At 38.6% G+C, this 57,671-nt stretch carries 57 protein-coding genes and 4 tRNA genes (2 of these 61 only partly in view); 18 read left to right on the top strand and 43 right to left on the bottom strand.

The window, feature by feature from the left end; genetic code table 11:
- Positions 1–63, top strand: the final stretch of a protein-coding gene (ispA, locus tag CXF79_RS00935; protein WP_011041927.1) for a (2E,6E)-farnesyl diphosphate synthase. The gene continues 840 nt to the left of window position 1, outside the view; 63 of the gene's 903 nt are visible here — the last part of the coding sequence; its start codon lies off the left edge, out of view; the stop codon is at positions 61–63.
- 54 nt (positions 64–117) lie between these two features.
- Positions 118–2,010 carry a 1-deoxy-D-xylulose-5-phosphate synthase gene (gene dxs / locus CXF79_RS00940; protein WP_101153559.1) on the top strand — a complete coding sequence of 631 codons (1,893 nt, stop codon included), beginning with the start codon at positions 118–120 and terminating at the stop codon, positions 2,008–2,010.
- A 154-nt stretch (positions 2,011–2,164) separates the two neighbouring features.
- Here dxs and nqrM read toward each other — a convergent pair whose 3' ends face one another.
- From nqrM to CXF79_RS01045, 21 genes are all read right to left on the bottom strand, one after another.
- Entirely contained in the window at positions 2,165–2,395 is a 231-nt protein-coding gene (nqrM, locus tag CXF79_RS00945; protein WP_011041925.1) for a (Na+)-NQR maturation NqrM, read from the bottom strand.
- 133 nt (positions 2,396–2,528) lie between these two features.
- Entirely contained in the window at positions 2,529–3,560 is a 1,032-nt protein-coding gene (locus CXF79_RS00950; RefSeq protein WP_101153560.1) for an FAD:protein FMN transferase, read from the bottom strand.
- Between the two features lie 245 nt (positions 3,561–3,805).
- Entirely contained in the window at positions 3,806–5,029 is a 1,224-nt protein-coding gene (gene nqrF, locus CXF79_RS00955) for an NADH:ubiquinone reductase (Na(+)-transporting) subunit F (RefSeq protein ID WP_101153561.1), read from the bottom strand.
- A 62-nt stretch (positions 5,030–5,091) separates the two neighbouring features.
- Complete coding sequence (gene nqrE / locus CXF79_RS00960) at positions 5,092–5,715, bottom strand: NADH:ubiquinone reductase (Na(+)-transporting) subunit E (protein WP_101153562.1); 624 nt, start codon at positions 5,713–5,715, stop codon at positions 5,092–5,094.
- 2 nt (positions 5,716–5,717) lie between these two features.
- Positions 5,718–6,341: an NADH:ubiquinone reductase (Na(+)-transporting) subunit D gene (locus CXF79_RS00965; protein WP_101153563.1), complete on the bottom strand. Its 624-nt coding sequence runs from the start codon at positions 6,339–6,341 to the stop codon at positions 5,718–5,720.
- Positions 6,341–7,111, bottom strand: a complete 771-nt coding sequence (locus CXF79_RS00970; RefSeq protein ID WP_101153564.1) for a Na(+)-translocating NADH-quinone reductase subunit C — start codon at positions 7,109–7,111, stop codon at positions 6,341–6,343. The genes CXF79_RS00965 and CXF79_RS00970 overlap by 1 nt, the downstream gene beginning before the upstream one ends.
- The gene (locus CXF79_RS00975) at positions 7,104–8,306 is read right to left on the bottom strand and encodes an NADH:ubiquinone reductase (Na(+)-transporting) subunit B (protein WP_011041919.1); all 1,203 of its coding nucleotides are present in this window, start codon (positions 8,304–8,306) and stop codon (positions 7,104–7,106) included. The genes CXF79_RS00970 and CXF79_RS00975 overlap by 8 nt, the downstream gene beginning before the upstream one ends.
- Before the next feature lie 2 nt (positions 8,307–8,308).
- The gene (locus CXF79_RS00980) at positions 8,309–9,646 is read right to left on the bottom strand and encodes a Na(+)-translocating NADH-quinone reductase subunit A (protein WP_011041918.1); all 1,338 of its coding nucleotides are present in this window, start codon (positions 9,644–9,646) and stop codon (positions 8,309–8,311) included.
- A 515-nt stretch (positions 9,647–10,161) separates the two neighbouring features.
- Entirely contained in the window at positions 10,162–11,052 is an 891-nt protein-coding gene (gene rpoS, locus CXF79_RS00985; RefSeq protein ID WP_011041917.1) for an RNA polymerase sigma factor RpoS, read from the bottom strand.
- A 103-nt stretch (positions 11,053–11,155) separates the two neighbouring features.
- Complete coding sequence (locus CXF79_RS00990; protein ID WP_101153565.1) at positions 11,156–12,007, bottom strand: peptidoglycan DD-metalloendopeptidase family protein; 852 nt, start codon at positions 12,005–12,007, stop codon at positions 11,156–11,158.
- Positions 12,008–12,091: 84 nt separating this feature from the next.
- Entirely contained in the window at positions 12,092–12,670 is a 579-nt protein-coding gene (locus tag CXF79_RS00995; RefSeq protein WP_011041915.1) for a YqaA family protein, read from the bottom strand.
- A complete protein-coding gene (locus tag CXF79_RS01000) occupies positions 12,670–13,320 on the bottom strand; it encodes a protein-L-isoaspartate(D-aspartate) O-methyltransferase (protein ID WP_011041914.1) in 651 nt (216 codons plus the stop codon). Before CXF79_RS01000 ends, CXF79_RS00995 begins: the two co-directional genes overlap by 1 nt.
- 18 nt (positions 13,321–13,338) lie before the next feature.
- Complete coding sequence (gene surE / locus CXF79_RS01005) at positions 13,339–14,094, bottom strand: 5'/3'-nucleotidase SurE (RefSeq protein WP_041737346.1); 756 nt, start codon at positions 14,092–14,094, stop codon at positions 13,339–13,341.
- 30 nt (positions 14,095–14,124) lie between these two features.
- Positions 14,125–15,228, bottom strand: coding sequence for a tRNA pseudouridine(13) synthase TruD (truD, locus tag CXF79_RS01010; RefSeq protein WP_101153566.1), 1,104 nt, complete (start codon positions 15,226–15,228; stop codon positions 14,125–14,127).
- A gap of 56 nt (positions 15,229–15,284) precedes the next feature.
- Positions 15,285–15,797, bottom strand: coding sequence for a 2-C-methyl-D-erythritol 2,4-cyclodiphosphate synthase (gene ispF / locus CXF79_RS01015; RefSeq protein WP_101153567.1), 513 nt, complete (start codon positions 15,795–15,797; stop codon positions 15,285–15,287).
- An 80-nt stretch (positions 15,798–15,877) separates the two neighbouring features.
- Positions 15,878–16,603: a 2-C-methyl-D-erythritol 4-phosphate cytidylyltransferase gene (gene ispD / locus CXF79_RS01020; RefSeq protein WP_101153568.1), complete on the bottom strand. Its 726-nt coding sequence runs from the start codon at positions 16,601–16,603 to the stop codon at positions 15,878–15,880.
- 23 nt (positions 16,604–16,626) lie between these two features.
- Positions 16,627–16,926 (bottom strand): cell division protein FtsB, encoded by a 300-nt coding sequence (ftsB, locus tag CXF79_RS01025; protein WP_011041909.1) that lies wholly within the window; start codon positions 16,924–16,926, stop codon positions 16,627–16,629.
- Between the two features lie 69 nt (positions 16,927–16,995).
- A complete protein-coding gene (locus tag CXF79_RS01030; protein WP_101153569.1) occupies positions 16,996–17,646 on the bottom strand; it encodes a hypothetical protein in 651 nt (216 codons plus the stop codon).
- 42 nt (positions 17,647–17,688) lie between these two features.
- Positions 17,689–18,807: a beta-ketoacyl-ACP synthase III gene (locus CXF79_RS01035; RefSeq protein ID WP_011041906.1), complete on the bottom strand. Its 1,119-nt coding sequence runs from the start codon at positions 18,805–18,807 to the stop codon at positions 17,689–17,691.
- Between the two features lie 191 nt (positions 18,808–18,998).
- Positions 18,999–20,024: an ABC transporter permease gene (locus CXF79_RS01040; RefSeq protein WP_101153570.1), complete on the bottom strand. Its 1,026-nt coding sequence runs from the start codon at positions 20,022–20,024 to the stop codon at positions 18,999–19,001.
- A 32-nt stretch (positions 20,025–20,056) separates the two neighbouring features.
- Positions 20,057–20,938, bottom strand: coding sequence for an ABC transporter ATP-binding protein (locus CXF79_RS01045; RefSeq protein WP_101153571.1), 882 nt, complete (start codon positions 20,936–20,938; stop codon positions 20,057–20,059).
- A 60-nt stretch (positions 20,939–20,998) separates the two neighbouring features.
- Between CXF79_RS01045 and CXF79_RS23320 the strand changes: the two genes are divergently transcribed.
- The 3 genes from CXF79_RS23320 (at position 20,999) to CXF79_RS01055 (ending at position 21,843) form a co-directional block, all read left to right on the top strand.
- Complete coding sequence (locus tag CXF79_RS23320; RefSeq protein ID WP_157825821.1) at positions 20,999–21,154, top strand: hypothetical protein; 156 nt, start codon at positions 20,999–21,001, stop codon at positions 21,152–21,154.
- 264 nt (positions 21,155–21,418) lie between these two features.
- Positions 21,419–21,625 carry a hypothetical protein gene (locus CXF79_RS01050; RefSeq protein ID WP_049757745.1) on the top strand — a complete coding sequence of 69 codons (207 nt, stop codon included), beginning with the start codon at positions 21,419–21,421 and terminating at the stop codon, positions 21,623–21,625.
- Positions 21,616–21,843 carry a hypothetical protein gene (locus tag CXF79_RS01055; protein WP_101153573.1) on the top strand — a complete coding sequence of 76 codons (228 nt, stop codon included), beginning with the start codon at positions 21,616–21,618 and terminating at the stop codon, positions 21,841–21,843. The genes CXF79_RS01050 and CXF79_RS01055 overlap by 10 nt, the downstream gene beginning before the upstream one ends.
- A 39-nt stretch (positions 21,844–21,882) precedes the next feature.
- On the opposite strand, the gene CXF79_RS01060 is transcribed toward CXF79_RS01055, so the two are convergent.
- The gene (locus CXF79_RS01060; protein ID WP_232769040.1) at positions 21,883–24,132 is read right to left on the bottom strand and encodes a GNAT family N-acetyltransferase; all 2,250 of its coding nucleotides are present in this window, start codon (positions 24,130–24,132) and stop codon (positions 21,883–21,885) included.
- 239 nt (positions 24,133–24,371) lie between these two features.
- Here CXF79_RS01060 and napE point away from each other — a divergent pair, with 239 nt between their 5' ends.
- From napE to pdxH, 8 genes are all read left to right on the top strand, one after another.
- On the top strand, positions 24,372–24,533 hold the full coding sequence (napE, locus tag CXF79_RS01065; protein ID WP_011041898.1) for a periplasmic nitrate reductase, NapE protein: 162 nt from the start codon (positions 24,372–24,374) through the stop codon (positions 24,531–24,533).
- Positions 24,534–24,537: 4 nt separating this feature from the next.
- A complete protein-coding gene (gene napF, locus CXF79_RS01070) occupies positions 24,538–25,086 on the top strand; it encodes a ferredoxin-type protein NapF (protein WP_101153574.1) in 549 nt (182 codons plus the stop codon).
- 19 nt (positions 25,087–25,105) lie between these two features.
- Positions 25,106–25,423 carry a chaperone NapD gene (locus CXF79_RS01075; RefSeq protein ID WP_011041896.1) on the top strand — a complete coding sequence of 106 codons (318 nt, stop codon included), beginning with the start codon at positions 25,106–25,108 and terminating at the stop codon, positions 25,421–25,423.
- Between the two features lie 56 nt (positions 25,424–25,479).
- Positions 25,480–27,978: a nitrate reductase catalytic subunit NapA gene (gene napA / locus CXF79_RS01080; protein ID WP_101153575.1), complete on the top strand. Its 2,499-nt coding sequence runs from the start codon at positions 25,480–25,482 to the stop codon at positions 27,976–27,978.
- A 9-nt stretch (positions 27,979–27,987) separates the two neighbouring features.
- Positions 27,988–28,491, top strand: coding sequence for a nitrate reductase cytochrome c-type subunit (locus CXF79_RS01085; RefSeq protein ID WP_101153576.1), 504 nt, complete (start codon positions 27,988–27,990; stop codon positions 28,489–28,491).
- Positions 28,492–28,499: 8 nt separating this feature from the next.
- Positions 28,500–29,087 carry a cytochrome c3 family protein gene (locus CXF79_RS01090; protein WP_011041893.1) on the top strand — a complete coding sequence of 196 codons (588 nt, stop codon included), beginning with the start codon at positions 28,500–28,502 and terminating at the stop codon, positions 29,085–29,087.
- A gap of 595 nt (positions 29,088–29,682) precedes the next feature.
- A complete protein-coding gene (locus tag CXF79_RS01095) occupies positions 29,683–29,895 on the top strand; it encodes a PA3496 family putative envelope integrity protein (protein ID WP_011041892.1) in 213 nt (70 codons plus the stop codon).
- Between the two features lie 110 nt (positions 29,896–30,005).
- Positions 30,006–30,659 (top strand): pyridoxamine 5'-phosphate oxidase, encoded by a 654-nt coding sequence (pdxH, locus tag CXF79_RS01100; protein ID WP_101153577.1) that lies wholly within the window; start codon positions 30,006–30,008, stop codon positions 30,657–30,659.
- An 88-nt stretch (positions 30,660–30,747) separates the two neighbouring features.
- Here pdxH and CXF79_RS01105 read toward each other — a convergent pair whose 3' ends face one another.
- From CXF79_RS01105 to CXF79_RS01185, 16 genes are all read right to left on the bottom strand, one after another.
- Complete coding sequence (locus tag CXF79_RS01105; protein WP_101153578.1) at positions 30,748–31,560, bottom strand: M48 family metallopeptidase; 813 nt, start codon at positions 31,558–31,560, stop codon at positions 30,748–30,750.
- A 175-nt stretch (positions 31,561–31,735) separates the two neighbouring features.
- Positions 31,736–32,869, bottom strand: coding sequence for a sodium ion-translocating decarboxylase subunit beta (locus tag CXF79_RS01110; protein WP_011041888.1), 1,134 nt, complete (start codon positions 32,867–32,869; stop codon positions 31,736–31,738).
- 8 nt (positions 32,870–32,877) lie between these two features.
- The gene (gene oadA / locus CXF79_RS01115) at positions 32,878–34,656 is read right to left on the bottom strand and encodes a sodium-extruding oxaloacetate decarboxylase subunit alpha (protein WP_101153579.1); all 1,779 of its coding nucleotides are present in this window, start codon (positions 34,654–34,656) and stop codon (positions 32,878–32,880) included.
- Between the two features lie 65 nt (positions 34,657–34,721).
- Positions 34,722–35,000, bottom strand: a complete 279-nt coding sequence (locus tag CXF79_RS01120; protein ID WP_011041886.1) for an OadG family protein — start codon at positions 34,998–35,000, stop codon at positions 34,722–34,724.
- 1,258 nt (positions 35,001–36,258) lie between these two features.
- A tRNA-Arg gene (locus CXF79_RS01125) sits at positions 36,259–36,335 on the bottom strand.
- Between the two features lie 144 nt (positions 36,336–36,479).
- Positions 36,480–36,556, bottom strand: a tRNA-Arg gene (locus CXF79_RS01130).
- Positions 36,557–36,621: 65 nt separating this feature from the next.
- A tRNA-Arg gene (locus CXF79_RS01135) sits at positions 36,622–36,698 on the bottom strand.
- 80 nt (positions 36,699–36,778) lie between these two features.
- Positions 36,779–36,870 (bottom strand) — tRNA-Ser (locus CXF79_RS01140).
- 368 nt (positions 36,871–37,238) lie between these two features.
- Positions 37,239–37,436: a carbon storage regulator CsrA gene (gene csrA, locus CXF79_RS01145; RefSeq protein WP_011041885.1), complete on the bottom strand. Its 198-nt coding sequence runs from the start codon at positions 37,434–37,436 to the stop codon at positions 37,239–37,241.
- Between the two features lie 453 nt (positions 37,437–37,889).
- Positions 37,890–40,520, bottom strand: coding sequence for an alanine--tRNA ligase (alaS, locus tag CXF79_RS01150; RefSeq protein ID WP_101153580.1), 2,631 nt, complete (start codon positions 40,518–40,520; stop codon positions 37,890–37,892).
- A 492-nt stretch (positions 40,521–41,012) separates the two neighbouring features.
- Positions 41,013–42,071 (bottom strand): DNA polymerase IV, encoded by a 1,059-nt coding sequence (gene dinB, locus CXF79_RS01160; protein ID WP_011041883.1) that lies wholly within the window; start codon positions 42,069–42,071, stop codon positions 41,013–41,015.
- A 108-nt stretch (positions 42,072–42,179) separates the two neighbouring features.
- The gene (gene hemH, locus CXF79_RS01165; protein WP_101153581.1) at positions 42,180–43,244 is read right to left on the bottom strand and encodes a ferrochelatase; all 1,065 of its coding nucleotides are present in this window, start codon (positions 43,242–43,244) and stop codon (positions 42,180–42,182) included.
- Positions 43,245–43,922: 678 nt separating this feature from the next.
- Positions 43,923–45,221, bottom strand: coding sequence for a c-type cytochrome biogenesis protein CcmI (gene ccmI, locus CXF79_RS01170; RefSeq protein WP_101153582.1), 1,299 nt, complete (start codon positions 45,219–45,221; stop codon positions 43,923–43,925).
- Positions 45,222–45,318: 97 nt separating this feature from the next.
- Positions 45,319–45,786 (bottom strand): cytochrome c-type biogenesis protein, encoded by a 468-nt coding sequence (locus tag CXF79_RS01175; RefSeq protein WP_101153583.1) that lies wholly within the window; start codon positions 45,784–45,786, stop codon positions 45,319–45,321.
- Position 45,787: 1 nt separating this feature from the next.
- Entirely contained in the window at positions 45,788–46,336 is a 549-nt protein-coding gene (locus CXF79_RS01180) for a DsbE family thiol:disulfide interchange protein (RefSeq protein WP_011041879.1), read from the bottom strand.
- 2 nt (positions 46,337–46,338) lie between these two features.
- Positions 46,339–48,378: a heme lyase CcmF/NrfE family subunit gene (locus CXF79_RS01185; protein WP_101153695.1), complete on the bottom strand. Its 2,040-nt coding sequence runs from the start codon at positions 48,376–48,378 to the stop codon at positions 46,339–46,341.
- 335 nt (positions 48,379–48,713) lie between these two features.
- On the opposite strand from CXF79_RS01185, the gene ccmA reads away from it, so the two are divergent.
- The 5 genes from ccmA (at position 48,714) to ccmE (ending at position 51,801) form a co-directional block, all read left to right on the top strand.
- Positions 48,714–49,373, top strand: coding sequence for a cytochrome c biogenesis heme-transporting ATPase CcmA (gene ccmA / locus CXF79_RS01190; protein ID WP_101153584.1), 660 nt, complete (start codon positions 48,714–48,716; stop codon positions 49,371–49,373).
- A gap of 199 nt (positions 49,374–49,572) precedes the next feature.
- Positions 49,573–50,226 carry a heme exporter protein CcmB gene (ccmB, locus tag CXF79_RS01195; RefSeq protein ID WP_041737340.1) on the top strand — a complete coding sequence of 218 codons (654 nt, stop codon included), beginning with the start codon at positions 49,573–49,575 and terminating at the stop codon, positions 50,224–50,226.
- Entirely contained in the window at positions 50,226–50,972 is a 747-nt protein-coding gene (locus CXF79_RS01200) for a heme ABC transporter permease (protein ID WP_101153586.1), read from the top strand. The genes ccmB and CXF79_RS01200 overlap by 1 nt, the downstream gene beginning before the upstream one ends.
- Positions 50,973–51,031: 59 nt before the next feature.
- A complete protein-coding gene (gene ccmD, locus CXF79_RS01205; protein WP_101153587.1) occupies positions 51,032–51,265 on the top strand; it encodes a heme exporter protein CcmD in 234 nt (77 codons plus the stop codon).
- Complete coding sequence (ccmE, locus tag CXF79_RS01210; RefSeq protein ID WP_101153588.1) at positions 51,265–51,801, top strand: cytochrome c maturation protein CcmE; 537 nt, start codon at positions 51,265–51,267, stop codon at positions 51,799–51,801. Before ccmD ends, ccmE begins: the two co-directional genes overlap by 1 nt.
- A 101-nt stretch (positions 51,802–51,902) precedes the next feature.
- Here the strand turns inward: ccmE and CXF79_RS01215 are convergent, their stop codons facing one another.
- From CXF79_RS01215 to CXF79_RS01235, 5 genes are all read right to left on the bottom strand, one after another.
- Positions 51,903–52,121, bottom strand: a complete 219-nt coding sequence (locus tag CXF79_RS01215) for a TIGR02922 family protein (RefSeq protein WP_101153589.1) — start codon at positions 52,119–52,121, stop codon at positions 51,903–51,905.
- A gap of 303 nt (positions 52,122–52,424) precedes the next feature.
- Positions 52,425–53,732, bottom strand: a complete 1,308-nt coding sequence (nagP, locus tag CXF79_RS01220) for an N-acetylglucosamine MFS transporter NagP (RefSeq protein ID WP_442871888.1) — start codon at positions 53,730–53,732, stop codon at positions 52,425–52,427.
- A gap of 100 nt (positions 53,733–53,832) precedes the next feature.
- On the bottom strand, positions 53,833–54,963 hold the full coding sequence (gene nagA, locus CXF79_RS01225) for an N-acetylglucosamine-6-phosphate deacetylase (protein ID WP_101153590.1): 1,131 nt from the start codon (positions 54,961–54,963) through the stop codon (positions 53,833–53,835).
- A 97-nt stretch (positions 54,964–55,060) separates the two neighbouring features.
- Positions 55,061–55,954 carry an N-acetylglucosamine kinase gene (nagK, locus tag CXF79_RS01230; protein WP_011041869.1) on the bottom strand — a complete coding sequence of 298 codons (894 nt, stop codon included), beginning with the start codon at positions 55,952–55,954 and terminating at the stop codon, positions 55,061–55,063.
- Positions 55,955–56,401: 447 nt separating this feature from the next.
- Positions 56,402–57,671, bottom strand: partial view of a family 20 glycosylhydrolase gene (locus tag CXF79_RS01235; RefSeq protein WP_232769042.1) — the end only. The gene runs 1,385 nt beyond the window's last position; 1,270 of the gene's 2,655 nt are visible here — the last part of the coding sequence; its start codon lies beyond the right edge, outside the window — the gene reads right to left on this strand; the stop codon is at positions 56,402–56,404.

Genomic DNA, 57,671 nt, shown 5'->3' on the forward strand with positions numbered 1-57,671 from the left:
TTACCTTACAATACCCAATCTTTAGCAGATTTTGCCACTTTTATTGTTAAACGCAGCCACTAGGCGTTTAGACTGAGCAAAACTTTAAATAAAATAATAATTACCAATAGACAAACTATGATTACAAACCTTGCTGACTACCCATTACTTTCTCAGATTAATATTCCAGAGGATCTGCGCAATATGCCGCAGGAACAACTGACACGTATTAGTAATGAATTACGTAGTTTTTTACTTAATTCAGTAAGTAAAAGTAGTGGACACTTTGCATCAGGCTTGGGCACAATTGAGCTTACTGTAGCCTTACATTACGTATACAATACCCCGTTTGATCACTTGATTTGGGATGTTGGTCATCAAGCATATCCGCATAAAATTTTAACTGGCAGACGTGATCAGCTACACACTATAAGACAAAAAGGTGGTTTACATCCTTTCCCTTGGCGTGAAGAAAGCGAATACGATACCTTAAGTGTTGGTCATTCAAGCACCTCAATTTCTGCCGCTTTAGGTTTAGCTGTAGCCGCCGAAAAAGAAGCAAAAAACCGTAAAACAGTTGCTGTCATTGGCGATGGAGCTATGACTGCTGGTATGGCTTTTGAAGCATTAAATCACGCAGGTGATATCAAAAAAGATATGTTAATCATCTTAAATGATAATGACATGTCGATTTCAAAGAATGTTGGCGCCTTAAATAACCATTTAGCCAAATTGCTATCCGGCAGTATTTTTACTGGTTTTAGAGAAAGCAGTAAAAAATTATTAGGCAATATTCCACCAATAAAAGAACTTGCTAGTCGTGCTGAGGAGCATTTAAAAGGCATGGTCGTGCCAAGTACTTTTTTTGAAGAGTTAGGATTTAATTATATTGGTCCTATTGATGGCCATGATGTTGAAAGCTTAGTCACTACAATTAAAAACATGCGCAACCTAAAAGGGCCGCAGTTTTTGCATGTTGTTACGACCAAAGGTAAAGGTTATCAAGCAGCAGAGCAAGATCCGATAAAATATCATGCTGTACCAAAGTTTAATCCTGAAGAGACCAACTTACCCCAGTCAAAACCCAGTTTGCCTACTTATTCAAAAATTTTTGGCGATTGGTTATGTAAAACCGCTGAAATTGATAAAAAGTTAGTCGCTGTAACTCCTGCCATGGCTGAAGGCTCTGGTATGGTTGAATTTAGCCAACGTTTTCCAGATCAATACTATGATGTGGCAATTGCTGAACAGCACTCAGTAACCTATGCTGCAGGTCTTGCCATTGGTGGTCTAAAGCCGGTAGTAGCAATTTATTCTAGTTTTTTACAACGTGGTTATGATCAATTCATTCACGATGTAGCCATACAAAACTTACCTGTCATGTTTGCTGTTGACCGTGCGGGTATAGTAGGCGCTGATGGGGCTACCCATCAAGGCGTTTTCGACTTAAGCTTTTTACGTTGTATCCCTAATACCGTTATCATGGCACCGTCTAATGAACGAGAATGTCAGTTAATGTTAAACACTGGTTACAAGTTAGATGGCCCTAGCATTGTTCGCTACCCTCGTGGCAATGGTACCGGCGAAATACTCCCTAGTGTTGATGAAACCATTGAACTAGGTAAAGGTGTGACCATCCTTACAACCACAGTTATAGAAAGCCAAGAGCAAACAAACAAAAGCATAGCCATATTAAGTTTTGGCTCTATGCTAGGTGAAGCAAAAAAAGCGGCTTTAGAACTTAATGCAACGCTAGTAGATATGCGCTTTGTTAAACCACTTGATGAAACACTTATTGATACGTTAAATGCCAAACATGACTGCCTGGTAACGGTTGAAGATAATGCTATAGCTGGCGGTGCTGGCTCAGGCGTAAATGAATATCTACTTGCCCAAGGTAAACCAGTTACTATTCTAAATATTGGTGTTACTGACCATTTTGTTAAACATGGCACTCAAGAAGAAATGCATCATGAATTAGAGTTAGATGCCGAAGGTATTGTCATTAAAATAAAACGCTTTATTAACTAACTTTATGACAAGATATAACATGTAATAAAAAAGGATAATGAAGTAAATTCATTATCCTTTTTTATTGGTAGAGTTTTAACAGTAAAGCCCTACCTCTATTACTAATATTAGACGGGTTAAAAGTCACCACTCACGTTGGCAACTTAGCCAGCTGCTATAAATTTTCTACATCGATTCTATTTAGAAGGTTGTGTTCAAGTGCCGCTTTCTTCTCACGCTCTTGTCGCTTTTCACACGGGTTGTCGCAGTTACATTCTTTATCAATGCCAACGCTCGCTAAACCGCCACAACTACCTGCTAGTGTTTTGTTTTGGAAAATATAACCTACTGCCATGGCTGCACCTACAATAAGGAAAAAACCAAAAGAAATAAGGAAAATCATCATAATGCTATGCTCTCAATTATAAACAGCCAATGCTCAGGACAAGAGTCATTGTAATAAATATCATCCACGGCCCTTTTGTTAAGATAAGAAGCCGTCGCTATGTGTTCAACAAATGGTGTTACACGAACAGGTGTTATTTCAAATACTGTTTGAATTTTACCGTAAATCGTTCGTCAAAGCCATTTTCAGTCTTAGAAATAAATAATGCTGCCAAGTTATTTTCGCTAGCAAAAGCCATTCCCTTTTCCATGCCCATTACCATCAAGGTAGTTGATAAGCCATCAGCCGTCATAGACGAAGGATGAATCACGGTTACGGATACTAAGTTATGATCGATAGGTTTGCCCGTTTCTGGATCAATGATATGTGAAAAACGTCTGCCATCCGCTTCAAAATAATTACGGTAATCACCAGAGGTAGCTACCGCATTGTCTTTGGGAATAACGACTTGATGTACTGCACGCTCTTCACCACTTTGATCAAGAATAGGTCTTTCTATTGCAATAGCCCACAGTTCACCTGTGTGTTTAAAGCCCCTTAATCGCATTTCTCCGCCAATTTCAACTAAGTAGTGAGTAAATCCATTACTTTCAATTAGCTCGGCAACAACATCGACGCCATAGCCTTTAGCGATAGTAGATAAATCAATATACAAGTCTGGTATTTTTTTAGAGAGAAGATTACCCTCTAGCGCTATGTTTTGTAGACCGATACGCTTTTTAGTCGCCGCTAATATCTCATCGCTAGGAACAGTTTCAGGACGCTGTTCTGGGCCAAAGCCCCACAAGTTAACTAAGGGTCCGACAGTAACATCAAGCTTACCTTCACTTAATTGACCAAGACGAATAGATTCTTTAAGAACACGAGCAAAACCTGGTGAAACTTCGATAGCTGCAGTTGATGTGGATTGGTTAAATTTCGATAACTCAGAATCAGGAATATAAGTAGACATTTCTTGATTAACTTGTTCCAGCGCTGCATCAATTTGCTGTTGTAACTTAAGCTCTATCAACTGTTCTTTTGTCGCGACTACTTTAATATTATACGTAGTCCCCATGGTATGCCCTTGCAGCAATATCTCAGTATTTTTTGAAGGGTTGCTCGGGAAGCAAGCAGACAGCGTTAACACCAAAGTGGTCAACAACAGTAGTTTAAGTGTATTCATATTTATTCCAAATTATTATATATATCGCTATATTCTTTTCCAAAAATATAGCGATATAAACAACCTTTTTCTTAAAATAAAAAGACGACCGAAGTCGTCTTTATTTTAAATGTCCATCAATAGTATATTTTAAGCTTAAGCGTCGAATAGCAGTGCTAATTCAAGGCGGATGCACGGAGCCTATGACTATAGGTGAGTACATCCAACGATGAAATAGTGCTGCTAGGCAAGCTTAAAGTAAAATATTAACCACCGAAGTCATCCAACATAATGTTTTCATCTTCAACACCAAGATCTTTAAGCATACCGATAACAGCAGCATTCATCATTGGTGGACCACACATGTAGTATTCACAATCTTCTGGTGCTTCATGGTCTTTCAAATATTCTTCAAAAAGAACATTATGGATAAAACCAGTTAAGCCATCCCAGTTATCTTCAGGTTGTGGATCAGATAAAGCAACATGCCATTGGAAGTTATCATTATCAGCCGCTAGGCCGTTATAATCATCTTCATAGAACATTTCGCGCTTAGAACGGGCACCATACCAGAAACTCATCTTACGTTTAGATTCTAAACGCTTAAGTTGGTCAAAGATATGAGAACGCATTGGCGCCATACCAGCACCACCACCGATAAAGACCATTTCATTATCGGTTTCTTTAGCGAAGAACTCACCAAATGGACCAGAAATAGTTACTTTATCACCAGCCTTAAGACTGAAAATAAACGATGACATTTTACCTGCTGGTAAATGTAGACGCCCAGGAGGAGGTGTAGCAATACGCACGTTAAGCATGATAATGCCTGCTTCTTCTGGGTAGTTAGCCATTGAGTAAGCACGTAATGTATCTGTGTCTACTTTTGACTCTACATCGAAGAAACCAAAATGTTTCCAATCACCACGATACTGTTCATCAATATCAAAATCACTGTATTTAACATGATGTGCTGGTGCTTCAATTTGAATGTAACCACCCGCTTTAAACGGTACTGATTCACCATTTGGAATTTGTAGCTTAAGCTCTTTAATGAACGTTGCTTTGTTATCGTTTGAGATAACTTCACATTCCCATTGTTGAACACCGAAGATTTCATCTTCAACTTCAATTTCCATGTCTTGTTTAACAGCAACTTGACACGCTAAACGACAGCCAGTTTTGGCTTCACGTTTATTGATGTGACCTTCTTCCGTAGGAAGAATATCACCACCACCTGAATGCACTTCAACACGACATTGGCCACAAGTACCGCCGCCGCCACATGCTGAAGGAATAAAAATCCCTTGATCAGCTAGAGCACCTAATAATTTTCCGCCTGCAGCCGTTTTCACAGCTTTTGCCGGGTCGCCATTTATACTGATCGTTACTTCACCACTTGATACTAACTTAGATTTAGCAAATAAAATCACTAAGACTAAGGCAGTAATTATCGCGGTAAACATCGATACGCCGAGAATAATTTCCATCGACTATTCCTTAAACTTCTCTAAGGGTGTAACACACAAAATTTGCATTACACCGACCAAATTTATAACGAAATACCACCGAAAGAAAGAAAGCCAAAAGCCATCAATCCAGCAGTAATAAATGTAATACCTAAACCTTTCAAACCATTTGGCACATCGGAATATTTCATCTTTTCGCGCAAACCAGCCATCAAAACAATTGCTAACATCCAACCTATACCTGAACCAACGCCGTAAACGACACTTTCGCCAAGAGTAAGGTTTTTCGCAACCATAAATGATACTGCACCAAAAATGGCACAGTTAACCGTGATTAAAGGTAAGAAGATGCCAAGCGCTTGATACAAAGCAGGGAAATACTTATCTAAAAGCATTTCTAAAATTTGTACTAAAGCAGCAATGACCCCGATAAAGGTAATAAATGACAAAAAGCTAAGGTCAATTGATTCTTTCGGATCAGTAATCCCCATTAAGCTGTCAAGTGCACCCGGTGCTAAAATTGCTTGGTAGATAATTTGGTTAGCAGGAACCGCTAAACCAAGCACTACAACAACCGCAACACCTAAGCCAATCGCTGTGCTAACTTTCTTTGATACCGCTAAGAAAGTACACATACCTAAGAAGAAGCTTAACGCCATATTCTCAATAAATATGGTTTTAACAAATATGCTTAAATAATGTTCCATGATTAATCCTTCTCAACTTGTTCTGGTTTCCACTGGCGGACAGCCCAGATAATTAAACCAATGATGAAGAATGAACTAAAAGGTAAGACTAATAGACCATTACCTTGGTACCAGCCACCATTTTGGATCAAAGGTAGAACTTCAGCACCGAATAAGGTACCAAAACCAAATAATTCACGGAAGAAAGCAACAACCATTAAGACTGCACCATAACCTAAACCATTACCAAGACCATCTAAGAAGCTAACGCCAGGCTTTTCTTTCATAGCAAAAGCTTCAGCACGACCCATAACGATACAGTTAGTAATAATCAAACCAATATAAACCGATAATTCTTTCGATAATTGGTAAGAGAAAGCTTTTAGCACTTGGTCAACAACAATTACTAGTGAAGCAATAATCGCCATTTGCACAATAATACGTACACTTGATGGTATTTGATTACGAATAATCGAAATAAACAAGTTTGAGAATGCTGTTACTAGCATTACGGCAACGCTCATAACTAACGCATTTGCCATTGAGCTTGTTACTGCAAGCGCAGAACAAACACCTAAAACTTGTAAAGCAATTGGGTTGTTATCAACAACAGGTCCGAAGAGGACTTTTTTAGTATCTGAAGACATTAGTTCAATCCTCCATTACGGAATTTAGCAATAAAAGGACCATAGCCTTCATCACCCAACCAAAAATGCAAGGTACGTTCAACACCATTACTGGTCAATGTAGCACCAGATAATGCATCAACACCGTGTACATCACCTTTCTTAGCGCCACCTTTAACGATTTGAATCGCGATAGTGCCTTGCTCGTTATACATTTTTTTACCTGGCCATAAGGCTTTCCATTTAGGGTTAAGCACTTCTGCGCCTAATCCTGGAGTTTCCTTAAGATCAGAGTAAACAACGCTTTTAACGGTATTAAGATCTGGTGCTAAACCTACAAAACCATACATAAGATCCCATAAACCACTACCTACAATAGGTAATACAATAGTATCTAATTGACCTTGTTCAGATTTAACCAAATAAACAACTGCGCGATCAGCTCGACGGCTAAGACCTGCTATATCATTAGCTGGCTTAGTGCTTTTTGCTGAATCACGAGAGTCTGAACGCTCATCAAACGTATTAACATCACCTTCAATAATTGTACCTGTTTTTAGGTCAATCATTTTAGCTTCAACGCGTTTGTTATAAGTACCAACAATATCTTTACCTGCATCAGCTAATAAGCCTGATGCTTCAAGAATTTTAGTTTGCTTATCAAGCAATTTGTTAGCTTGTTGTAGTGGTTTTAGTCCAACCGCGGCAATAGATACCAAGGCTGCACACACTAAACAGATAACTAAAACAAAACCTAGGGTTCTGCCAAATGTTTCTTTATTACTAGACATTACGTGCAAGCCTCCGTTTGATATTGCCTTGTACTACAAAGTAGTCAAACAATGGTGCGAACAAGTTAGCGAATAAAATAGCTAACATCATACCTTCTGGGAATGCCGGGTTAACAACACGAACCAATACCACCATCACGCCAACTAAAGCGCCAAACCAGTATTTACCTGTATTGGTAAACGAAGCAGAAACAGGGTCAGTTGCCATAAACATCATACCAAAAGCAAAACCACCAATAACTAAGTGCCAATGCCAAGGCATAGCAAACATAGCATTAGTATCACTGCCAATAGCATTGAATAATAATGAGGTAATAACCATACCGCCAAACACACCTAAAACGATGCGCCAAGAAGCAATACCTTTATAAAGGATGTAAGCACCACCCAATAAAATAGCAAAAGTAGAAACTTCACCTACTGAACCAGGAATAAAGCCCCAGAAAGCGTTCCACCAATCAGCATTTACCGAGTAATCAACAAGACCTTGGCTAGCAGAGCTAAGCATAGTTGCGCCAGAGAAACCATCAGCAGCAACCCATACAGCATCACCTGAAATTTGGCTTGGATAAGCAAAGAATAAAAACGCACGACCCGCTAATGCTGGGTTTAAGAAGTTTTTACCTGTACCACCAAAAATTTCTTTCGCGATAACGATACCAAAAGTAATACCGATGGCAACTTGCCATAAAGGAATACTAGCCGGTAAAATAAGTGCGAATAAGATAGAAGAAACGAAGAAACCTTCATTCACTTCATGCCCACGTACTGCCGCAAATAATACTTCCCAGAAGCCACCAACAATAAAGGTAACGGCATATATAGGTAGGAAGAACATGGCACCGTAGAACATCATATCGAATGTGCCAGAGCCAGCAGTTAATGAACCACCTAATAAGCTGAATAAATCAACCTGCCAAGATTGTGGTAAAGCGTAACCAGCAGCCAAAGCATCGACAGCTTGGAAACCAATGTTATACATACCAAAGAACATGGCTGGGAAAACCGCAAGCCATACTGTGATCATGATTCGTTTTAAATCAATGCTGTCACGAACGTGTGTTTTACCTTTATTAACCATACCTGGAGTAAATAACCCCGTAGCTACAGCTTCATAAAGTGCAAACCACTTTTCTTGTTTGCCGCCTTTTTCAAAGTGCGGCTCAATATCTTCAATAAACTTTTTCAAGCCCATGACTAACCTTCCTTTTCGATTGTGGTTAGGCAATCACGAAGAATTACACCGTAATCTGTTTTGCCGGGACAAACAAATGTACACAGTGCTAAATCTTCTTCGTCTAGCTCTAAGGCACCTAGTTGTTGCGCGCCGTCGGTATCACCAGAACAAATATCGCGTAAAAACAAGGTAGGTAAAATATCTAATGGCATAACACGTTCAAAGTTACCAATTGGCACCATGGCACGTGAGCTACCGTTAGTCGTAGTAGTCATACTAAATAACTTACTCGAGAAAAAGTGCGACATATAAGCACGAGTTACTGAGAACTTATTAGGACCTGGGTACATGTAACCGATAAATTCTTTTTCACGACCTTCAAGAATTAATGATACTTGTACGTTATAACGACCTAAATAACCGTGAACAGCGCTGGCTGTTGCACCCATTAATAGTGAGCCAGAAACAACACGTAATTCACCTTCAGCGGTTTCGCCTGCTGATAATTCAGCAGTGCTAGCACCTAAAACCGTACGTACTAAACGTGGGTTTGTGGCGGCAGGACCGGCAAGTGAAATAACACGAGTATTATCGATTTCACCTGTAGTGAACAATTTAGCAATCGCGATAACATCTTGATAACCAACATGCCAAACAAATCTTTCAGCACTTGCAGATTTTAAGAAGTGAATATGCGTACCTACAAGGCCTGCAGGATGCTTACCAGCAAATTCAGTTACTGTTGCATTGCTATCTACAGGGATATTTGCCCCTGGCGCTTTGCTAACAAATACTTCACCACTTGTTAAACGAGATAAAATGGTTAAACCATTTTTAAACGCTTCACTTTGCTCACCGATAACGATTTCTGGATTCGCCGCCAATGGATTGGTATCCATCGCACTAACAAAAATCGCAGAAGGTTCACTATCAATAGCAGGTACTTTGCTAAATGGACGCGTTCTTAATGCTGTCCATAAACCTGAATCGACTAAGTTCTTAACAACGTTTTCACGTGCTAGAGAAGCGAATTCAGTTGCTGGATAAACGGTAAACGTTTCTTGATCGTAGCCATCGACATCGATAACAACTGATTGTAAAACACGTTTTTCACCGCGGTTAATTTCTTTTACAACACCGGCAGCTTGAGCTGTGAATATAACGCCAGGATTTTTTTTATCTTCAAAAATCACCTGACCTTTTTTTACGCGGTCACCCACTTTAACAAACATGGTTGGACGCATACCCACAAACTCTTCACCGAGTGTTGCAACGGTTTTGATGGACGGACCATCATGGATTACCTGCTGCGGAGCGCCTTTTACAGGAACATCCAAGCCTTTTTTTATTGTAATCATAAACACTTGCACTACTTTTGATGGGAGTATAAAAATCAGTTCATTAGTTTATCTAATGAATATCACAGCATAAAAAGCCTAAATATCAATTAGATAAAAATTAAGTCACCAATTTCAGTGTATTTCAGTGAAGAATTAATTTTAGCGTTACCGCTAAAGAAAAAGACCCACTGGCTCTAAGTTAAAATTTTCTGGCGCGATATTACCACAAAAAGACCTTTTTATTCTACGGGCATTTTAAATTTTTCATTACTATTTACGTCAATAAATGTCTATTTTGCGCAGCTATAGTTAATTATTTCGTTTTGTAAATAAGACCTTGGTGGAACAGGAGAACATTAGTTGGACCTCACAATAGATTTCTCAATACACCTGCAAATATTTTTAATCATTACGTATAAACTAATTTTAAATGTGAATTTTAGACATAAAAAAAGCAGCCCTTAATTGCTGCTTTTAACATGTAATCATTCATGACAATAATTACCTATTTATCATCGTAAGATAATCTAAATTTAGGCTTGAAAAATAGCCTCTATTGACAAGTTTTGTTGGGATAAAATGTCACGTAAACGTTTTAATGCTTCAACTTGGATTTGACGAACGCGTTCACGTGTTAAACCAATCTCACGGCCAACATTTTCTAGCGTTGATGCTTCATATCCAAGTAAACCAAAACGTCTAGCCAACACTTCCCTTTGTTTGGTATTAAGCTCATTTAACCAATGAATAATATTATTACTCATATCTTCTGACTGTAAATCACTTTCAGGGCCGGTACTTTTTTCATCAGCTATAACATCTAATAAAGCTTTATCTGATTCTCCTGCAAAAGGGGTATCTACAGAGGCAATACGCTCGTTTAATCGCAACATTTTATTAACGTCGGCAACAGGTCTATCTAGGTGCTGTGCGATATCTTCGGCGGTAGGTTCGTGATCGAGTTTTTGAATTAGTTCACGAGAAGCACGTAAATAAATATTAAGTTCTTTAACAACATGAATAGGTAATCGAATAGTACGGGTTTGGTTCATTATTGCCCGTTCAATGGTTTGGCGTATCCACCACGTAGCATAAGTTGAAAAGCGGAAGCCTCGCTCAGGGTCAAATTTTTCAACGGCTCTAATTAAGCCTAAGTTTCCTTCTTCAATTAAATCAAGTAAAGGTAGTCCGCGATTATTATAACGTCGGGCTATTTTCACAACTAAACGTAGATTACTCTCTATCATCCGTTTTCTTGATGGTTCGTCCCCTTTGAGGGCTAGACGTGAGAAGTAAACTTCTTCTTCAGCGGTTAATAGCGGTGAAAAACCTATTTCACTTAAATAAATCTGTGTAGCGTCTAGGTTTGACGGTGCATCTTCCTTCGATTCAATAGTTTTTTTTTGTTCTTTTAATTTGACCATGCTATTTCTCCCAAATTTGCAAAGCTTAATTTTAATTTTTAAATATTCACGACAACTCCGATTTTTTAGTATTTATTTTATGGTTTCTTATTTACGACAATTATTATTTTTTTGGTAAATATTTTAAAGGATTAACTGATTTCCCTCGAAAGCGTATCTCAAAATGAAGCATTACTTTGTTGGCATCAGTGTCACCCATGGTGGCAATAACATCACCGATATTTATGATCTGCTGCTCTTTAACGAGAATACGATCATTATGGGCATATGCACTTAAGTAGTCATCGTTATGTTTTATAATAATGAGTTTACCGTAGCCCCTAAGGGCATTACCTGCGTATACCACTTTACCTGTCGTCGACGCTTTAATTTTTGTTCCGCGACGGCCTGTAATATCTATGCCTTTATTACCCTGTGCACTATTTGAAAAATACTCTACAACTTTGCCCTTAACCGGCCATTGCCATCGACTAATTTTTTGTGAAAACTTTTCCGATGCTAAAGTGCTGTTTTGGTATGATTTTAGAGTGCTTACATTTTCACCATACGCCTGCTTTTTAGTAGATGCAAGTGTATTTTTTGAGCCGTTTTTTTTATTAGCGGTAGAGCTTTTAGTCGAATTTTTATGTGATACCTTGTGTTTACTTACTTCCGCTGTTTTTTTAACCTTAGATTCAACTAAAAATATTTTTTGTCCTGGATATATTCGATACGGCGAGGAGATTTTATTTATCCGAGCAATTTTTCTAACGTCTGAGTTCGCACGCCATGCAATCGAATAGAGAGTTTCTCCTTTTTTAACAAGATATTGCGAAGTCCTAATAGAGTCTTGATTACGTTCTCCTAGCACAATATTTGATACAGGTGCAGGTGTATTGCGGCTACTACAAGAGAAAAGAGTGATCGCAAAAATAACGTAAGTAAATAAGTATTTAGCTAGTCGAAAAAAACTCATAGGAAATCCACTACAGGAATATCCACTGTATTTTCCATACAACCAATTCAATACTTATGCTCATAAAATGAATATCAATTCACCTTAGCGTAAAACGAAATAACCAACAACGATGGCGCCAACAATTCCCCAGCCTAAAACATCAACCCACTGCTTTATCTTTTGTTCCATGGCACTACCGCCCCACTTAATTAGGCCCGCCACTAGGAAAAAACGTAAACCTCGACCTATAGCAGAAGCAATAAAAAATGGTAAGAAAGCCATATGCAAAAATCCCGCACTGACAGTAAACAATTTGTAAGGTATTGGTGAAAATCCAGCAATAAATACTACCCATACACCCCACTCATTAAACCAACCAATAGCGATATCAAATCGCGCTTGATAACCAAAGTTAGAAATAAGTGGCTGGATCCACGGTTCAAACATTAAGTAACCAAGCCAATAACCAACTGAGCCTCCTAGAATTGAAGCAATGGTGGTTATTCCTGCAAAATACCATGCCTTTTGTGGTTTTGCTAACACCATAGGCGCAAGTAATACATCAGGTGGGATAGGGAAAAATATGGACTCAGCAAAGGTAAGTGCTACTAAGAAACGCGGGGCAAACTGATGTTCTGCCCAGCGTAAAGTCCACTGGTAAAGACTTGAAAAAACTTTCACTACAATAAATCTCCGGGTACTAAAGGTACAAAACGCACAGCTTCAACTTGCTGTTCGTTATAAACATCACCTTCTCGGGTGATAATTTTTAAAATTTGAGTTTGCTCTCCAACGGGGATAACTAAACGCCCACCATCTGCTAACTGATCTAATAAGGCGGGTGGTACACTCGAAGGTGCCGCAGTAACTATGATGGCGTCAAAGGGTCCTTTGCTTCGCCAGCCCTGCCAACCATCACCATGCTTCATTGCTACATTGTGTAAATCCATTGCGCGTAAACAGCGCTTTGCTTGCCACTGTAACGCTTTGATTCGCTCAACCGAAAAGACCTTATCTGTTAGCTGAGCTAAAATAGCGGTTTGATAACCAGAACCAGTACCTATTTCTAATATATTTTGCGGCCGGCCATCTGCTAATAGTAACTCAGACATCTTAGCCACAATGTAAGGCTGTGAAATAGTCTGCCCTTGCCCAATGGGCAAGGCAGTATTGTCATAAGCTTTATGTGCCAAAATTTCAGGCACAAATATATGCCTAGGAGAATGAGCTATAGCCTTTAGAACAGCAGGATTACTAATACCTTCACTCTGTAATTTTTGCGCCAATAACTCTCCACTGCGCTTTGATTTTCCGCCTATGCGACTAGACATCATAAGAATACATCCGATTTAATCTGATAAGTTAAGCGCTGTAAGCCAACTTTTAATATTTTCTATACTACGATGAGCAGTCATATCAACGGTTAGTGGTGTTACCGACGCATATCCATTGGCAATAGCATGGAAATCGGTTCCTTCTCCTCCATCGAGTTCCTGTCCTAGCACGCCATACCAATAAATATCACGCTGCCATGGATCTTGCATTTTTTGCATACGTTCAGCTTGGTGACGGTGACCTAAGCGTGTGACTTTTATCCCTTTTAGCTCAGCTAATGGAATATCAGGGACATTAATATTTAAAATTTGATCTGCTGGTAATGGATGAGTACGTAGACGTTTGATTATTTTTGCAGTGACAATCGCTGCCGTTTGATAATGTTGCTCATTATTTCCCGCCAAGGATACTGCAACTGCAGGCATACCCATATGACGTCCTTCAGTTGCCGCTGCCACAGTGCCTGAATAGAGAGTATCATCACCTAAATTCGCGCCTTTATTTATACCTGCAACCACTAAGTCACAATCAGTAAAAAGCTGGCTACTGCCTAAGTGCACTGAATCTGTTGGTGTACCGTTTACCGAGATAAAACCATTATCCAAATGCTCTGCCCGTAAAGGATTAAGCAATGTTAATGAGTTACTAGCACCACTGCAATTTCGATCTGGGGCGACTACGTTTACCGAAAAATGTTTAACGAGTTCATCAAAAAGCACTTTAATACCTAATGCATGCACGCCATCATCATTGCTCAATAATATTTTCATTTTACTCGTTAAGTTTTGTTCATCCATAATTTATGCCGAATCCTGCTGATTTGAGTTAACAGCTGTTTCTCTTTTATCAATGCGCGTTGTCATATCTTGGTAGTTCAATAACTCACGTAAAACCGTCGTGGCGTAACACCCCGCAGGTAAAAAGAAACTAATTTTCACTGCATTACTCTCTTCTTGTGCTGAGTATTCTTCCGCTGATAACAATTCAATATCGGTATCGCTAACCGTTAAGCGAATGCGACGGCGTTCTTGCTTTAAACCAAAACGTGGTAGCCCTTCACAAAATTCTAAATTCTTTGTCGCTACTTCTTGTTCTAATACCTGTGGTGCATTGCTAGTCATCAGTTCACCAGCGCCCCACATAGGTGCGGTTATATCCACATCTTTATCAGTAAAACGTTGTTGAATAGCGCTATCTACTTCATCCAGATGAAATACTGATTGTGTGCCCGCTAGCATTAACACATCGCCGACAGCTACTTTATCAAAACATTGCTGTTGAATTCGTTCATTAAGCACTGAATTAAAAATATGTGACCGGGCTGCCGATAGATACATACCACGCTTTTTCTTATCTTTTACTTTCTGCCCTGAGAATAATGATAAAGCACGTTCTATATTGCCACCGCCAATACCAAAACGCTGCTCGCCGAAATAATTAGGGACACCCTGTTCAACAATTTTTTGCCAGCGTTCAGTAAACGCTTTGATAGCGGTCACTTCACGTAAAATGAGCTCAAATCGATTACCAGTTAATGCACCTGTGCGTAATTTTTTATTATGTCGCTTATAAGAAAGAACCTCGACACCTTCAATATTCAAGTCATCTAAATTATATTCTTGCTTACCTGGAACGTGTATACCAAACCACTGCTCGGTGACCGCAAAGCGATCTTTCAAACCAGCATAAGAAACAAGCTGTTCTTTTACTTCAAAGTACTTTGCTAGTTCTCGAGCAACAAAGAGGGTATTTGCCCCGGTTTTTCGAATATGAACAAATAAATGTTCCCCTTCACCACAGGGTAAAAAGGGCAATTCTTCAAACACTTGAAAATCACTTATTTGACTACGTAATAAACCACTCGATTCTGGTTTTCCATGTAAGTAGGCTTGTTCAATTAACATGTCATCTATCTTCTTATAATTCTGTATGTGTTAGCGATAAAAGGCGATAAGCCCAACTAAATATTTTGTATTTCTTCGATAAGTGGTAAAGGATGCTCAATTGCAATTAATAAAACCACAGCATGCACTGAAATACCTTCTTTTCGCCCGGTATACCCTAGTTTTTCTGTCGTGGTGGCTTTCACATTCACTTGCTCAATTGTTGTTTTTAAGTCTTCACTTAAACAAGTACGCATCGCTACTAAATGAGGTGCCATCTTGGGGGCTTGAGCTACAATCGTAATATCTGCATTGCCTAGTTGAAAGCCTTTGTCCGTCATTAACGAAACAACATGACGTAGTAGTATTCTGCTAGAGATATTTTCATATTGTCCGTCGGTATCAGGAAAGTGGTTGCCAATATCAGCTAAACACAATGCCCCTAAAATGGCGTCACAAAGCGCATGAATCGCGACGTCGCCATCGGAGTGTGCGATAAATCCCTGTTCAAAAGGTATTTTTACTCCACCGAGCACTAAAGGCCCTTTGCCACCAAATTTATGTACATCAAAACCATGACCTATGCGCATTTTGTTGTCCTTTTATCTAGTTATACTAATCACATTAACTCACTGCACTATTAAGATCAGGGCAGTCAATCTAATTGGTATTATTCGCTTGCTTGCTTATTTAAATAAAATTCAGCTAGTGCTAAATCATTAGGGTGAGTTATCTTTATATTTTCACTACTTGCTGAAACTAATAAGCTAGGTAAGTTAGCCTGTTCAATAGCTGAAGCTTCATCCGTTATTTTTAAACTATTTTCTAGAGCTTGCTCTATGGCAAGTGTTAACTCATCAGTCTTATACATCTGTGGTGTCAAAGCATGCCATAATTGCTCTCGCTCGACGGTGCTCTCGATAATAGTATTATCACCTTTAGCACTGTCTTTAATAAGTACGCCACGTTTCATGGTGTCTCTAACAGGCGTAGCTAATATTCCGCCGTAATCTTTGCGTAAGCATCGAGTAATTAACTTATCGATATCTTGATGGCTAACACAGGGGCGCGCCGCATCATGTACTAATACCCAAGGGTATTTATCGCTATCGACAGCCTTTAAACCATTGAGCACTGAATTAACTCGTTCAGTACCTCCGTTTACACGAATGATGTCTTTATGATGTGCTAGTTCAGATTCCGCAAAGTATTGATCCTCGGTTCCTAAAGCAACAATAACTTGACTGATTAACGGGTGACTTAACAACCTCATCACAGTATGCGATAAAATTGTTTCATTATTGATGCGAAGGTATTGTTTGGGACAATTTGCCTGCATGCGTTTACCTACGCCTGCAGCAGGTACAATAACAATAAATTTTAGAGCTGACGCCATTAAGAAGCTACCTTGCCTTTCATCTAATTATTTACGTTACGAGTGCTATTTTCTTTAGGAATAAGACGAAAGAATGTTTCATTTTCTTTGATCATACCTAACTCATTTCGAGCACGTTCTTCAATCGCTTCAAGTCCTAATTTTAAATCATCGGTGTCAGCAAAAAGTAATTTGTTGCGTTGTTGTAATTTTTCATTGGCACTTTGCTGGCGAACAACATTTTCTTTCAGAACGAGATAATCAGGCACACTATTTTTACCAAACCAAAGTCGGTATTGAAGTAATACTAATAGTATCAGCAAAATTGCTGTGAATACGCGCATGACAACCTAAATAAAGTGTATAGACAAATACGAGATTATTACCGTTATTATACCTATCTACGGGCAGAGTTAAATAGCTAACGGTTTTTTGAAGTTTTTCCAATTAATAGAGCAGGATAGTAACAATTCTCTCAACGTTGGGATAATAGGAAGTTGTTTATTATTGCCTTGCCAGCAGTGCCCCGTACAAGCTGAGGTCATTATTTTTTTATTGGGTTTGAGCAGGCGCTTATTTGTCTCTTGACCTTTATGCATTAATTCATCAATGGTTAACGAAAACCAACCGCCGACATTTGTTCGTATCCTCTGCTTATCAAGATCAATCCGATCAATGCAATCAATAATAATATGATCAGCTAACAACACGGGAACAACAAGGCCGACGTAAATATCTTTTTGCAAGTACCAGTTAATTATGTTCGCACATTCTTGCTCAGTTTCTTGTCCAGATAAAGGTATTTGTTTACCTTGTTTGGCTGACCAACTGGCATTATGAGTATCTAGCAGCAGTGGCGAGTGCCCTTGTGCGATAACTGTTACCATAGCATGGGCTGTACGAGTTATATAATATGACAAACTTTCTAAGCGTGCTTGTACAGATTGCGCACTTGAAAAGTCGCCTTTGGCAATAAGACTAATTTCACGCTGATAAAGGGCATTGCATAGCTCTGCAAAATCTCCCGTATCTGTGTGTAGTTGCCAAAGGCTAGATTGCGACATAATTCCTACTCTATATAAGGCCTACTTTACATGAGCTTTACTTTAGACATATTCCAACAATAAACAGCATGCTGAGTATCCTGCACCAAAAGAACATAATACACTTTTGTCTCCAGTCGCTAGGTCCTGTTTATTTTTGTGCAAAGCAATAATACAACCTGCTGAACTCGTGTTTGCATATTCATCTAATATAATAGGCGCTTCAGCGCTGCTTGGTTCTCTTCCAAGAACTTTTTTACCAATGAAATTATTCATATTGATATTAGCTTGGTGTAAATATAATCGCTTAATATCATCAGCCCCTATATCCATTTTTGCCATTTCACTGGTAATTAAATTAGAGACCATAGGCAAAACTTCTTTAAACACTTTTCGTCCCTGCTGGATAAAGAATTTGTCATCATTATCCGAGTTTTCTGGACTACAGTTATTCATATAACCAATATTACTACGAATATTATTAGAAAAACTGGTCATTGGTTTTTCACTGATGATTTTAAAAACATGCTCCGCATTAGCGGTACTTTCATCTTCGATAATTGATGCCGTTGCTACATCACCAAAAATAAAATGACTATCTCTATCTCGATAATTAATTTGTGGTGATAGTATTTCAGGGTTAATGACCAACACTGTTTTTGCTGTGCCACTACGAATAGCATTTGCTGCATTGATAATGCCAAACGTTGCTGCCGAACAAGCGACCAACATATCAAACCCCCAACCACCACAGCCAAGGGCATTCTGTATTTCAATCGCCATAGCAGGATACGAACGCTGGGTATAAGCACAGGCAACAATAATAAGATCAATATCGGCTGGTGTTTTATTGGCAGCTAACATCGCTTCCTTAGCTGCTGCAACACCTATCTCGGCCTGCATGGAGAGTTGGTCATTATCACGTTCGGTATAACGTGGCGACATAATATCGACATTTAAAATGCTTTCTTTCTCCATGACATAACGGCTTTTTATGCCCGAAGCTTTTTCAATAAAACTACTGTCTGATGGAGATAGCGCGACGATCTTGCCTGCTTCAATCTCCTGACTATGAGTAAGATTAAATTTCTCTACGTATTGGTTAAAACAGTGTACTAATTCATCATTTGAGATGCTCTGGGTTGGCGTGTACAACCCAGTTCCACTAATCACTACAGCCATAATAGGTCTCTTAAAATAAGGGGTAAATGTCATTGTATTTATGTGACAACGACGTACTCAAGGCAAGTATACTGGTATGACCATGCAATTACCACCAACTCAAATAATGTCGTAAAGCTATCAAAACTTTACTCTACTTGCCTGTTTATAATACTAATACTACACCACAAAACCATCGTTTCAATTTTTATTTAACGTTCAGTATTCCAACTAAACAAATAAGCCCCTAATGCCAAAAAGACACTACTCATCAGCAATAATATATTAACATGAAAACTAATATCACTTAGTGTGGCACCTTCAGTAATAACGGCTCTTGCGCCAGCAACTAAGTGAGTAAGCGGCATAAAATCTGCTAATATTTTTAATCCCTCAGGTGCTCCTTCTAAACTAAACCACACGCCTGAAAGCATCATCATAGGCCAAGAGGTTACATTTAAAAGGCCGCCAATAAGCTCTTCACTTTTACTACGACTTGCTACCAGTAGCCCTAGGCTAATTAAACAAAAAGCGCCTAATGCGCCGATAATGAAAAGGTCTACATAGCTTCCCAGCATGAAAAAGTCGAAAAAGATATTACAGCCACTATAAACCACCGTTGACATGAACATAACAATGAATAGCCGTGATAATAATTGCGCAGAAACAAATTCAAAAGCAGACAGTGGCGTTGCTTTTAAACGCTTTAATACTGAGTTTTTTCGATAACGTACGATGACATAACCAACACCAAATAGGCAACTGAACATCATATTCATACCCAGTATTCCAGGTAGCACCCAATCAACATAACGAATGTTCTTGCCACTACTTTGTAGGCGAGTAAATCCTGATTGTTGACCAAGGAATATTTTTTCAACTAAATAACTCTTGGATGATTCTTCATTCACCCAATAACGCTTAGCATCATAGTCAACTAACAAATCGAGACTGTGACGGCTAAGCTTTGCTTTTGCTAACGCAAGATCTTTATAGTTAATAAAATCAATAAAGCGTAATTCAGTAAGCGATGTTTGCGCTGCATTTTCATGTTGTAATTGACCTTGATCTACCAGCAAGCCTATTTTATAGGCTGGGCGACCATCACCTGAAAAAATAAAGGAAAAACCGACCAGTAATAGAATTGGAAAAAATAGATTCCAACCGAGTGATGACTTATCACGGAAAAATTCAATATTTCGTGCTTTAAAAACAGCAAAAAAACGTTTGAAATTCATATTATTTCCTAAAATATAAGGGTCAGGGCTCGTTATGCTTGTAACGAATGACCTGTAAGCTTCAAAAATAAATCATCAAGATTAGCCGACTTAACATGCAAGCCATCAAGGGAAACATTTTTTCTCATTAACAAGGATAAGGTTTGTTCAACGTTTTTACTCGTGATTTCAATACGGTCAGCTAATTTATTCCAGCTATGTTCATTGACCAATTCATTCGAAATTTGTGCCTGAGGTAGGTAGATAAAAACATCTTCAAAATGCTTAGCTAACAATTCATGCGGGGTTCCTGCTTCAATTATTCGCCCCAGATCCATGATGACAATATCATCACATAGCTGCTCTGCTTCATCCATATAGTGGGTTGTCAAAACAACAGTTTTATTCTGTGCTTTAATATTTTTGATCAACTGCCAAAAGTTTCGACGGGCATGAGGGTCTAAGCCCGTAGTAGGTTCATCAAGAAAGATAATTTGAGGGTCATTTATTAACGCTAAAGCGAGTAATAATCGCTGCCTTTGCCCCCCCGATAATAAACGATTGTCCCTATCTAAAAACTCACTTAAATCACACAGTTCAATTAATTGTGCTTGTGGTAAAGTATTTTGATAGAAAGAGGCAAATAAGTTGAGTGTTTCTTTAACGGTTAAAAAATCTTGTAAAGCGGTATGTTGAAACTGAATGCCTATTTGCTGAGATATTTGACTATCAACATGCTGGCCTTGATAAAGCACATGTCCTGAAGAGGCACTTATAATACCTTCCATAATTTCAATAGTCGTCGTTTTTCCAGCACCATTAGGTCCTAGTAAACCAAAACAATGACCCTGTTGAACGTCGAAGCTCACGTTATCAACTGCACAGACATCTTTATATTGCTTACTAAGTGACTGTACGCTTACTGCTGCATTCATATATTAGCTCCCTTTTACTCAACATATATACCCGTTATCAATCAAGATACAGGTTTCAGAGTGCTTGAGCAATTTCAATACAAGGCGCACCTTTGTAGTAATGGTTATTCAGGAGAATATGCTCCTGCATTCTCTAAAACATCATCCATGAAGCGTCCTGACAAAAAAGTGCAACAACGTAGTGGTGTTGCTCAAGCACTTCTTTTATTGGTTTAAAAGTGATTTATGTTGCGTTATTCATTTGAACAATGGAACGACTAGTGTCTGAAGTAAATGCCTTAGCTAAATAGTTTTTAGCTATCACTAAAGTCCTGCACTTTGAATCATAGCCGGTATATATACAGTGAATTGATGAATCGCAATCAGTAATACTAAATAACATTACTATCAATCACTCTACTAAAAACAATAAATGATAATAATTATCATTTGCATCTGGTTGGTTCTTTGTTTATGCTTAATAAAACAAAGGGAGAAAATATGGCCACTATTACCACTAACAAAATTGACAAAGTACAAGTTGAGATTTCTAGCAGCCTACTTTCTCATTTACTCAATTCAGGTTTATTACATTGCGGTGATTGCAAGTGTTTAAATGCCAATGCTAAAACAGTTATTTGGCATAACTTACTTGCAAGTAGCACAAGCAGTGACACTCTCGATGGAGAAGAAATATTATGTGCTTAACTGCTTCAAATGAATTTACTTATATGGAAAGCTGGCTGGTTATGTTACTTACCACCTATAACAACAACCCAAGTAGTGGTTTAGCTAAAACCATTAGCTTTTATCTAACTAAGTTGTTGCACCATGATGACATAAACTTTAGTGGTAACAAGCGCTGTGAATATCTTGCTATGCAACGATATTGGCAATGGCATGCTGTAAATAAAGAAGCCAGTTAACTCATTATTAGGCCTCATTTATTGGCTCAGTTATTTAGCTCAGTTAATTGCAGTATTTAGTCTTAAATGTACATAGTTTTTAATATGATTGTTCAGCATTTTCTTCCCTGTTAAGCCAAATTCTTGGCAAACAGAGTCACTATCATGCTTTTGAATCAATCTTGCAACAAGCACTAAAGACTGCTGTAAAACTTCTGTTGAGTGGCACTTAGTTTCACTCAACAGATCCTGCTTAAGCCATAAATATAAACTATAACAACAACTACTATATAAGCGTTCACCACGTGAAAATGCCTGAACATTAGCAATATCTCGCTCAGACAAAGCGCTTACATCTCCTTTAGAGTTTTGTCTCAATAACAAAAATACAAGCTCCGTCGTAAGTGCTCTATATTCTTCTAACAGTAAATAATCGAAACTTTGATAAAAGTTACGCTTAAAACTCTGCTGCTCTTGCTTGCTTTTTACACCAAGTCCTTTAATTAATAAAGCAGAATGCTCTCCACTAGCCTTGTCCTTGGTGAAACCAATTCTAGCAGTAGAAAATCCAGCGTTAAGCCAGAAAGAAAGCAGCTCAGGATTAACCCCAAAACTAGCGCCAATAAAATCAACACCTTGCTCTTTTGCTAATAATTCTATGTAGTGAATAAATTGAGCACCGATACCTTGCTGCTGAATTTGTGGGTGAACAGCAATGCGCATAATACGTAAATATTTATAATTAAAAGCTTGTTCAAAACCGCAATGGCTGAATAATGATTGCGGTAAAAAATGATTACGTAAACGACGTTCAGAATGTTTTATTGCTCGAATATCTGCATCACTCACGTTATTCCCCTTCCCTTCATTCATCAATAAAGCAACAGCTAGCATTTCTGCATCATTATTTTTGGAAGAGTAAAGGCAAGTTAATTGTACTTGAGGGTTATCTAGTAGTAGCTGTAAATCACTCGGCTTAGTTTGGTAGTGTGCTGTTACCAAAACAGCAAAAACTTGCTTTAATAATGCTTCATCAGCAACCAGCTCTTTTGCAGATATAACTTTGAATACAGGTTCATTTGATTTATTTAGGACTTCGGCCTTCTCGACAGAACTACCTTTGCCATAGGTTGGCGGCAGAGGTGCTAATGTCGTTTTCAACGTAGGTAATTCTGCATTTAACAAACAAGCGTCAAAGACCAATTGTTCAAGCGGATCATTTTCCCGCCAACGGATCGGCTGATTAATATGTAAATTCACCCATTGTGGGCATAACCTATCAAGTACTTTTTGAAACTTTAAAGTAAAACCTCGCCCAGCTCCTTCATAACCATGAACAGTACTAGAAAAAACCATCCGATGATAACTTCTAAGTAATTGTTCAAGTAGATAAACAGCAATTGCCGCAGCTTCATCGACCAAAAGAAGATTAAGTTTTATCGGTGACCTTATTAATTGGTCAACAGCCATAAACGTTAACTTAACCTTGCCAAAGATAATCGTATTACCTTGCTGCTCGACGCTATTTAAGCTTTGCTTTAATTGCCGATAGAAAACTGACAGCGCTTGAGTATCAGGAGCGGTAATAACAATATTAAACTCATCGTGTTCATGTGCTTTCATTAGTTGAGCACAGGCAATAGCCAATGCTGATGACTTCCCCCGGCCACGATCAGCCGTTAACACTAGCGGCCTTTTTCTTTGACCTGAAAGTACTTTTTTGATGGCGATAACCGCACTGTACTGCTCTTGGGTAATACAGCCATGTGGGTAAGTCGAAGTTGCCGACAGCTTTACCGGATTATCTACATCAAAATGAAGAGGTAAAAGCGAAGCTTGCGATTCCGTTATGATGGTATGACTAGGCATCTTTGATAATAGTGAATAAAAGCGTTTAAAAAACAGGCTTTGTTCAAGTTTCTCATCTCTCGATGGTATAACTAGAAATAATATTCCGCCAGCTTTTAGCGTGCCCGACAAGCCGGCAAATGCATCAATGGTAAACTCACTATCGACAAAAATAATAAAATCACTTTCACTTCCTAACTTATCCCGGTAGCGTTTTTTCTGTACATTTGCAGGAAATATAGCGCTATCACCATAAACAAGACATTGAACTGGCGAAGAAAAAGTTTGAAAATTTTGTTTAGTCTCTGTGCTTAAAGCAGCGTGAATCACATCAATAGAGTGTAATAAAGACATTGCCCAAGACTCACAACCCGATAAAACAACCATGCGTCGCTCATTTTTTGCTGCTGCTGTCCTGACATAATCGTTAAACCAGGATAGGAAATCTTGTACTTGCACCATATTTTTTTAAAACCCTGAAGTAGAAGTAAGTGAATAAAATCCAAGTTATCGAGTATGTTAAAGCAAAAAAAAAAAATTTCGCCTAGCTTTTTTGCGCGATTAAACTCTATACTGCTTAAGGCCATAAATTAACTATGGTTAATTTGCTAAACCTGATCTAGATCAAACTATTTGACCTAGCAAGGGATTAAAGTTAACCCAAATTTAGCTTACCTTAATCATAAACTTTCGAGAGCATTATGAACCAAGCAACATCTCCTGAACAACAAAAAAAGCATGAGCGAAATACCTTTATTTTTCTTGCTGTTTTTTTAGCACCTATCTTATCGGTAATTATCGTTGCCGGTTTTGGTTTTGCGGTCTGGATCAGTCAAATATTCTTTGGTCCACCAAGCGCTTAATATCTTGTCTACTAACAACACTGAAACAGTCGAACGTTTAGCCGATCCTTCAAGAAGGCGCTTTTTTCGCGGACGTGTAAAAACTAAACACGAATTACGCTTACCTTGGGTAATTAATGAAGCGGTATTTACCTCTGGCTGCACTCAATGCCAAGATTGCATTAGCAGTTGCGAGAGCAATATTATTGTTAAAGATGAAGATGGCTTTCCAAAAATCGATTTCAGTTTAGGTGAATGTACCTTTTGTAATAAGTGTATAGAGAGCTGTGAACAACCGCTTTTTTCGGGTGTATTTACTGAAGAAAATACTTTAAACAATAAAAAAGCTTGGCCGGTAACGTTGGAAATTAGTGATAAGTGTTTAGCTAAAAATAATATTTATTGTCAAAGTTGCCGTGATGAATGTGAAACTAGCGTAATAAAATTTAATTACCTTAATTCAAGCATTCCACAACCCAGTTTAAATGATCTTGATTGTACTCAATGTGGCGCATGCATTAAAAGTTGCCCACAAGATGCAATAGCGTTTAACTTTGACCAAACAACAGTTTAAAAAATAATTTAAGAAATATATGACACAAAAAGACCATAGAACACCTGAATACCACGTAGCTAGTCTAGTTGCTTCGCCAATATTTGCACAACTCGATGAAGTGAAAGCGGTTATTACTGCTGTTGAAGGTGCAGAAATTCACGCAGTCAGCGATGAAGGTAAAATAGTTTTCACTGTTGAAGGTACTGGCTTTAAAGATCTTGACAAAAAAATAGATATTATAAGAGTCCATAAAGGCATACTTAATGTATCACCTGTTTATCACCAAGTTTTAGACGAGAGTGGTGATGACAATGCTGAAGAACAATACAGTGAAGTAGCCATCAAAAAAGAATAAAGAATAAAATTAACCCTGTTTAAAACCGAATCAAAAAGCAAAAGGAAGGTGACACGATGACAATTAATCGCCGCGAATTTATAAAAGCAAATGCGATTGCAGCAGCCGCTGCTGTTGCTGGGGTATCTGTACCTGCAGTAGCCTCTAACTTAATTACCAGCTCCGATATTACTAAACTTAAGTGGGATAAAGCTGCTTGTCGTTTTTGTGGTACAGGCTGTAGTGTTAATGTAGGCGTTATGGATGGCAAAGTTGTTGCTACCCATGGCGATATAAAATCACCTGTGAACAAAGGTCTTAGTTGTGTGAAAGGTTATTTCCTTTCAAAAATCATGTACGGCAAAGACAGACTTACCACCCCTTTATTACGTATGACCAACGGTAAATACGATAAAGAAGGTGAATTCACTCCTATTTCTTGGGATCAAGCTTTCAATGTAATGGCTGAAAAAGCTAATGATGCATTGAAGAAAGATGGTCCAGAAGCACTTGGTATGTTCGGCTCTGGTCAATGGACTGTTCAAGAAGGTTATGCTGCAGTTAAATTGATGAAAGCAGGCTTTCGTACTAACAATATTGATCCTAATGCTCGTCACTGTATGGCGTCTGCTGTTGGTGGCTTTATGCGTACCTTTGGTATCGATGAGCCTATGGGCTGTTACGATGATTTAGAAGCTGCTGATGCCTTTGTATTATGGGGCTCAAACATGGCAGAAATGCATCCTATTTTATGGACGCGTTTAACTGATCGTCGTTTAAGTGCACCCCATGTAAAAGTTGCTGTATTATCTACTTTTGAGCACAGAAGTTTCGATTTAGCCGATAACGGCATGATCTTCACGCCACAAACTGATTTAGCTATTTTAAACTACATTGCTAACTATATTATTCAAACTGGTCGCGTAAACAAAGACTTTGTAAGTAAACATACAAACTTTAGATTAGGCGAAACAGATATAGGTTACGGTTTACGTCCTGAGCATCCGCTAGAACAAAAAGCTAAAAACAACGGTAAAACTAAAGGCAGCTCTACGCCAATTGATTTTGATGAATACGCAAAATTTGTTAGCACATATACGGCTGAATCCGTATCAAAACTTTCTGGTGTTCCTGAGCATAAGCTAAAAGAATTAGCTGAGATGTATGCGGATCCAAAAATCAAAGTAACATCATTTTGGACTATGGGCTTTAACCAACATACTCGTGGTGTTTGGGCCAATAACCTAGTTTATAACATTCACTTGTTAACAGGTAAAATCTCAACTCCTGGTAACAGCCCGTTTTCATTAACAGGTCAACCTTCCGCGTGTGGTACTGCTCGTGAAGTAGGTACTTTCTCACATCGTTTACCTGCCGATATGGTTGTTAAAAACCCTAAGCATCGTGCTATTGCTGAGAAAATTTGGGACTTGCCTGAAGGCACTATTCCAGCAAAACCTGGTTACCATGCCGTTTTACAAAACCGTATGCTTAAAGACGGTAAGTTAAACTTCTACTGGGTGCAGTGTAATAACAACATGCAAGCTGCCGCTAACATCAATGAAGAAGCTTACCCTGGTTACCGTAACCCGAAAAACTTTATTGTAGTATCAGACCCGTATCCAACAGTTACCGCACAGGCAGCTGATTTAATTTTACCAACAGCAATGTGGGTAGAAAAAGAAGGTATGTATGGTAATGCCGAGCGTCGTACACAATCTTGGTACCAAATGGTTGAAGCTCCAGAAGGTGCTAAATCAGATATGTGGCAATTAGTAGAATTCTCTAAACGCTTTAAAGTAGAAGATGTTTGGCCAGAAGAGCTGATTGCTAAAAAGCCTGAAGTTCGTGGTAAAACGTTATTTGATGTGCTTTATAAAGACGCCTCTGTTGGTAAGTTCCCACTGTCGGAAATACCTGAAGATCGTTTAAATGACGAGTCTCGTGATTTCGGTTTCTATATCCAAAAAGGCTTATTTGAAGAATATGCCAGCTTTGGTCGTGGTCATGCCCATGATTTAGCACCATATGACAGATACCATAAAGAGCGTGGTTTACGCTGGCCTGTTGTTAATGGTAAAGAAACTAAATGGCGCTTTAAAGAAGGTTCTGATCCGTATTGTAAACCTGGTAGTGACTGGGACTTCTACGGAAAACCTGATGGCAGAGCTGTTATCTTCGCTCTACCTTATGAGCCTGCAGCCGAGTCTCCAGATGAAGAATACGACTTATGGTTATCTACCGGTCGTGTACTAGAACATTGGCATTCAGGTTCAATGACACAACGTGTACCTGAGTTATATAAAGCGATGCCTGATGCATTAGTTTACATGCACCCTGATGATGCAAAAAAACGTAACATGCGCCGCGGTGATTTAGTGAAGCTTATTTCTCGACGTGGTGAAGTACAAACACGTGTTGAAACAAGAGGCCGTAATAAGCCACCTGTTGGTTTAGTGTATATGCCTTGGTTTGATGCCAGTCGTTTAGTTAACAAAGTCACTTTAGATGCCACCGATCCGTTATCGAAAGAAACAGATTATAAAAAGTGTGCTATTAAAATTGTTAAAGTTTAGGAGTCTACAATGAAAAATTTAAACCTAGCAGCAATTGCCAGTTTATTGGTACTAGCAGTATCGCCAATTATGTACACTCTAAACGCTAATGCAGCAGATAAAGAAACAGTTAACTCTGTTGCAACACTAAGGGATGCAACGCCTATTGATGTGCAAAAAGAGCCTAACATCATTCCTAAAGTGATAAACAAGGATATCAAACAGGGTCGTAACTACCCTATGCAGCCACCTATTATTCCACATACTACGCGTAGTTATGAGGTGAATAAAAACAATAACAAGTGTATGTCTTGTCATTCTCGTCATCGTACGGAAAAATCACAGGCACCTATGGTGAGTGTTACACATTACATGGACAGAGATGGTAACTTCTTAGCAGAAGTATCCCCTCGTCGTTATTTTTGTAATCAGTGTCATGTCACTCAACTTGATGCTGAACCACTAGTGGAAAATACTTTTGTTGATATGCATACTTTGATGAAACAAAAAACCACTAGCGCTAAAGAGCATTAGGAGGCGCCATGAAAAACATATTAATGATTGGTTGGAGAACACTAACTAAACCAAGTGGCTACTACAGCTTAGGCGTTTTGGTTATAGGCGGATTCATCGCTGGTATTATATTTTGGGGTGGTTTCAACACCGCTTTAGAAGTAACCAATACGGAAAAGTTTTGTATTTCGTGTCATGAAATGGAAAATAATGTTTATGAAGAGTTAAAAACGACTATACATTTTTCCAACCGTTCAGGCGTTCGAGCTACTTGTCCTGATTGTCATGTTCCACATAATTGGACTGACAAGATTGCGCGTAAAATGAAAGCATCTAAAGAGGTTTGGGGTGCTATTTTTGGCACCATTAATACTCGAGAAAAGTTTTTAGTGCATCGCAAACGTTTAGCGCAAAATGAATGGGAACGTTTAAAAGCCAATGACTCTTTAGAGTGCCGTAACTGTCATAACTTCGACTATATGGACTTTACCGAGCAAAGTGAGCGTGCATCTTACCAACACTCTACCGCTTTAGCTTCAGGTGAAAAAACCTGTATTGATTGTCACAAAGGTATTGCTCATCAGCTGCCTGACATGAAAGGCGTTGAAGGCTGGTAATCGCTTCAAATATCGTACATGAATAATGTAAACTAAAACCAGTGCTTGTCACTGGTTTTTTATTGCTTATATACCCAAGCCACTTGGAAATGCAGTTTCAGAGCTAAGCTAGGGTATCAGAGCAAGGCGTGATAGGAATATAATGGTTATTCCCTTATAAAGTATTGCAACGCAGCACTGATTTTCTAGCTTAGCTCCCGTAGGGTAAAGCGATAAAGGGTTATCTCCTGCGTTATTAATTTCGATAATGGAACAACCATTACTTTCAATCAATGCCTTGAATATAACTCTTTCTCACTTTACTGAATCCTGGATTTCCAAGTGGTTTGGGTATAGATCTCCCAAGATGACTTTTCATGGCCAGATAGAGAAATTTATATTATCTAACATGTCTATATTTAAGCACGCTATAAAGGGCGAATAAGCGACTTGTATAAGCTTTATACCAACTTAGATTAAAAAAAAACTAGTCAGTAATTATTTATCATATTTTTGATATTTTTTTGTAAAGAGGCATTGAAAATAGCCATTATCTTACCTATGTTAAACAATATACTTTGAAGTATTTTATTAATTAGTAAAAAAGGTAGAGAAAATGGAAATCGATATTGATGATAACTTTCCCGACGAATCAAGTGATAGCGGTTCAGATGAAAGTACAGACAACAATAGTCTAAAGGGTACGTCTTTAGCTGAAAAGAATGCTCAAGAACAAGCCCAAAAAAATCTATTAGCGCGCAAGCGTATTGATGAATTGAGAGAGAAAAAACGCCTTAAAGACTTATTAGATGATAGTGAGGATTGGTAGGCTGTAACAAATTATAATTCATCTTGGTATTAGCTTGATATAACTTTGCAATAACGTCATTTAAGCATAGAATAACTGCATACTTTTATTTTCTATTAACTTTAAATATTATGACGTTATTTGAAAAACTGCGTTGCCTGTTTACCTTTGGTCAAGGCGTCGCTTTACCTCTTCCTGAACTCTCTTCTAACACAACGCCCGATCAAATATTTGAACAATGGTTTGCTGATGCAAATAAGTCAGGGATATTGCTACCGGAAGCTATGTCTGTCAGTAGCTGTAATAGTGACGGACAACCTAGTTCTCGCATGGTCCTACTCAAAGATTATGATAAAGAGGGGTTTGTGTTTTTTACTAATTACGAAAGCCGTAAAAGCCATGAGCTAGCTGAAAACAATAAAGTAGCCTTATTGTTTCACTGGAATGTCTTACAACGACAAATTCGTATTGAAGGTACGGTAGAAAAAGTATCTATACAAGAATCTGCTGATTACTTTCATAGTAGAGACAGAGGTAGTCAAGTTGGTGCTTGGGCATCAAAGCAAAGTCAAAAACTTAAATACGATGATGAACTCAAAGAGCGCATGAGCCATTATCAAGATAAGTTTTCAGAAGGTGAAGTACCTCATCCTGAGTTTTGGGGAGGATGGCGAGTAAAACCTCATGCTATTGAGTTTTGGCAAGGTCGAGCTAATCGTTTACATGACCGCCTATGTTTTGATAAAGATGGTGAAACATGGCTTAACCACAAATTAAATCCTTAAGGTATAACTCTACACTCTTTACGCCATAAGGATTTACAGCAATTAAAGTTAATTTACTTTAATTGCTGTAAATAACACAAATGACGGCTTACGTCTTCGGCGAAGGGATTACTTTAGGTTTTTGACAATTAGGTCTGCTATCTGCTTTATAAAGAGTCATCGCACTAGGTAAGTGTTCTGTTAGCTGGTTTATACGCGTTTTATTTGACGGATGAGTCGACATAAACTCTGCCGGAGCCCCCTTACTTAATTTCGCCATATTTTGCCAAAGCTTAATACTGGCGCTTGGTTCGAAACCAGAACGCGCCATCAGATCTTGGCCAACAATATCAGCCTCACTTTCATGAGCACGACTATAAGGCATAATAACGCCATACTGCAGTCCCAAACCTAGTCCTGCCATCCATAAGCCTTTATTTTCCACGTCTGATAGCCCAACAGCGGCGGTTGCAGCACCCATCCCCATATTTTGCAGTTTATTAGCTGATAAACGCTCATTTGAGTGATGTTCAATAACATGACCAACCTCATGTCCAATAATCGCACCCAACTGATCTTGATTTTCAGTCACATTTAAAATACCGGTGTAGACGCCAATTTTACCACTAGGTAAAGCAAAAGCATTCACTTGTGCGGAATCAAACACAACAACTTCCCAGTCACCTTGATGAACCGATTTAGCGACATTTTTAGTTATCGATTTAGCAACACATTGCACAAAGTCATTAGTCGCTTTATCTGTGCTTATAGGTGTTTTCTTTTTCATGTCTTCAAATGAAGCAGCACCCATTTTATCAAGCTCTGCATCTGAAAATAACATCACTTGTTTTCGACCAGTACTAGAACTTGTACAGGCAGTAAGCGCGATTAACGCGGTAAGCATAATGAGAGGTAGTTTCATGATTAACTTATGTAATCCTTAAATTGTTATTAACTGTATTTTATGACGATGGCTACCAATATACCAGTAAGTAATCTTCTTAGGTTTATATAAAGCTATTCAAACTTCAGGAAACAGGCATAAAAAAACCGAGCTAAGCTCGGTTTTTTAACAGTACAACTTATTCAGTTAAACGCTAACCGCCCACTAAGGCCAATAAAATACCTGCAGCTACGGCTGAACCGAGCACACCAGCCACGTTAGGGCCCATTGCATGCATTAATAAGAAGTTATGTGGATTTGCTTGCAAACCAACTTTATTAGCAACACGTGCAGCCATAGGTACTGCAGATACTCCCGCCGCACCAATTAATGGATTAATAGGGTCTTTAGAAAACTTATTCATCGTCTTGGCCATAATCACACCTGAAGCGGTACCGATTGAGAACGCTACGGCGCCCAAAGCCAAAATGCCTAAGGTTTCAACATTTAAAAAAGCATCAGCACTCAGTTTTGAACCAACACCTAAACCTAAAAAGATAGTGGTAATGTTGATAAGCTCATTTTGTGCTGTAGAACTTAAACGATCAACAACACCAGACTCTCGCATTAAGTTACCTAGACAAAACATCCCTACTAAAGGTGTTGCGGAAGGTAAAAAGAAAATAGTCATGGCTAGCACACCAATTGGGAAAACAATTTTCTCAATTTTAGTTACAGGTCGTAACTGCTTCATTTCAATTTTACGTTCTTCTTCAGTGGTCAATGCTTTCATTATTGGCGGTTGAATAATTGGAACCAATGCCATATACGAGTATGCCGCGACAGCAATAGCGCCAAGTAATTCAGGTGCTAACTTTGAAGCAAGGAAAATAGCCGTTGGACCATCAGCGCCACCAATAATTGCAATGGCAGAAGCATCTTTAAGCGTAAACTCTATACCTGGAATATAATTTAACGCTATAGCACCAAATAATGTAGCAAATATTCCAAACTGTGCCGCTGCACCTAAAAATAGTGTTTTAGGATTAGCTATAAGAGCACCAAAGTCGGTCATAGCACCAACACCCATGAAGATAATGAGTGGGAAAATTCCCGTATCAACACCAGCATAGTAGATATAATGTAACAAGCCGCCAACTTCTGAAAAGCCAGCAACAGGGATGTTAGTTAAAATCGCACCAAAACCCATAGGTAATAATAACAAAGGTTCAAAGTTACGAGCAATGGCAAGATAAAGTAAACCACAGCCAACTAGCATCATCACAACTTGGCCTAGTTCAAAATTCGCCAAGCCTGTTGATAACCATAAAGTATTTAAAGAATCCATGTTGGCCTCTAAGAAAAACTAAGTAAGGCATCACCAACGGCAACTGAGTCGCCCTCTCTGGTGAACAAAGATACTATTTCGCCAGCCGAAACTGCACGAATTTCTGTTTCCATTTTCATCGCTTCCATGATGATAACTACATCACCAGCTTCTACGTGGTCACCCTCTTGAACGATTACTTTGAAGATGTTACCTGCTAATGGCGCATTTAACGTTTCTTCAGCAGTGATAGATGCGGATTGTTTCATGGCATCATCACCAGCGGGGTGCGTAATAGCCTCAATACAGCCTCCAGCAGCGACGACAACATCATAAACCTTGCCATCGACACTTACTGCGTAACTTTCAGGAGAACACACAGGATTTGACGCTGAGCTACTTTGTGGTTTTGCACTTGCTTTTGTTGGAATAGGTTCAAAAGCACTTGGGTTGTTACGGTTTTCTAAAAACTTCAAACCTATCTGTGGGAATAATGCATAAGTTAATACATCATCAATAGTTTCATCAGCTAGATTGATATTCTTTTCTTTTGCTAAAATTTGCAATTCTGCTGAAAGTTTATCAACTTCTGGGTCGAGCAAATCAGCAGGACGACAGGTGATAGCTTCTTTGCCATCTATAACACGTGCTTGTAGTTCAGCATCAACAGGAGCTGCGGTTGCACCGTATTCACCTTTCAATACACCTGCAGTTTCTTTTGTTATAGACTTATAACGTTCACCGGTTAAGATGTTAAGTACTGCTTGTGTACCAACAATTTGCGACGTTGGCGTTACGAGTGGGATATAACCTAAATCCTTACGAACTTTAGGTATTTCAGTTAATACTTCATCGAACTTGTCTGCAGCGCCTTGTTCTTTTAACTGGTTTTCCATATTAGTTAACATGCCACCAGGAACTTGTGCTGTTAAAATACGGGCATCAACACCTTTTAAGCTACCTTCAAATTCAGCATACTTTTCTCTAACGCCACGAAAATATGCGGCAACTTCAGCCATTTTCTCAACGTTTAGACCAGATGCTCGTGGACTACCTTCCACAATAGCGGCAATTGTTTCTGTTGGCGAATGACCGTAAGTCATACTCATCGAAGAAATGGAGGTATCGATAACATCAACATCGCTATCAATAGCTTTCATTTGTGTAGCAACACTCAAACCTGTTGTTGCATGGCAATGTAAAGCAATAGGTAGAGAAACCGTTTCTTTAAGACGACTAATTAACTCTGCTGCATCATAAGGCTTCAATAAACCCGACATATCTTTAATACAAAGTGAATGAGCGCCCATATCTTCAAGCTGCTTAGCCATAGTCAACCAGCCTTCAAGTGTATGCACTGGGCTTTCGGTATAACTCAATGTACCTTGGGCATGTGCCCCAACTCTAACAGCGGCTTTAATAGAAGTTTGCAGGTTTCTAACATCGTTCATGGCATCGAAAATTCGAAAAACATCAATACCATTGATATGAGCACGTTCTACAAATTTTTCTACTACATCATCAGCATAATGGCGATAACCTAGTATATTTTGACCACGAAACAACATTTGTTGTTTGGTCTTAGGCATAGCTTTTTTAAGGGCACGAATACGTTCCCATGGATCTTCACCCAAGTAACGAATACATGAATCAAACGTTGCACCACCCCAAGATTCAATTGACCAATAACCAACCTCGTCTAGTGTTGCTGCGATAGGCAGCATATCGGCTAAACGAAGCCTAGTGGCTAAAATTGATTGATGTCCATCTCTTAAGACAACTTCGGTGATACCTAATGGCTTACTCATGTTAATGCCCTTTTATCTAACTTTTAAAATATAGTGGTGAAGAAGAGTTTCAATATTGGTCAAACTTATTTATCTTGGCTATGTTGAGCCCGATACCGTTGAACCGCCCCGCTGATTGCAGCAACAACTGCCGGTGAAATTTCACCCGTAGTTTTGCTATTACTCTTACTTTTTTTATTAGGTCGAGAATGTGGCACTACAATAGCATCTGGAAACTTTACCGCTAGTCTTGCCAACACAGTATTAATAAAGATAATTAATACACCTAGAAATGCAAACACAAATACCATTCCTGCTAACATGAGTGTTCCAGCTTCTATAAATTGCTGCTGCATATTGTCCATTTTTTATTCTCGTTCAAAAATCTTGCAATTAGAATAATCACTCCAATACCTACAATGCAAACAATTTTATGCTGTTTCATAAAAATAATTTACCGTCAACCCCCAAAACAACGAATATTCACCATAACAACAGAAATATACATGCCATTTTGCATACTTTAAATATTGTATACATTATCAAAAGCATGAATATAGGGTATCAGAAAAAGATAAGTACTGATTTTATACAATATACCTAATGTATATTTGCATTCATAAACACTGAATATACACCCAAGTATTTGGATAGTTAACCCTAAAAAACAACTGATACCGTACTGTTTATTTCATAAAGTAAGCAACTAATGCCTAAATTAAATAAGTTGAATTGAATAACCTTGATAATTGGTCGTTTCATAGCTACTTTCGTGCCAAAACACTCCTTTATTCCAGTATCCATTCGATCATAAAAATCTAATAAATAACACTGAATCTCTGGGAGTGTTCAAATAATTCTAACCAAGGTAAATAGTTTAAGCATAGTCGAAAACGTCATTCAAGAGCCATATAAAGCACTATCACTATTCATGCTGATATTACGCCTCACAATTTAATCTTTGGATGTAGGATGATCATCGTTACTATTGTCAGAGTCTTGAGGTAAGTAAAAACAATCAATAAATTAGCAAGAAATAAAATAGCCACACTTTTGGTATTAAGCTTTATACAATTGCCTTTGATAGAGCCATTGATCCCCTAGAAAACAGGAAACATTAATATGTCTCTAACTTGAGCTAATGTCAGATACGTTAGTAAACGATCCTGAGGCCGTAAATTGATTTAATCGTAGCTAGCTTGTTATTTAAAATAAAACTACGCAGTTGACTTATGTTCGCGGTATTAAAATTTAACCTTCTCTTTCATGATTGACTTTTGCTCGAGCGGTCGCTCTTAAAAAAAAGAACATTTAATATCTTTCAGGCATAAAAAAACCTACTAGAAGCTAGGTTTCTTTATATCTACCAAAGTAGAAATGTGGAGGGCGCGGCAGGAGTTGACCTTCCGACCGTATTGGGTTCCAGTCGTAGCCAACTGTCTATTCAGTAAAAGGCTATCCAGCAGAGTTATGCATGCGTCAGGAAACGTTTATTTTCAAACCTAACCTGAGCTATCCGTTATTTCAGGTTAATTCCTTCCAATAAAGGTGCTAGGACATATATTTCAGGCATAAAAAAACCTAGCAAAAGCTAGGTTTTTTATATCTACCAAAGTAGAAATGTGGTGGGCGCGGCAGGAGTCGAACCTGCGACCGCCTGGTTCGTAGCCAGGTACTCTATCCAGCTGAGCTACGCGCCCACGGTATGAAAACTTATTTATCCAGCCTTAACATAAGCTGCTTTTATTTTAGCACTCCTACTAATAAAGGAAGAGTGTTAGAATATTTCCCATAAAAAAACCTAGCAAAAGCTAGGTCATTCTATATCTACCTAAGTAGAAAAGTGGTGGGCGTGGCAGGAGTCGAACCTGCGACCGCCTGGTTCGTAGCCAGGTACTCTATCCAGCTGAGCTACACGCCCAAAGTTTAAAATTTTATCCAGCTTTAACAATAGCTGCTCTTCATTATTTTACCACTTGGAGGAAGTGGTGGGCGCGGCAGGAGTCGAACCTGCGACCGCCTGGTTCGTAGCCAGGTACTCTATCCAGCTGAGCTACGCGCCCTCATGAACTATTTTTTATATCTTAGTCTAAAGATAGCGAACTTTCGTTCTACACAACCACTATTCTTCATAAGAAGAAAATGGCGGAGAGCGAGAGATTCGAACTCTCGAACGGATTTAAAGCCGTTACTCCCTTAGCAGGGGAGCGCCTTCGGCCACTCGGCCAGCTCTCCATTTTTCTTTTACTTCTTTATTGTTGAGTACTAATGCGTATTAAATACACCTTAGATAAGAACCCTCTATCCGGTTACAAACCAGACATTCCCTTAACAGGTGAGCGTCTTCAGCCACTTGGCTGCCTCTCCAATGGGTGCGAATAATAAGGGATTCTAAAAATAAGTCAAACAATTTTTAGCATTTATTTAGTATAAATTTCTATTTGCTGACAATTCAGTCAAATATGATGTTTTTTAATCATTAACTTAACGCAAAGCTTAAAAAAACACCGCCTGAGCGGTGTTTTTTAGTCATTATATAAAGCTTTATATATAACAATGTTTCTCAGTTAGTCTAACAATCCACTTAAATGATAAGAGATTTATTAGACTTTATTACCTGAAGCTTCATTATCGCCTTTTTCGGCTTGAATGCGCATGTAAATTTCTTCACGATGTACTGAGATTTCTTTTGGTGCATTAACACCTATTCTTACCTGATTTCCTTTAACGCCCAAAACAGTCACAGTAACTTCGTCACCAATCATTAATGTTTCGCCAACGCGCCTTGTTAATATAAGCATATTTTCTTCCTTATCCTTTAAAGTGAGATCACTAAATAAATATATATAAGCTAGTAATATATTAGAGTTAGCTACTTTTTTAATCCATCCACTATAATTAATAGTCAATTTATTATAAAAAGTCATTATTCATTAAAAACACCATATCCGATGATAGTTTTCAATGAAACTTCGATTATGAGTAATAAAAGAGACTATTACTCTACTAAACGATCATATTTTAGCAATATTTCCATATCATTGAATAGCTTTATAGCTTAATTTTGCAGCCAAATCTGTGATCATTTGTAATGTTTTATGCGTTTAGATTAAATACTGACAAAGTAGAACCAATTTTCAGCGGAACGAACAGTGTTAAAACAACACAGTAAAAATGCAAAAAGGAAGCAAAATGCTTCCTTTTTAGTCTTTACGATAAATGATAACTTAACTCTTAATCATTCAAGGCCTCTTTTAAGCCAGTTTTTCTGTTAACCATGCTGAGACGCTTTCTAGTGCTGAGGTTATGTTTTCAGGCTGACTACCGCCCGCTTGCGCCATATCAGGACGACCACCACCTTTACCACCGACTTGTTGCGCAACCATATTCACAAGGTCACCCGCTTTAACTCGCCCTACCAAATCTTTAGTAACACCAGCAATTAAGCCAACTTTTGGACCATTGGCTGTAGCCAACATAATAACGCCTGACTGCATTTTGTTTTTAAGTTCATCAACCATGCCGCGTAATGCTTTACTTTCTACGCTACCTAAATCTGCAATGAGAACCTTAACACCATTAATTTCAATGGTGTTGTTTACTAAATCAGATCCTGCTTGTGCTGCTAGTTCTTGCTTAAGTTGTCCAATTTCTTTTTCAAGCTGCTTAGAACGACTAATAAGTAGCTCCACTTTGCTACTCGCATTAGTTACATCGCTTTTAACCAGTGCCGCAATAGTCGTTAAAGAAGCGGTTTGTTGATTTATAAAATCAAGTGCACCTGTCCCCGTAACAGCTTCAATACGACGAACACCTGCTGCGATACCAGATTCAGACACTATTTTTAAGAAACCGATATCACCGGTTCTATTAACATGCACACCACCACAAAGCTCTATTGAAAAATCACCGAGTGTTACTACACGAACTTCATCATCATACTTCTCACCAAAGAGAGCCATAGCGCCTTTTGCTTTAGCTTCTTCGATATACATTGATTCGGTTTGTTTTGCATGGTTGCGTCGAATTTCATTGTTAACCATTTGCTCAACATCATGTAATTCTTGAGCGGTAACGCCTTCAAAATGAGAGAAATCAAAACGTAACTTATCACTATCACATAATGACCCCTTCTGTGTAACATGCTCACCTAATACTTTGCGCAATGCTTCATGCAATAAATGTGTTGCGGTATGGTTTTTAACAATAGCCGCTCTGCGCTCAACATTAATTTCAGCTTTTACTCGACGATTCAAACCAACATCGGTATGAGCTGTACCTCTATGAGCAAAAGCATTACCTAATTTGATTGTATCTGTTACTTCAAATACTCCGCCATCAAGGTGAAGTAAGCCACTATCACCTACTTGACCGCCTGATTCAGCGTAAAATGGCGTATGATCTAATATCACAATGCCCTGTTCACCTGAGTTTAGTTGACTAACCGGGTCTTGATCTTGGCTGTTAAATAGCTCAACAACAGTCGCTGAATATGAGTCATTATCGTAGCCTTTAAAAGCTGTATTCTGGTCAGATTTAAGTTGTTGATTATAATCAGTGCCAAATTGACTTGCTTGCTGGGCACGCTCTCGCTGTTGCTTCATCGCAACATCAAAACCATCTTTATCAATTTTCAAGTTACGCTCTCGGGCAATATCTGCCGTTAAGTCGGCAGGAAAACCGTAGGTATCGTACAGCTTAAATACGTCATCACCTTTAATGATATCGCCAGATAAATTAGCTAAAATATCTTCTAATAAGATCATGCCACGATCGAGAGTTCGACCAAACTGCTCTTCTTCAATGCGTAATAGTTTTTCAATAATTGCTTGTTGCTGAGCCAACTCTGGATAGGCTTCTCCCATTTGAGCAATTAATGAGGCAACAAGTTTATGGAAGAAATGTCCTGTCGCTTCTAGTTTATGACCATGACGAATAGCACGACGAATAATGCGGCGAAGTACATAACCTCGGCCTTCATTTGACGGTACAACCCCATCAACAATTAAAAAGCTACATGAGCGAATATGGTCACCAATAACACGTAGTGATTTATGCTCAAGATCACTGCAATCAAGTAATGCAGCAGTATCTTTAATTAGTGCTTGGAAAATATCAATTTCATAGTTGCTATGCACATTTTGCATAATTGCAGAAATACGCTCTAAACCCATACCAGTATCGATAGATGGATTAGGTAACGGATCCATGCGGCCGTCACTTTGACGGTTAAACTGCATAAATACTATGTTCCATATCTCTATAAAACGGTCACCATCTTCTTCAGGCGATCCTGGAGGTCCGCCGAAGATGTCTTCCCCGTGATCATAGAATATTTCAGAACAAGGTCCACAAGGGCCTGTATCACCCATTGACCAGAAGTTGTCTGATTCATACTTTTTGTTAGCTGACTTATCACCAATACGAATTATTTTATCTTCAGGTACACCAATCTCATCTCTCCAGTAAGAGAAAGCTTCTTCATCCGTGGCATATACTGTGACTAATAACTTTTCTTTTGCTAACCCTAACTCGCCAGTTAAAAACTCCCAAGCATAACTAATTGCATCATTTTTGAAGTAATCACCAAAACTAAAGTTACCCATCATTTCGAAAAAAGTGTGATGACGTGCAGTGTAGCCAACATTTTCTAAATCGTTATGCTTACCACCGGCTCGTACACAGCGTTGTGCAGAGGTTGCTCGTGTATAACTACGTGTCTCAGCACCTAAAAAAACATCTTTAAAAGGAACCATGCCTGCATTGGTAAATAATAACGTTGCATCATTACCAGGAACAAGTGAGCTACTTTTAACTATTTGATGTTGTTTGGTGGCAAAAAAATCTAAAAATGCCTGACGGACTTCTGCGGTGCTTTTAATCATGGGATACTCTACAAATCGATTTAGGTCTATTTTAATTAGGGTCTACGTTCATTATGGCTTTAGCTTTATACCGAAAAATTTAATCACGGGAATAACCAGGGTATTATAAAAAACGAATTTTCTTAGCTTGTTCTTTTTGTGCTGCTTATTATACGCAAGCTCACCTTGAAGATACCAATCAATTTCACAACTTTCACGCAATTCTTGGATAAATGTTGTGCAGACGCCTTTTTGTTCTAGTTCATTAGCTATGTAAAGCCAACCAGAGCCTCGATTCAATTGATATCGACAGCGACTGACAACAATGCACTCATCCCTCAAATAGCCTTTTGGGCTCAAATTTCGAAAGCCGCATCAATCTCTTTCGACGAAAAATAACGCAGGGTTAGTTTTTGTAGCAATGCTAGTTTGGAATGCTCTGGTCGTTCTAATAAAATCACGGCACAATGTAGTGCCGTATTTTTCAATGCCACTCTGATCTGATAATAAGTACTATAACGAAAGAGACAACTGCTGACTTTCGCCTGGACTATCAGCAAATCCCAGTGTTAGACCAACAAGCCGTACACCGCGTTTATTTGACCGGCTATATGCCTTTGATAATAAACTGATAAAAAGGGCTTGCTGACACTCGTTGCTTTGTGTTTCTACGGTTGTTTGATTAAAATCAGTAAACTTAAGCTTCACACCTTGCCTAATGATTTCCCTATTACTGTGGGGAGCGAGTCTAGTGAGTAATTTTTGGTATAAGGAATCAATAACAAGCTTACACTCATCTTGAGTAGATATATCGTGCGCTAATGTTGTTTCGATGGCGAGAGATTTGCGTTGCCGGCTGACTTCTAAATCTCGATTATCGACACCATGTGATTTTAAGTACAAGCTATTAGCAAATTTACCGACAATATTTTGTAGCGCTCGAATATTACTTTGACGTACATCCGCACAAGTTACATAACCATGCCTGTTTAATTTTTCAAACGTTTTTGGGCCAATACCAGGTATTTTCTTTAATGAAAGTTGTTCAACAAAGTTAGCGACTTTATCTGGGGTAATAACGCATTGACCATTAGGTTTATTTTCATCACTGGCAATTTTTGCTAAAAACTTATTCGGTGCAATGCCTGCTGATGCCGTTAAATTTAATTCATTAAAGATATCAGCTCTAATTCTCTCAGCAATAAGCGTCGCACTACCCTGACACATTGTTGCATCAGTAACATCCAGATAGGCCTCATCTAAAGATAAAGGTTCAATGAGATCGGTATAACGAGAAAATATTTCTCTAATATTTTTGGAGGTTTCTTTATAAACATCCATGCGGCCATGAACAATTTTAAGGTGTGGACAAAGCTGTTTGGCTTTAATCGCTGGCATGGCTGAACGGACACCAAACTGACGAGCTTGATAATTACTAGTACATAAGACACTACGCGGGCCATCACCACCAACGGCCAATGGGATATTTTGATATTCAGGAAAATCTCGCATTTCAATAGCAGCATAAAAGCAGTCCATATCAATGTGAATTATTTTTTTCTGATTACCCATAATGCCCCTACCGCCATAAACTGTATATAAAAACAGTATACTGTTTTTATATAGCTTAGCAAGTGTGATTATTGAATTGGCGGCTGGCTAATTTTGTTCATTAAATACCTAGTTAAGGTTAGGCGAGCCCAATGTTGGCGACAATACATCAAACAAGGCATCAATATGATCATCACGATCATTTAGCGCAGCAATATAATGATAGCTTTCACCACCTGCTTCTAAGAATACTTCACTATTTTCGTGAATTAACTCTTCAAGGGTTTCAAGACAATCAGCACTAAATGCAGGGCTCATAATAGCAACGTGTTTTATACCTTGCTTAGGAAGGTTTTCCAGGGTCTCATCCGTATACGGCTTAAGCCACTCAGCCTTACCGAAACGTGATTGGAAGGTCATAATAATTTCATCATCAGTAAAACCTAAATCACTTTCAAGTAATAGCCTTTTGAGTAGTGAAGTTGTTTCCTGACAGAAGTCATAATAGGGATCTCCCCACTTATGAAATAGCTCTGGCATACCATGATATGACAACACTAAGCGCTCGGGCTTACCATGGCTTGCTACATGCTCTTCAACTGTTTCAGCTAATGCTTGTATATAGAATGGATTATTATGATAGGTATTTAAAAAGTGTATCGATGGTATATAGCGCCATTTTTGTAATTCTTTACTAACTGCATCAAAAGTGGACGCTGTCGTTGGACCTGCGTATTGGGGATATAGAGGTAACACAACAAGTTTATCAACACCTTGTTGCTGAAATTTTTGTAATACACTCGCAATTGATGGATTTCCATAACGCATGGCAAAATCAACAATAACATTGTCACCGTATTGCAATTTTATTTTCGTTGCCATTTTTTCTTTCTGTGCCGCCGTAATTGATATTAAAGGCGCGCCATCATCTTGCCAAACCGTTTGGTACAACTTGGCAGATTTTGCTGGTCTAATGCGTAAAATAATACCGTGTAAAATTAATAGCCAAATTAAGCGCGGAATTTCGACCACACGTGTATCTGATAAAAACTCTCGTAAATAACGACGTACTGCACTTGTTGTCGGCTCATCGGGTGATCCCAAATTAGTTAATAATACTGCTGTTGTTGTGCCTTTATTTTCATCAGCGGTATTATCACTATTTTGTTGACGTGCACTAAAGCGAGATTTCATTTGGCTTTTTCTTCTTATTTTAAGTTATTGAGTTTATATACCCGTTCCACTTGAAGATGCTCGTTTCAGGAAACCTGGGCGAATCATAATCAAGGCACATTTTTTGTTAATGGTATCCCCTTAGCAACAAATGTAACGACGGGTATGTTTTGCTCAGTTTTCCCCAAAGGGCTGGTTTATAAACGCTTTATACTGCGTTATTGATTGCGACAATAGAATAACTATTCTCTTCAATCAATGCCTTGCCTAAAGGCGTTTATCATTCCAGCTGAATCCTGCATCTTCAAGTGGAGCGTGTATATAATACCCATCGGACTCATTTATCGATCACTTAACGAGAATTAAAAGTCTTAGTGGCAAGGCATTAGTCAAATAGAGTGGTTATTCAGGAAAAGTATGCCCCTGTATTTTCTTATAAGCTGCATCCATTCAGCACCTTGATCAAAATAGGTAACGCCGATATAAGCTGTTTATACTCGACTTTTCAAGATCATTAACAAACTAAGGATATTACAAAAAAATTAAATATAGAAAACTATATTTAATTTTATGTTTGTTTCAAACTCGTTACTGGAGCTCTCAATTGGTCAATAGATGAATTCGTTTGATATAACCGTATTAACAACCAAGATGCTGATTTCAAGCATTTTCAATGGTAACAGGTATTATCAGTACGAGTTACTCAACCAGTTGATTCACAACCAATTCAAGTGTTTCACTGCGATTAACATCTATACCAAGCGCTTGAGCTTTATAGTCACCTGATTTAATGCCAACACCACCTTGCATTGAGACAATGGCATATACGTGTACTTTATCTACACTACTTAAGTTATTTTCACTGCTCATCGCTTGACTATTATTCAACACAACGATAGTAGGTAAATCACTAGCTTTCATCTTAACCGCAGCAAGAGGCATACGCTGACCATTAGTCGGTACCGCATATATAAAGACTACGCGGTCTTCACCTTGCGCTAATTGCTTAGCAATATCATCTGATAAACGAACACTCACTTTTAATTGAGGTCCTGCTGCATCTGCTGGGTTATCAGCAGAACTACTTACTGACTGTTCTGCTGAGCTACTTGCTGAGACACCGAGTCGATTATTAGCTTCTGCAACCGCTTCTTTTAATGCGGTAATATTGACGCCTTGATTATTTGCATCAATAACACGCTGCCAGTGGATTACCGCTTGTTGGTAATTTTCACCAATAAAGTTATGCATGCCTAATAAAATATTGGTTGATGGATCATCTATATCAAGGGCTAATGCCTTATCAATATATTCTTGTACTTGGTCACTGATTTGTTGATTATTTTTATAATAAAGCGCTTGTGCAATAGCGCCTAAAATATCAGCGTGCTCCCCTTCAATTTTAATCACTCTAGTAAATGCAATAACTGCTTCATCGAAGCCGCCGACTGCAACATAAGTTTGCCCTAGGTTATACCAGGCTTCACTATCTTCAGGGTTTGATTCAATATGTTTTTGCAGTTTTTCAATATGTGCCATAGCATCAGTTTCACGCTGTTTTAGCATTTCTTCTTGTGATTTAGCTTCTTGCTGCCCATGCCCTGCTGGTAACTCAGTAAGAATTTTATAACTGCCTTGCTTGTTATAAAGTGCCACAGAAAAAATGATAATAAAGACACTTAACCCTAGTGGCCAAAGAGGAGAATACGGCTTAACTACAGTAGTGGTAACTTTGTCTTCAGTCGAAGTAGTATCAATATCTTGCAATAAGGTATTATCAAGTTCAGCTAACAGGTACTGATAGTTTTCCTCATCAATGCCTCCTTCGCCGTAGTCTTTTTCTATTTCTTTTTTGTGCTCATGATATAGGCGTATATTGGTTTCATCACGCAAACTGCTATCGACACGAACATCTTGTGTTTTCTGTTTAAAGAAAGGTCGCCATACAATCAATAATAATAAAATTAAAAATATAAGGCCTATTACTAAAAATTCCATAATGCTATCTACTACTTCTTTTAATTTATCGAGTGGTAATACCAATCAGACTTATTTATTATCACTGAGTGAGAATTAATGAATCCGTTTGCTATACCTATTTATTGTTTGTTAAGTTTTTAAGCTTTTCTTTTTGCTCTGAGGATAAAGCCAAGACTTTTTTATCCACTGGTTTTCGGCGAACAATAACAATAACCACAATAATACCTAACAAAATTAACACTGCTGGACCAAACCATAAAATGTAAGTCAACTCAGAGACTCTCGGTCGATATAAAACAAATTCACCATAGCGGTCGACCATAAAGTTAACAATTTCACTATCGGCTTTACCTTGTTGCAATAACTCGTATAGCTCTCGACGCAAATCAGCTGCAATGGGTGAGTTAGAGTCAGCTAAGTTTTGGTTTTGACACTTAGGACATCGTAATTCTTTACTTAATGCTTGGAAGCGAATTTTAGTCACTTCATCATTAAATTCATAAGTTTCTACTGGGCTAGCCGAAGCTACATTAGCACCAAATGTGAACGCCAATATGAGTATAAATATGCTGAATAGACGCATGTTATTTCCCCTGCTTTTTTTCTTCAATTAGCTGAGCAATTAATGGCTCAAATTCACGTCGCCATACGCGTGTATCAATAGCACCAGCAAAACGTTTACGAATAATACCGTGATGATCAATAACGAACGTTTCTGGCGCACCATAAACACCGAGATCTAAACCTAAGGTCCCTTCTTCATCAAAAATTGAAAACATATAAGGGTCTTCATAGTTTTGCAGCCATTTCTGTGCGGCAACACGCTCATCTTTATAGTTCAAGCCATACAATTTAACTTGAGGGTCTTTTGCAATATCAACTAAATACGGGTGTTCATACTTACACGTAGGACACCAGGTAGCCCAAACATTAACTAAAACAATATCACCAAGAAGATCTGCTTGAGTGACCATTTGTTCACTGTTATTAAGTGTTTGCAGAGCAAAAGCTGGCATAGTCTTGCCAACAAGTGCCGACGGCATATCCTGTGGGTTAAGTGATAAGCCACGATACAATACAACACCTAAGGCGATGACTAATATCAAAGGTAAAAAGCGAATTAGCTTACCCATTACTATATCTCCGATGCTTTTGGCGTATTCGTTGGCGTTGCAGCCACTGTGTTTGTCAACGAGTCAGCAACAACTGGAGACTTAACAACTACAGTTTTTTTACGGCGATAGCGTTTATCAAGCATTGATAAAATACCACCTGCGCCCATGAAAATTGCACCTAACCAGATCCAACGAACAAATGGTTTATAATGTACTCGAATTGCCCACGCACCACCGGGTAATGGATCACCTAAAGCGACATATACGTCACGGAACAAACCAGGATCAATTCCGGCTTCAGTCATTCCCATCGTTTGTACACGGTAAGTGCGACGTTCCGGTTTGAGTAAACTAACGAATTCACTTTCGTTCGGGCCAGTAACTTTATAGATATTAATTTGTCCTTGCTCGGCACTGTAATTAGGGCCTTCAACATGTTTAATGCCTTTAAACTCAATTTGGTAACCTGAAATAGTTACTCTTTCGTTTAACGCCATTTTTACATTGGTTTCGCTTTCATACATTGAAACGATGGTAACGCCAACAATAGTGATAGCAATACCAGCATGGGCTGTGGCCATGCCTATATGGCTTGTCGTTAATTTTCCTACTGTTTGAAATTGATTTTTAACTTCTTTAACAACTACTAAGAAAACCCAAGTCGCTAACGTAATACCCATGGCAACCAAAGCATTGAACTCGCCACCATAAATCACAGGAAACAATAAACCAAAAGCAATACTAAATACCGATGAACTTAAAAGTCTTTTACGTAACTCGCCTTGTTTCGCTTTTTTCCAACGAATCAAAGGCCCTATTCCCATAATGATAAATAGAATACTCATGATAGGAACAAAAACGGCATTAAAATACGGAGGACCCACTGATATTTTCCCGTAACCTAACGCATCAACTAATAATGGATATAGAGTGCCTAAAAGAACGGTTACCGCTGCAACAACCAAAATAACGTTACACAATAATAGTGCCGTTTCACGTGAATAAAATGCGAAGCGAGAAAAGCTCGCCACAGTACTAGCTCTAAAGGCGTATAACGTTAAAGAGCCGCCTATAGCAATAGCAAGAATCACAAGTATAAAGATACCGCGAGAAGGATCAGCAGCGAAAGAATGTACCGAAGTAATCACCCCTGAACGTACTAAGAAGGTACCTAATAAACTTAAACCAAAAGCAAATATTGCCAGTAAAATAGTCCAGTTTCTAAAAGTGCCACGTTTTTCTGTAACCGCTAAAGAATGGATCAGAGCAGTACCGACCAGCCAAGGCATAAAGGATGCATTTTCAACAGGATCCCAGAACCACCAACCGCCCCAGCCAAGTTCATAATATGCCCACCAGCTACCTAGCGCTATACCTAATGTTAAACACACCCACGCTCCGACAGTCCAAGGACGAGACCAGCGAGCCCATGCTGCATCCATTTTACCCGCCATTAAAGCAGCAACAGCAAACGCAAAAGCAACAGCAAAACCAACATAACCAAGATATAACAATGGTGGATGAATAATTAAGCCAATATCTTGTAATAATGGGTTTAAATCACGACCTTCCATCGGCACATTCGGCCATAAACGGTCAAATGGATTGGAGGTTAATAAAGTAAAAGCGATAAATCCGATAGCAATCATGCCCATGACAGCTAAAACACGGGAAATAAACTCTTCTTCAATACCTTTTGAAAAACGCGCAACGGCGGCAGTCCATGCAGTTAATGAGAACACCCACAACAATAATGAGCCTTCATGACCGCCCCAAACGGCGCTTATTTTAAAATAATAAGGTAAATGGGTATTTGAGTGACCGGCGATGTACTTAATAGAAAAATCATCAACGACAAAACTATAGGCAAGAATGACAAGACTAATACCAGTGAAAAAAAACATACCGTAAGCAAGTGGTCTAGCATAGGTCATGAGTTTCTTTAATGAACTCTGCTCCGGACTATGAACACCGATTAACGGAATTAAAGTTAAGCAAATAGCAAATGCTAAAGCAATTATAAGGGCTAAGTGACCGAGTTCAGGTATAAGCTCAGGCATTTGTGTTGCTACCATATCGGGTATCATTGGGTTCTCCGCTCTACTTCAAAAAACAATTAACCATGAGTAATTAGTAAACAATACTAATTAGGCTAAAAATTATCGCGTCATACTAACATTTTATCGGTTCAAATATTAATGTAAATTAACGACTCAAGTTGTTTCATAATGTTACAAGTTTCTTGGGCTATGTTAATGTTGGCTATGGTATTATATCACCCAAAGTGATTATACGATCCATATCAAGAATTACTCGACAAACATACGCTAGAATTCAGCCTCCTAGCTTGGTGTTATAGACTTTAACAAAACGTTGATAAAGAATAGTGAATACATTGTCCAAAAAAAACTCAACTCCCTTGATCAGTGCAGTAAACCTCACCTGTATTCGAGAAGAACGCTTATTATTTGATGAGTTGTCACTGAAAATAAATGCCGGTGACATAGTGCAAGTTGAGGGCCCTAATGGCTCTGGAAAAACCAGTTTATTACGTATTTTATCGGGTCTCTCTCAACCCTATGATGGTCAAATATTATACAGAGAGCAACTCATAAGTCACTGTCGAGAAGAATTTCATCAAAATTTACTTTATTTTGGCCATTTATCTGGTGTAAAAGGTGAAATGACCGCAGAAGAAAATCTTGATTTTAATTTGGCATTACATGGTAACAAAACCCAAGAGAGCTTATCTTATTTAGCAAAGGTAAACCTTTCAGGCTTTGAAGAGTGTTTGGCATCACATTTAAGTGCTGGCCAGCATAGACGTATAGCATTAGCACGTTTATATCAAAGTAATGTGCCTATTTGGATTTTAGATGAGCCCTTTACTGCCATAGATAAACAAGGCGTTGCTAGTTTAGAGCGACTGTTTTCTTTGCATGCTGAGCGTGGTGGTTGTGTTATTTTAACCACACACCAAGATTTAATTAGCATAAAGCCTGAACAAATCAAAAAAATCACTCTAGATTACAGCTATGATAGTGCTGTTGATTAATATGCATTCCTTTTAGAGCGTTTAGAGAAATAACCTAATGACCTTAAAAGCCCAGTCTAGTCAAAAGACTGAAAACTTAGTAGGCATTATCGATGAGACTCTCATAGATAATGCTTTGATAGAGAATACTGTGATAGTGAATACCGCTTTAGAAAGTAATGCGCAGTCATCACAACAGCTCTCTTATCGCCATGCCTTTATGTTGGTATTAAAACGTGATCTTACCATTGCGATGCGCCATAAAGATGACATCATTAATCCCTTACTATTTTTTGTTATTGTGGTCACGCTTTTCCCTTTAGGTATTGGTCCTGAAGCACAAACGTTAAGCCGTATTGCCCCAGGTATTATTTGGGTAGCAGCATTATTAGCGACCCTTTTATCATTAGACCGATTATTTAAATCGGATCACCTTGATGGTTCACTTGAACAAATGTTACTTAGCCCTCACCCGATATTTGTATTAGTGCTGGCTAAAATATTCGCTCATTGGCTTATTACTGGCTTACCACTTCTTTTAATAGCGCCACTGTTAGCTGTGCTCCTGCATTTAGATGAACACAGTTACACCGCATTATTACTTACCTTATTGCTAGGTACGCCTGTACTTAGTCTACTTGGTGCAGTGGGTGTTGCACTGACCGTAGGGATTAAAAAGGGTGGTGTATTGCTCAGCTTACTTGTTTTACCCCTTTACATTCCGGTATTAATTTTTGCTACCAGCGCGATAGATACTGCCGCGCTTGGCTTACCTTACAGCGGTCAACTTGCTATAATCGCCGCATTATTCTTTGGATCTTTAACGCTCGCCCCCTTTGCTGTTGGGGCCGCCCTAAAAGTGAGTACCAACTGATGTGGAAATGGTTACACCCTTATGCAAACCCAGAAGTGTCTTATCACTTTACTAATAAGTTATTACCTTGGCTAAGCGCCCTTGCGGCAATCTTTCTCGGTATTGGCTTAGTATGGGCATTATTGTTCGCCCCTGCTGATTATCAGCAAGGACATAGCTTTCGTATCTTCTACATTCATGTACCCGCAGCGTCATTATCTATGGGCATTTATTTTGCTATGGCCGTCGCCGCCTTTAGCAGCTTAGTATGGCAATTAAAACTTGCCGATGCATCTGCAGCCGCTATGGCTCCTGTTGGCGCAAGCTTCACTGCCATAGCACTAATTACTGGTGCTGCTTGGGGTAAACCAATGTGGGGTACTTGGTGGATTTGGGATGCCCGTTTAACATCAGAGCTCATTTTACTGTTTTTGTACTTAGGAGTAATTGCCTTACATAACGCATTTGAAGATAAAAACTTAGCCGGTAAAGCTGCTGGAATTTTAACCCTTGTTGGCGTGATAAATATCCCAATTATTAAATACTCAGTTGACTGGTGGAATACCCTGCATCAGGGGTCTACGGTAAGCAAATTAGGTAAGCCGTCAATGTCACTTGATATGTTATGGCCATTCATCTTTTGTTTTATCGGCTTTTCATTACTAGTCGGTGTGATCATTTGTCTACGTTTTCGTAATGAAATTCTAGCGCGCAATAGCATTCGTCCCTGGGTGCGTGAGTTAGTGGAAAACAACTCAAGTAATTAATGACAGAACAAACACTATAAATAATACACAAAATTAGCAAGGTAGTTGGAGAGCACTCAATGCAATTTAATAGTTTTAGCGATTTCATCAATATGGGCGGTTATGGCTTTTATGTCTGGCTTTCTTTTGGTGCTGCCGCTTTGATACTTACACTTTTATTGATCAGCTCTAAAGCGGATCATCAGAAAATCATCACACAAATAGCTAAGCGTAAGCAGCGAGAAGACAAACTTCGTCAAGCTAAAGCACTACGTAAGCAACAAAATAAAGAATTAAACGAGGTAACTGAATAATGAACCTACGCCGTAAAAAACGTCTTGCTATTGTTGGCTCTATCCTTATTGGTATAGGCGTCGTGTCCGGACTTGTTTTGTATGCCCTAAGTCAAAATATTGATTTATTTTTCACCCCATCAGAGATCACGCAAGGTAAAAAAGAAACCGGATTAAAACCGAGTCTTGGCCAACGTATTCGTATCGGTGGTTTAGTGGTGCCGGGCTCAGTAAAGCGCGATCCTGAGAATCTTAAAGTATCATTTAGACTTAGTGATATGGCCATGCCTATCGTTTTCAAAGATAGCGACCCTATGGTTACTGTGTATTACGAAGGAATATTGCCTGATTTATTTCGCGAAGGCCAAGGCATTGTAGCCAATGGTACATTGACCGAGCACCCACCAACGGGCTTAAGTATTGAAGCCAGTGAAGTACTTGCTAAGCATGATGAAAATTATATGCCAGCAGAATTAGCTGAGGCTGCAGGTCAAAAGCATGACAAAGCAACTTACAGTGACAAACAATTAGAAAGTAAAAAAACTAACAGTTATTAATCTATCATTTGACACAAAAAAGGTGACATTATGTCACCTTTTTTATTTATACAGAGTCCGTTTAATAAAACCTGTGTATTAATACTGTGTAAGTTCAGTATTTACTGATGCCAGTACTCATTAACCAGCTTATCACCAACACTATTGATGACATCTATATCACCTTCACAGACAGCTACTATGGTTTTTCCTCGTTTAAATTCCTGAGGTATGATCATATCGCCATAGGCGTTTATATTAAAACTTTGCGTTTTTCGATACAGTGCTAATTCATTATCACAACAATAGATAACCGTAACTTTCCTTTTAGCTTCACACATAATAAAATCCTTTTTAATGTATTACTCCTCTCTGCTTAAGTTGATAATCACTTTCATTGCCGATACTACAAAAGTGGTCAGACCTTAATCAGTGAGATCATACTAATATGGTTAAACCAGTAGGTCAATACTGGGTCAACTAGAACACCATGTTTTAAACATTAACCCTCTATATATTCCTACTTCCCTTACCAACACTTAACTCATTGAATTTTAGATACAAAAAAACCTCAACACCGTTTATATAGAATAAAAATGTATTGAGGTTTTCTTAGCAGCGTTTAAATCGAAGTTTAAATCACTTTATTTCCAAGACTTCATCTTACAGCCTTTAATTGCGTAAAATAAAATAAATAAATAACAAGGTAGCATAACAATATAACCACCTTGAAGGTCTACTGCTTTTCCACTGGTGCCACTTACTAAACTCCAGAATAATGGACCAAAGGCGCCACCAGAAATCCCCATGACTAACAGCGCAGAGCCAACACTGGTTAGTTTACCCATACCAGAAAGGGCTAATGGGAAAACTGCTGGCCAAACAATAGCGTTAGCAAGCCCTAAGAAAGCAATTAATATCAAGGTATCAGGTAACTGAGCACCACCAAGAATAAACGACAGCGAGTCAGCTATCGCAAAAGAGTTATTATCGCCAAAGATGACACCAAAAGTCAGTGCCAAACCTAAAACAGCAGAGACCATCAAGGCTTTTTGTTGTGAAATAAAACGCGGGATAAGTACGATACCTAGAATATAACCTAGTACCATACAACCCATAGTATAGGAGGTCATAACACTGTAATTTTCAACGCCTAGCGCAAGGGCGAATGCGCCAATGGTATCCCCGGCAATAACTTCTACGGCAACATATAAAAATAATGCCACAACACCTAGTGCTAAGTTAGGGTGAGAAAGCGCTTCTTTTAAGTGACCTTTATTTTCACCCTCTTCTTCTTCACTTGCTAGCTCAGGTAAAGGAGACTTTTTCACTGCAAAGCCTAAAATACCAATAAATAAAGCCATACCTAAATAAGGTAAAATTAATTTATCAGCCATTGCATCAATTTGAACCTGACTTAACTCTGTACCAACAGTATCGCTAAAGCCACTTAAGATTAATGCGGTAAAAACGATGGGTGCAACGACACCAGCGCCTTTATTTAAGATACCCATAATTGAGATTCGTGCTGCCGCCGATTCTTCAGGGCCAATACGCACTACGTATGGATTAACAGCGGTTTGTAGTAACGTTTGTCCTGTTCCCATAACCAACTGGGCTAATAGAAATAATGGAAAAATTTGTGTTTTAGCTGCAGGAATAAAAAGTAAACCAGCAATCATCATGGTCCCCATACCTAATGCCATACCATTTTTATAACCTACTTTACGAATAATGGCCGCAGAAGGTAAGGCAGTAAAGGTAACCGCAATATAAAAAGAAAATAATATTAGCGATGCTTGAAATGGTGTTAATTGTAGTATTTGTTGCAAGTAAGGCATTAAGGAGCCGTTTAACCAGGTAGCAAAACCTAGGATAAAAAATAGCCCGGCAACGATAACCATCGGTACAGCATTACTTTGCTTTTTCTCTTCTGTTAAAGACATTTCCATAACTTCCTCGTTAACTTGCATTATAATTATTATTTAAATTGGTTTAGTAGTCGCTAGTTTTGATGGTCTAGTTTTAATCGAAATAATTGCGGCTAGTAAACTAAACTTTTGCACCTGCAATCCAGGTTTCTTGTACAGACAAATCATCATTCAATACCACCATATCAGCTTGTTTTCCTGGTATGAGTTCACCACGCATAACCGTTTGGTTTTGATATAAATATTGTGCTGGGTACAAACTGGCCATCCGAATTGCTTCGCCTAACTCAATGCCCAACTTGTGATGCGTATTTTTCACGGCTCTGGCCATATCTAAAGAAGAGCCAGCGAGTTCACCTGTAGTTGAAGTCAGCTTGCCGTTATCGACATACACAGTACGATCGTATAAAGCGAATTGGGTTTGATCTGTGCCTACGGGCGGCATTGCATCCGTTACTAAGAATATTTTACCTTGAGGTTTAGCTTGAATTGCTAATCTACAACTGGCGTAATCCACATGGAAACCATCAACAATTAAACCGCAGCTAGTATGGTTATTTAAAAGCGCCGCACCAACAACACCAGGCTCGCGGCCTTGTAATGGTGACATAGCATTAAATAAATGAGTAAAACCACTTGCCCCAGCATCAATAGCCTGTTGAGTCGTTTTAAAATCAGCATTAGTGTGACCTAAGCAAACTTTAATTCCTAACTCAACCATTCGGGTTACGTCTTCAGCACTCACGGTTTCAGGTGCAACCGTTACCATAATTTGGCCAATGTCTTGGCGAGAGAGAACTTGCCATTCATCATCAGAAATCGGTCGAATATAATCAGCACAATGAGTGCCTTTTTTTTCAATAGATAAGTGCGGTCCCTCAAAATGGATGCCAAGGATACCGGGAACACCTTCTGATATTGCTTGAGCAATGGCCTTTGCAGCTTGCTGCATTACTTCAATTTTATCGGTAATTAAGGTCGGCATCATCGCTGTGGTACCAAACCTAGCATGAGCAGTCATGATTGTTTTTAAGTTATCAACTGACGGTGAATCATTGAATAATGCACCGCCACCACCGTTAACTTGCAAGTCGATATAACCTGGAACAACTAAACCTGTAACACTAACATCAATATTAGTAATATCTTGGTCAATAGCAGTAATTTTACCATCGACTATGGTCAATACTTGATCATCGAGAAAAGCTTGCCCATCAAAGAATCGTTGAGCATGAAAGCGTTTTTGTGTCATGAGTTGTCCTAAATTATCAAGTTCAATGGCTAGCGATATTATACCAATCTGACTACTTTATTAATCCATTTGTATAATACAATCATTACTCAGATTGCTATTTAGCCTGTTGCTGCCTAGCGAAAAATACAGAGCCCACTTCAGGTGCATTTAAAGGCACTTCTAACATACTTTTAATTTCATCTGCTAACCAAAATTTCAACCTTGGTGTTAGACCACCAAGCATAGAGATACGTGGTGGATTTTTTACCGCTAAAGTGCGGGCAATATTATTAATATACTCAGCGCCTTCAGTAACAATAGCTAGAGCAACATTATCGCCAGCTTCTGCCGCATCAAACACTAAATTCGCTTGCTGTGCATAGAATGTTGCTTTTTGACTGGCAACCGCTTCTACCAGATCGGTATCGTCTTTACAGTTAAGTTTCTGCAACAATACCTTTGACATCGACGTAGGCTGAACTAAACCATCAAGAGATAATAAAACCTGCTTAACGCCTTGCAGGCCAAACCAAGCACCACTACCTTTATCACCGTGAGGAAATCCATGAGCGCCAACAATCGTATGCTGTTCATCAACGCAAGAAAAACCACATGAACCAGTACCACTAATAATAACTGCGCCATCTTTGCCATCATGTGCAGCTAGACAAGCAATTAATAAATCAGTGGCTAAATGCATTTGTTTAAAGGGATGCTGCCAAGAAGCCATTTTATTAAACAACGCCGGAATATTAACGCCCGCTAGTCCCACACCAGCTACTAGTTCATTTAGTTCGATATTTACTAGACCAGCATCTTCTAATGCTAACTTTGCCGACTCAGTAATTGAGTTAGTCGCTTGTTCAAAACCATGTAACGGATTGCCTGGACCTGAAATGCCTGTACCAAGTATTTCATTATCTTCATTCATGATAATGGCTTTGCACTTACTACCACCACCATCAATACCTAAAAATAATTTATTGCTTTTGTTACTACTTGTCAGCATACCGGCCCCATATTAACTGCTCGAACTATTCGTTTTTTTCATCTTAGCTAGAAATGACAGCGTTGTCATTTGTTTTTTTAAATAAAGTTACAACTTTTTTAAAAAATGTTACCTAATGTAAATTAACTAACTGATAAAAATCGATATATCTGTTATACCAATCGGACTAGTTTATTGCTCACTTAGCGAGAATTAAAAGGCTTAGAGGCAAGGCATTGATTGAAGAGAATAGTTATTCTATTGTCAAAATCAATAACGCCGCTTGTAAGCCTTTACCTTTTATTAGGTACTCGCCCTTCGGGAGCTCATTAGCAAACTGATAACATCACAAAATGAATAAAATATAGACTACTATGTTTAACTCATTTTGCTTGTTTTAAGCTCGCTAACGCAACTCTAAGCTGACCAATAAATTAATCCGTTTGGTATTAGTTAATTTTTATCCTTTTACTTTATTTTCGTAATACGGCTTGTTCTTAAGCCATTAGTACTTCGACTCCTAAGACTTACTTCACCTGAAACAGCAGTAGAATTTTGATAAGTAAGCCAGTTTCCACCATTCACTCGATATTCTATGGCAAGACCTGGAAAAGCAATATTGGCGTGTAACTTACCCGCTTGGATAATCGCACCTACGGTAGGTAAACGGTAATCAATTTGTGCTAACTCAAGTTTAGTAAACTCCTTTTGTCCTAAAGTATTTGCAAATAACGCCCATTGGCTATCACGCATGGCTTTTGACTTGTCGGAGAAGCTATTACTCTGTTGAGAATATTTTGCACCTTGGTAATTATAAGGTACAGCCCAATCAGCAAGATGCCATGCACGTTCTGCAAGAGCTAATAAACGTGGAAAAACTTTATGTTCAACCATATCATCAGTACGAACATTTTCACTCCATAACTGTCCCTGAATACCTAGAAATTTTTTCCCCGGTGCTAGGGCTGCTTTTGTATCATCGGCAACATAGGCGTTATCTTCTCTGTCTAACCAAAATTCAGCATGAACGGGTAAATTATCAGGCATAAATTGAAAGACTTTTTCTGTATTAGTATGACGTGATGCCCAGTAATAACCGTGTTCTTTTGGATCTGCTTCATGTGGAAAATCGAAATATAAAACATCTGGGCTAGAAATAACGACTTGCCAATCTCTGTTTGCCAATCGGTGAACCTTTTCGTGGCCTCCCCAAGCTAGCGTATCCCAAGCATTGGCTTGAACTATAGCGGGCATATTATCTACACGAGTGTGCTCCATACCATCGCTCCAACCCGCAGTTTCAATATCCAGATCAGATAATATTCCGGCCACACGTTCAATGAAATAAGCGCCAAGCTCAGCCATTTCTGTAACACCCTGATCATTATTAGCGACAAACGCTTTACAAGCTGGTGATTCTAACCAAGCACCCGCTGTTTCATCTGCGCCTATATGATAGCGAGTTAGTGGTTGGCCAGCATCGGCATGGATTTTCTTCACCTGAGTCATCACTTCAATAACAAAGTCATAAGAAGACTCTAAGCAGGCATTAATTGTGTTATCACTATAAAATTGTACTGAGGAATACTGAGTGTTATCTTCAAAATCTTCGAGTAAGAACTGTTTAGCTTTTGCTTCATCTTCTAAGGCCATGAATTTTTTGTAACGGGCCGTCATCGCTTTAATCGAGGCACGAGAGTGACCTGGCATATCAAGCGATGGGAGCACTTGAATATGA

It is taken from the genome of Colwellia sp. Bg11-28 (genome assembly GCF_002836245.1).
Lineage (GTDB): Bacteria > Pseudomonadota > Gammaproteobacteria > Enterobacterales > Alteromonadaceae > Colwellia > Colwellia psychrerythraea_A.

Coding starts and splice junctions, on each gene's coding strand:
- dxs (WP_101153559.1), top strand. CDS start 118: ATGATTACAAACCTTGCTGACTACCCATTACTTTCTCAGATTAATATT.
- nqrM (WP_011041925.1), bottom strand. CDS start 2,395: ATGATGATTTTCCTTATTTCTTTTGGTTTTTTCCTTATTGTAGGTGCA.
- CXF79_RS00950 (WP_101153560.1), bottom strand. CDS start 3,560: ATGAATACACTTAAACTACTGTTGTTGACCACTTTGGTGTTAACGCTG.
- nqrF (WP_101153561.1), bottom strand. CDS start 5,029: ATGGAAATTATTCTCGGCGTATCGATGTTTACCGCGATAATTACTGCC.
- nqrE (WP_101153562.1), bottom strand. CDS start 5,715: ATGGAACATTATTTAAGCATATTTGTTAAAACCATATTTATTGAGAAT.
- CXF79_RS00965 (WP_101153563.1), bottom strand. CDS start 6,341: ATGTCTTCAGATACTAAAAAAGTCCTCTTCGGACCTGTTGTTGATAAC.
- CXF79_RS00970 (WP_101153564.1), bottom strand. CDS start 7,111: ATGTCTAGTAATAAAGAAACATTTGGCAGAACCCTAGGTTTTGTTTTA.
- CXF79_RS00975 (WP_011041919.1), bottom strand. CDS start 8,306: ATGGGCTTGAAAAAGTTTATTGAAGATATTGAGCCGCACTTTGAAAAA.
- CXF79_RS00980 (WP_011041918.1), bottom strand. CDS start 9,646: ATGATTACAATAAAAAAAGGCTTGGATGTTCCTGTAAAAGGCGCTCCG.
- rpoS (WP_011041917.1), bottom strand. CDS start 11,052: ATGGTCAAATTAAAAGAACAAAAAAAAACTATTGAATCGAAGGAAGAT.
- CXF79_RS00990 (WP_101153565.1), bottom strand. CDS start 12,007: ATGAGTTTTTTTCGACTAGCTAAATACTTATTTACTTACGTTATTTTT.
- CXF79_RS01000 (WP_011041914.1), bottom strand. CDS start 13,320: ATGTCTAGTCGCATAGGCGGAAAATCAAAGCGCAGTGGAGAGTTATTG.
- surE (WP_041737346.1), bottom strand. CDS start 14,094: ATGAAAATATTATTGAGCAATGATGATGGCGTGCATGCATTAGGTATT.
- truD (WP_101153566.1), bottom strand. CDS start 15,228: ATGTTAATTGAACAAGCCTACTTACATGGAAAACCAGAATCGAGTGGT.
- ispF (WP_101153567.1), bottom strand. CDS start 15,797: ATGCGCATAGGTCATGGTTTTGATGTACATAAATTTGGTGGCAAAGGG.
- ispD (WP_101153568.1), bottom strand. CDS start 16,603: ATGGCGTCAGCTCTAAAATTTATTGTTATTGTACCTGCTGCAGGCGTA.
- ftsB (WP_011041909.1), bottom strand. CDS start 16,926: ATGCGCGTATTCACAGCAATTTTGCTGATACTATTAGTATTACTTCAA.
- CXF79_RS01030 (WP_101153569.1), bottom strand. CDS start 17,646: ATGTCGCAATCTAGCCTTTGGCAACTACACACAGATACGGGAGATTTT.
- CXF79_RS01035 (WP_011041906.1), bottom strand. CDS start 18,807: ATGGCTGTAGTGATTAGTGGAACTGGGTTGTACACGCCAACCCAGAGC.
- CXF79_RS01040 (WP_101153570.1), bottom strand. CDS start 20,024: ATGAATTTCAAACGTTTTTTTGCTGTTTTTAAAGCACGAAATATTGAA.
- CXF79_RS01045 (WP_101153571.1), bottom strand. CDS start 20,938: ATGAATGCAGCAGTAAGCGTACAGTCACTTAGTAAGCAATATAAAGAT.
- CXF79_RS01050 (WP_049757745.1), top strand. CDS start 21,419: ATGGCCACTATTACCACTAACAAAATTGACAAAGTACAAGTTGAGATT.
- CXF79_RS01055 (WP_101153573.1), top strand. CDS start 21,616: ATGTGCTTAACTGCTTCAAATGAATTTACTTATATGGAAAGCTGGCTG.
- CXF79_RS01060 (WP_232769040.1), bottom strand. CDS start 24,132: ATGGTGCAAGTACAAGATTTCCTATCCTGGTTTAACGATTATGTCAGG.
- napE (WP_011041898.1), top strand. CDS start 24,372: ATGAACCAAGCAACATCTCCTGAACAACAAAAAAAGCATGAGCGAAAT.
- CXF79_RS01075 (WP_011041896.1), top strand. CDS start 25,106: ATGACACAAAAAGACCATAGAACACCTGAATACCACGTAGCTAGTCTA.
- napA (WP_101153575.1), top strand. CDS start 25,480: ATGACAATTAATCGCCGCGAATTTATAAAAGCAAATGCGATTGCAGCA.
- CXF79_RS01085 (WP_101153576.1), top strand. CDS start 27,988: ATGAAAAATTTAAACCTAGCAGCAATTGCCAGTTTATTGGTACTAGCA.
- CXF79_RS01090 (WP_011041893.1), top strand. CDS start 28,500: ATGAAAAACATATTAATGATTGGTTGGAGAACACTAACTAAACCAAGT.
- CXF79_RS01095 (WP_011041892.1), top strand. CDS start 29,683: ATGGAAATCGATATTGATGATAACTTTCCCGACGAATCAAGTGATAGC.
- pdxH (WP_101153577.1), top strand. CDS start 30,006: ATGACGTTATTTGAAAAACTGCGTTGCCTGTTTACCTTTGGTCAAGGC.
- CXF79_RS01105 (WP_101153578.1), bottom strand. CDS start 31,560: ATGAAACTACCTCTCATTATGCTTACCGCGTTAATCGCGCTTACTGCC.
- CXF79_RS01110 (WP_011041888.1), bottom strand. CDS start 32,869: ATGGATTCTTTAAATACTTTATGGTTATCAACAGGCTTGGCGAATTTT.
- oadA (WP_101153579.1), bottom strand. CDS start 34,656: ATGAGTAAGCCATTAGGTATCACCGAAGTTGTCTTAAGAGATGGACAT.
- CXF79_RS01120 (WP_011041886.1), bottom strand. CDS start 35,000: ATGGACAATATGCAGCAGCAATTTATAGAAGCTGGAACACTCATGTTA.
- csrA (WP_011041885.1), bottom strand. CDS start 37,436: ATGCTTATATTAACAAGGCGCGTTGGCGAAACATTAATGATTGGTGAC.
- alaS (WP_101153580.1), bottom strand. CDS start 40,520: ATGATTAAAAGCACCGCAGAAGTCCGTCAGGCATTTTTAGATTTTTTT.
- dinB (WP_011041883.1), bottom strand. CDS start 42,071: ATGGGTAATCAGAAAAAAATAATTCACATTGATATGGACTGCTTTTAT.
- hemH (WP_101153581.1), bottom strand. CDS start 43,244: ATGAAATCTCGCTTTAGTGCACGTCAACAAAATAGTGATAATACCGCT.
- ccmI (WP_101153582.1), bottom strand. CDS start 45,221: ATGGAATTTTTAGTAATAGGCCTTATATTTTTAATTTTATTATTATTG.
- CXF79_RS01175 (WP_101153583.1), bottom strand. CDS start 45,786: ATGCGTCTATTCAGCATATTTATACTCATATTGGCGTTCACATTTGGT.
- CXF79_RS01180 (WP_011041879.1), bottom strand. CDS start 46,336: ATGGGTAAGCTAATTCGCTTTTTACCTTTGATATTAGTCATCGCCTTA.
- CXF79_RS01185 (WP_101153695.1), bottom strand. CDS start 48,378: ATGCCTGAGCTTATACCTGAACTCGGTCACTTAGCCCTTATAATTGCT.
- ccmB (WP_041737340.1), top strand. CDS start 49,573: ATGTTGGTATTAAAACGTGATCTTACCATTGCGATGCGCCATAAAGAT.
- CXF79_RS01200 (WP_101153586.1), top strand. CDS start 50,226: ATGTGGAAATGGTTACACCCTTATGCAAACCCAGAAGTGTCTTATCAC.
- ccmD (WP_101153587.1), top strand. CDS start 51,032: ATGCAATTTAATAGTTTTAGCGATTTCATCAATATGGGCGGTTATGGC.
- ccmE (WP_101153588.1), top strand. CDS start 51,265: ATGAACCTACGCCGTAAAAAACGTCTTGCTATTGTTGGCTCTATCCTT.
- CXF79_RS01215 (WP_101153589.1), bottom strand. CDS start 52,121: ATGTGTGAAGCTAAAAGGAAAGTTACGGTTATCTATTGTTGTGATAAT.
- nagP (WP_442871888.1), bottom strand. CDS start 53,732: ATGGAAATGTCTTTAACAGAAGAGAAAAAGCAAAGTAATGCTGTACCG.
- nagA (WP_101153590.1), bottom strand. CDS start 54,963: ATGACACAAAAACGCTTTCATGCTCAACGATTCTTTGATGGGCAAGCT.
- nagK (WP_011041869.1), bottom strand. CDS start 55,954: ATGCTGACAAGTAGTAACAAAAGCAATAAATTATTTTTAGGTATTGAT.